The sequence below is a fragment of the Occultella kanbiaonis genome, from assembly GCF_009708215.1.
Taxonomy (GTDB): domain Bacteria; phylum Actinomycetota; class Actinomycetes; order Actinomycetales; family Beutenbergiaceae; genus Occultella; species Occultella kanbiaonis.
On the sequence record NZ_CP046175.1, the window covers coordinates 1 to 57,671 of the forward strand.

General features: G+C 70.6%; 50 protein-coding genes, 3 tRNA genes and 1 pseudogene (1 of these 54 running past the window's edge). 35 read left to right on the forward strand and 19 right to left on the reverse strand.

The features are described from left to right. Positions 1-100 precede the first annotated feature (100 nt). From dnaA to GKS42_RS00055, 12 genes and pseudogenes are all read left to right on the forward strand, one after another. Complete coding sequence (gene dnaA, locus GKS42_RS00005) at positions 101-1,543, forward strand: chromosomal replication initiator protein DnaA (RefSeq protein ID WP_154791969.1); 1,443 nt, start codon at positions 101-103, stop codon at positions 1,541-1,543. A 606-nt stretch (positions 1,544-2,149) separates the two neighbouring features. Further along, positions 2,150-3,277 carry a DNA polymerase III subunit beta gene (gene dnaN, locus GKS42_RS00010; RefSeq protein ID WP_154791970.1) on the forward strand — a complete coding sequence of 376 codons (1,128 nt, stop codon included), beginning with the start codon at positions 2,150-2,152 and terminating at the stop codon, positions 3,275-3,277. A 48-nt stretch (positions 3,278-3,325) separates the two neighbouring features. After that, a pseudogene (gene gnd, locus GKS42_RS00015) lies at positions 3,326-4,225 on the forward strand (phosphogluconate dehydrogenase (NAD(+)-dependent, decarboxylating)); the annotation flags it as partial. A gap of 13 nt (positions 4,226-4,238) precedes the next feature. Next, entirely contained in the window at positions 4,239-5,426 is a 1,188-nt protein-coding gene (gene recF, locus GKS42_RS00020; protein ID WP_154791972.1) for a DNA replication/repair protein RecF, read from the forward strand. Then, a complete protein-coding gene (locus GKS42_RS00025; RefSeq protein WP_232847858.1) occupies positions 5,416-6,075 on the forward strand; it encodes a DciA family protein in 660 nt (219 codons plus the stop codon). The genes recF and GKS42_RS00025 overlap by 11 nt, the downstream gene beginning before the upstream one ends. A gap of 230 nt (positions 6,076-6,305) precedes the next feature. Beyond that, the gene (gyrB, locus tag GKS42_RS00030; protein ID WP_154791973.1) at positions 6,306-8,348 is read left to right on the forward strand and encodes a DNA topoisomerase (ATP-hydrolyzing) subunit B; all 2,043 of its coding nucleotides are present in this window, start codon (positions 6,306-6,308) and stop codon (positions 8,346-8,348) included. Positions 8,349-8,382: 34 nt separating this feature from the next. Continuing rightward, positions 8,383-11,022, forward strand: a complete 2,640-nt coding sequence (gene gyrA, locus GKS42_RS00035) for a DNA gyrase subunit A (RefSeq protein WP_154796453.1) — start codon at positions 8,383-8,385, stop codon at positions 11,020-11,022. After that, on the forward strand, positions 11,022-11,636 hold the full coding sequence (locus GKS42_RS00040; RefSeq protein ID WP_154791974.1) for a DUF3566 domain-containing protein: 615 nt from the start codon (positions 11,022-11,024) through the stop codon (positions 11,634-11,636). The genes gyrA and GKS42_RS00040 overlap by 1 nt, the downstream gene beginning before the upstream one ends. Positions 11,637-11,711: 75 nt before the next feature. After that, positions 11,712-11,785: transfer RNA gene (locus GKS42_RS00045), tRNA-Ile, on the forward strand. A gap of 32 nt (positions 11,786-11,817) precedes the next feature. Further along, on the forward strand, positions 11,818-11,937 hold the full coding sequence (locus tag GKS42_RS26135; protein ID WP_210769272.1) for a DLW-39 family protein: 120 nt from the start codon (positions 11,818-11,820) through the stop codon (positions 11,935-11,937). A gap of 38 nt (positions 11,938-11,975) precedes the next feature. After that, positions 11,976-12,051: transfer RNA gene (locus GKS42_RS00050), tRNA-Ala, on the forward strand. Between the two features lie 68 nt (positions 12,052-12,119). Further along, the gene (locus GKS42_RS00055) at positions 12,120-12,413 is read left to right on the forward strand and encodes a DUF2277 domain-containing protein (RefSeq protein WP_154791975.1); all 294 of its coding nucleotides are present in this window, start codon (positions 12,120-12,122) and stop codon (positions 12,411-12,413) included. 60 nt (positions 12,414-12,473) lie between these two features. Here GKS42_RS00055 and GKS42_RS00060 read toward each other — a convergent pair whose 3' ends face one another. After that, positions 12,474-12,917 carry an NUDIX hydrolase gene (locus GKS42_RS00060; RefSeq protein WP_154791976.1) on the reverse strand — a complete coding sequence of 148 codons (444 nt, stop codon included), beginning with the start codon at positions 12,915-12,917 and terminating at the stop codon, positions 12,474-12,476. A 444-nt stretch (positions 12,918-13,361) separates the two neighbouring features. Between GKS42_RS00060 and GKS42_RS00065 the strand changes: the two genes are divergently transcribed. Next, a complete protein-coding gene (locus GKS42_RS00065) occupies positions 13,362-14,948 on the forward strand; it encodes an FUSC family protein (protein WP_154791977.1) in 1,587 nt (528 codons plus the stop codon). On the opposite strand, the gene GKS42_RS00070 is transcribed toward GKS42_RS00065, so the two are convergent. The 3 genes from GKS42_RS00070 to GKS42_RS00080 form a co-directional block, all read right to left on the reverse strand. Then, positions 14,949-17,324, reverse strand: coding sequence for a beta-galactosidase (locus tag GKS42_RS00070; RefSeq protein ID WP_154791978.1), 2,376 nt, complete (start codon positions 17,322-17,324; stop codon positions 14,949-14,951). It abuts the gene before it with no gap. A gap of 67 nt (positions 17,325-17,391) precedes the next feature. After that, a complete protein-coding gene (gene argS / locus GKS42_RS00075; RefSeq protein WP_232847859.1) occupies positions 17,392-19,224 on the reverse strand; it encodes an arginine--tRNA ligase in 1,833 nt (610 codons plus the stop codon). Positions 19,225-19,345: 121 nt separating this feature from the next. Next, positions 19,346-20,188, reverse strand: a complete 843-nt coding sequence (locus GKS42_RS00080) for a hypothetical protein (protein WP_154791980.1) — start codon at positions 20,186-20,188, stop codon at positions 19,346-19,348. A gap of 172 nt (positions 20,189-20,360) precedes the next feature. On the opposite strand from GKS42_RS00080, the gene GKS42_RS00085 reads away from it, so the two are divergent. Continuing rightward, a complete protein-coding gene (locus GKS42_RS00085) occupies positions 20,361-20,885 on the forward strand; it encodes a peptidylprolyl isomerase (protein WP_154791981.1) in 525 nt (174 codons plus the stop codon). 220 nt (positions 20,886-21,105) lie between these two features. Continuing rightward, positions 21,106-21,747, forward strand: coding sequence for a rhomboid family intramembrane serine protease (locus GKS42_RS00090; protein ID WP_354002690.1), 642 nt, complete (start codon positions 21,106-21,108; stop codon positions 21,745-21,747). A gap of 482 nt (positions 21,748-22,229) precedes the next feature. On the opposite strand, the gene GKS42_RS00095 is transcribed toward GKS42_RS00090, so the two are convergent. Next, entirely contained in the window at positions 22,230-22,475 is a 246-nt protein-coding gene (locus GKS42_RS00095) for a cell division protein CrgA (RefSeq protein ID WP_154791983.1), read from the reverse strand. A 64-nt stretch (positions 22,476-22,539) separates the two neighbouring features. Here GKS42_RS00095 and GKS42_RS00100 point away from each other — a divergent pair, with 64 nt between their 5' ends. Genes GKS42_RS00100 through GKS42_RS00110 form a run of 4 tightly spaced genes read left to right on the forward strand, consistent with a single transcriptional unit; the run spans position 22,540 to position 24,891 of the window. Continuing rightward, entirely contained in the window at positions 22,540-23,325 is a 786-nt protein-coding gene (locus tag GKS42_RS00100) for a DUF881 domain-containing protein (RefSeq protein WP_154791984.1), read from the forward strand. Beyond that, positions 23,322-24,095, forward strand: a complete 774-nt coding sequence (locus GKS42_RS00105; RefSeq protein WP_154791985.1) for a class E sortase — start codon at positions 23,322-23,324, stop codon at positions 24,093-24,095. Before GKS42_RS00100 ends, GKS42_RS00105 begins: the two co-directional genes overlap by 4 nt. Then, on the forward strand, positions 24,095-24,256 hold the full coding sequence (locus tag GKS42_RS25880; protein WP_163541719.1) for a hypothetical protein: 162 nt from the start codon (positions 24,095-24,097) through the stop codon (positions 24,254-24,256). The genes GKS42_RS00105 and GKS42_RS25880 overlap by 1 nt, the downstream gene beginning before the upstream one ends. Then, positions 24,256-24,891, forward strand: coding sequence for an aminodeoxychorismate/anthranilate synthase component II (locus tag GKS42_RS00110; protein ID WP_154791986.1), 636 nt, complete (start codon positions 24,256-24,258; stop codon positions 24,889-24,891). The genes GKS42_RS25880 and GKS42_RS00110 overlap by 1 nt, the downstream gene beginning before the upstream one ends. Positions 24,892-25,052: 161 nt before the next feature. Here GKS42_RS00110 and pknB read toward each other — a convergent pair whose 3' ends face one another. The 7 genes from pknB to GKS42_RS00145 are packed head-to-tail and all read right to left on the reverse strand — an operon-like array spanning position 25,053 to position 33,832. Further along, complete coding sequence (gene pknB, locus GKS42_RS00115; protein ID WP_154791987.1) at positions 25,053-26,879, reverse strand: Stk1 family PASTA domain-containing Ser/Thr kinase; 1,827 nt, start codon at positions 26,877-26,879, stop codon at positions 25,053-25,055. Beyond that, positions 26,880-28,403 carry a serine/threonine-protein kinase gene (locus GKS42_RS26140; RefSeq protein WP_154791988.1) on the reverse strand — a complete coding sequence of 508 codons (1,524 nt, stop codon included), beginning with the start codon at positions 28,401-28,403 and terminating at the stop codon, positions 26,880-26,882. After that, positions 28,400-29,860, reverse strand: a complete 1,461-nt coding sequence (locus GKS42_RS00125; RefSeq protein WP_154791989.1) for a peptidoglycan D,D-transpeptidase FtsI family protein — start codon at positions 29,858-29,860, stop codon at positions 28,400-28,402. Before GKS42_RS00125 ends, GKS42_RS26140 begins: the two co-directional genes overlap by 4 nt. Next, positions 29,857-31,341: an FtsW/RodA/SpoVE family cell cycle protein gene (locus tag GKS42_RS00130; RefSeq protein WP_154791990.1), complete on the reverse strand. Its 1,485-nt coding sequence runs from the start codon at positions 31,339-31,341 to the stop codon at positions 29,857-29,859. Before GKS42_RS00130 ends, GKS42_RS00125 begins: the two co-directional genes overlap by 4 nt. Then, positions 31,341-32,624: a PP2C family protein-serine/threonine phosphatase gene (locus GKS42_RS00135; protein ID WP_154791991.1), complete on the reverse strand. Its 1,284-nt coding sequence runs from the start codon at positions 32,622-32,624 to the stop codon at positions 31,341-31,343. Before GKS42_RS00135 ends, GKS42_RS00130 begins: the two co-directional genes overlap by 1 nt. A 5-nt stretch (positions 32,625-32,629) precedes the next feature. Further along, positions 32,630-33,118 (reverse strand): FHA domain-containing protein FhaB/FipA, encoded by a 489-nt coding sequence (locus GKS42_RS00140; protein ID WP_163541726.1) that lies wholly within the window; start codon positions 33,116-33,118, stop codon positions 32,630-32,632. Positions 33,119-33,127: 9 nt separating this feature from the next. After that, positions 33,128-33,832: an FHA domain-containing protein gene (locus tag GKS42_RS00145; RefSeq protein ID WP_154791992.1), complete on the reverse strand. Its 705-nt coding sequence runs from the start codon at positions 33,830-33,832 to the stop codon at positions 33,128-33,130. 254 nt (positions 33,833-34,086) lie between these two features. Between GKS42_RS00145 and GKS42_RS00150 the strand changes: the two genes are divergently transcribed. After that, a tRNA-Leu gene (locus tag GKS42_RS00150) sits at positions 34,087-34,170 on the forward strand. A gap of 135 nt (positions 34,171-34,305) precedes the next feature. Here the strand turns inward: GKS42_RS00150 and GKS42_RS00155 are convergent. After that, positions 34,306-36,675 (reverse strand): Ig-like domain-containing protein, encoded by a 2,370-nt coding sequence (locus tag GKS42_RS00155; RefSeq protein WP_154791993.1) that lies wholly within the window; start codon positions 36,673-36,675, stop codon positions 34,306-34,308. A gap of 433 nt (positions 36,676-37,108) precedes the next feature. Between GKS42_RS00155 and GKS42_RS00160 the strand changes: the two genes are divergently transcribed. From GKS42_RS00160 to GKS42_RS00170, 3 genes are all read left to right on the forward strand, one after another. Beyond that, positions 37,109-38,260: a substrate-binding domain-containing protein gene (locus tag GKS42_RS00160; protein WP_154791994.1), complete on the forward strand. Its 1,152-nt coding sequence runs from the start codon at positions 37,109-37,111 to the stop codon at positions 38,258-38,260. 304 nt (positions 38,261-38,564) lie between these two features. Next, a complete protein-coding gene (locus GKS42_RS00165; RefSeq protein ID WP_154791995.1) occupies positions 38,565-41,765 on the forward strand; it encodes a sugar-binding protein in 3,201 nt (1,066 codons plus the stop codon). A 94-nt stretch (positions 41,766-41,859) separates the two neighbouring features. After that, a complete protein-coding gene (locus GKS42_RS00170; RefSeq protein WP_354002691.1) occupies positions 41,860-42,825 on the forward strand; it encodes an acetylxylan esterase in 966 nt (321 codons plus the stop codon). Positions 42,826-42,838: 13 nt separating this feature from the next. Here GKS42_RS00170 and GKS42_RS00175 read toward each other — a convergent pair whose 3' ends face one another. Both GKS42_RS00175 and GKS42_RS00180 read right to left on the reverse strand, forming a co-directional pair. Next, entirely contained in the window at positions 42,839-43,255 is a 417-nt protein-coding gene (locus GKS42_RS00175) for a hypothetical protein (RefSeq protein ID WP_154791996.1), read from the reverse strand. A gap of 85 nt (positions 43,256-43,340) precedes the next feature. Continuing rightward, the gene (locus tag GKS42_RS00180) at positions 43,341-43,778 is read right to left on the reverse strand and encodes a hypothetical protein (RefSeq protein ID WP_154791997.1); all 438 of its coding nucleotides are present in this window, start codon (positions 43,776-43,778) and stop codon (positions 43,341-43,343) included. Positions 43,779-43,946: 168 nt separating this feature from the next. On the opposite strand from GKS42_RS00180, the gene GKS42_RS00185 reads away from it, so the two are divergent. Then, positions 43,947-45,485, forward strand: coding sequence for a threonine/serine exporter family protein (locus tag GKS42_RS00185; protein ID WP_210769273.1), 1,539 nt, complete (start codon positions 43,947-43,949; stop codon positions 45,483-45,485). A gap of 91 nt (positions 45,486-45,576) precedes the next feature. Next, positions 45,577-46,338, forward strand: coding sequence for an SDR family oxidoreductase (locus GKS42_RS00190; protein ID WP_154791998.1), 762 nt, complete (start codon positions 45,577-45,579; stop codon positions 46,336-46,338). Positions 46,339-46,359: 21 nt separating this feature from the next. Here GKS42_RS00190 and GKS42_RS00195 read toward each other — a convergent pair whose 3' ends face one another. The 4 genes from GKS42_RS00195 to GKS42_RS00210 form a co-directional block, all read right to left on the reverse strand. Next, the gene (locus GKS42_RS00195) at positions 46,360-46,791 is read right to left on the reverse strand and encodes an EF-Tu/IF-2/RF-3 family GTPase (RefSeq protein WP_154791999.1); all 432 of its coding nucleotides are present in this window, start codon (positions 46,789-46,791) and stop codon (positions 46,360-46,362) included. Positions 46,792-46,827: 36 nt separating this feature from the next. Next, positions 46,828-47,733, reverse strand: coding sequence for an aminoglycoside phosphotransferase family protein (locus GKS42_RS00200; protein WP_154792000.1), 906 nt, complete (start codon positions 47,731-47,733; stop codon positions 46,828-46,830). Between the two features lie 9 nt (positions 47,734-47,742). Further along, entirely contained in the window at positions 47,743-48,309 is a 567-nt protein-coding gene (locus GKS42_RS00205) for a phosphoribosyltransferase (RefSeq protein WP_154792001.1), read from the reverse strand. 222 nt (positions 48,310-48,531) lie between these two features. Further along, positions 48,532-49,521: a LacI family DNA-binding transcriptional regulator gene (locus GKS42_RS00210; RefSeq protein WP_154792002.1), complete on the reverse strand. Its 990-nt coding sequence runs from the start codon at positions 49,519-49,521 to the stop codon at positions 48,532-48,534. An 85-nt stretch (positions 49,522-49,606) separates the two neighbouring features. Between GKS42_RS00210 and GKS42_RS00215 the strand changes: the two genes are divergently transcribed. The 10 genes from GKS42_RS00215 to GKS42_RS00260 form a co-directional block, all read left to right on the forward strand. After that, positions 49,607-50,842 carry an ABC transporter substrate-binding protein gene (locus GKS42_RS00215; protein ID WP_154792003.1) on the forward strand — a complete coding sequence of 412 codons (1,236 nt, stop codon included), beginning with the start codon at positions 49,607-49,609 and terminating at the stop codon, positions 50,840-50,842. Between the two features lie 71 nt (positions 50,843-50,913). Then, on the forward strand, positions 50,914-51,873 hold the full coding sequence (locus GKS42_RS00220) for a carbohydrate ABC transporter permease (protein WP_154792004.1): 960 nt from the start codon (positions 50,914-50,916) through the stop codon (positions 51,871-51,873). Further along, positions 51,870-52,688, forward strand: a complete 819-nt coding sequence (locus tag GKS42_RS00225; RefSeq protein WP_232847860.1) for a carbohydrate ABC transporter permease — start codon at positions 51,870-51,872, stop codon at positions 52,686-52,688. The genes GKS42_RS00220 and GKS42_RS00225 overlap by 4 nt, the downstream gene beginning before the upstream one ends. A 2-nt stretch (positions 52,689-52,690) precedes the next feature. Then, positions 52,691-53,713, forward strand: coding sequence for a glycoside hydrolase family protein (locus tag GKS42_RS00230; protein ID WP_154792005.1), 1,023 nt, complete (start codon positions 52,691-52,693; stop codon positions 53,711-53,713). Positions 53,714-53,804: 91 nt separating this feature from the next. Beyond that, positions 53,805-54,785 carry an ROK family protein gene (locus tag GKS42_RS00235; RefSeq protein ID WP_154792006.1) on the forward strand — a complete coding sequence of 327 codons (981 nt, stop codon included), beginning with the start codon at positions 53,805-53,807 and terminating at the stop codon, positions 54,783-54,785. Further along, on the forward strand, positions 54,782-55,486 hold the full coding sequence (locus tag GKS42_RS00240; RefSeq protein ID WP_154792007.1) for an N-acetylmannosamine-6-phosphate 2-epimerase: 705 nt from the start codon (positions 54,782-54,784) through the stop codon (positions 55,484-55,486). The genes GKS42_RS00235 and GKS42_RS00240 overlap by 4 nt, the downstream gene beginning before the upstream one ends. Positions 55,487-55,495: 9 nt before the next feature. Then, positions 55,496-56,512, forward strand: a complete 1,017-nt coding sequence (locus GKS42_RS00245; protein WP_154792008.1) for a PHP domain-containing protein — start codon at positions 55,496-55,498, stop codon at positions 56,510-56,512. A gap of 40 nt (positions 56,513-56,552) precedes the next feature. Next, positions 56,553-56,819, forward strand: a complete 267-nt coding sequence (locus GKS42_RS00250) for an HPr family phosphocarrier protein (protein WP_154792009.1) — start codon at positions 56,553-56,555, stop codon at positions 56,817-56,819. Between the two features lie 6 nt (positions 56,820-56,825). Next, positions 56,826-57,395, forward strand: a complete 570-nt coding sequence (locus GKS42_RS00255; RefSeq protein ID WP_154792010.1) for a TetR/AcrR family transcriptional regulator — start codon at positions 56,826-56,828, stop codon at positions 57,393-57,395. 128 nt (positions 57,396-57,523) lie between these two features. Next, a protein-coding gene (locus GKS42_RS00260; protein WP_154792011.1) for a ferritin family protein crosses the window boundary here: on the forward strand, positions 57,524-57,671 show its start. The gene runs 647 nt beyond the window's last position; only the first 148 of its 795 coding nucleotides appear in the window; the start codon lies at positions 57,524-57,526; its stop codon lies beyond the right edge, outside the window.

The following is a 57,671-nucleotide window of genomic DNA, read 5'->3' on the forward strand; positions in this document are numbered from 1 at the left end:
TCGCGCGTTCTCGAACCGAGACCGGTTGCACACAGACTGTGGATAGAGTTGTGGACGACACCACCGTCGATGCTGTCATCATCTTGCTGCAGGGGGTCATGTGTCCGAATCACCAGTCGATGCCGCGGCGCTCGGTCCTGCCTGGACCAGGGCCATCGAGATCCTCACCGACCGAGGCGAGCTGAGCGGACCGCACCTGGGGTTCATCCGGCTCACCAAGCCCCTCGGCGTCATCGACGACACAATCCTGCTCGCCGTCTCCAACGACTTCGCCAAGGAGTTCATCGAGACCCGAGCCCGCGAGTCGATCACGGCGGCTCTGTCGGCAGCCCTCACGCACAACGTCAAGGTCGCGGTCACGGTCGACCCGTCCCTCGAGGAGACCCTGACGATCGACGAACCTCCAAGGCGAGCCGAACCGGTCCAGGACCGCGAGCAACGACCTGCACCGAGGCAGGCGCCCAGGCCGGTACCGCAACCTGACCACTACGCGACCGGCGTCGACCCGAACGCCCGCCTGAACCCGAACTATTCGTTCGACACGTTCGTGATCGGATCCAGCAACCGATTCGCGCACGCCGCGGCGACCGCCGTCGCCGAGGCACCGGCCAAGGCCTACAACCCGCTCTTCATCTACGGACAGTCCGGGCTCGGCAAGACCCACCTGCTCCACGCGATCGGGCACTACGCGAAGAGTCTCTACCCGGGGATCCGGGTGCGGTACGTGAACTCCGAGGAGTTCACCAACGACTTCATCAACTCGATCCGTGATGACAAGGCCGAGGCGTTCCAACGGCGGTACCGCGAGGTCGAGGTGCTCCTCATCGATGACATCCAGTTCCTGCAGGGCAAGGAACAGACGATGGAGGAGTTCTTCCACACGTTCAACACCCTGCACAACGACAACAAGCAGGTCGTCATCACCTCAGACCTGCCACCGAAGCTCCTCAACGGCTTCGAGGACCGGATGCGATCGCGCTTCGAATGGGGCCTGATCACCGACGTGCAGCCGCCGGACCTCGAGACTCGCATCGCGATCCTGCGCAAGAAGGCCGGCAGCGAGAGCCTCCAGGCACCGAACGACGTCCTGGAGTACATCGCGTCGAAGATCTCCTCCAACATCCGTGAGCTCGAGGGCGCGCTCATCCGGGTCACGGCGTTCGCGAACCTCAACCGGCAGTCCGTCGACCTCTCGCTCGCCGAGATGGTCCTCAAGGATCTCATCACCGACAACGACGGGGCCGAGATCACGCCGTCGTCGATCATGGCGCAGACGGCCACCTATTTCGGTGTGACCATCGAGGCCCTCTGCAGCGCGGACCGTTCGCGGGTGCTCGTGAACGCACGTCAGATCGCGATGTACCTGTGCCGGGAACTCACGGACCTCTCGCTGCCGAAGATCGGCCAGCTCTTCGGAGGTCGCGACCACACCACGGTGATGCACGCGAACCGCAAGATCCGTCAACAGATGGCCGAGCGTCGGTCCACCTTCAACCAGGTCACCGAGCTGACGAACCGGATCAAGCAGCAGCAACGAGGCTGACCGCACCACCGCCAGGCGGCCGGTCCGTGAATCGCTGACCGCTCGATGCGGCGTTGGCTCGACCCGAACCGTTCACCCGTTTCAACCAATTCACAGTTGTGGATGAACCTGTGGACACCCGTGGACACACGCCATGATCCCGTGGACGCAGCCCCGGCGATCGGTGGACGGGCCAGCGCAGGACTTTGTGATTACACAGGTTCCACAGGGCCCTGTGAACCGCCGTCGCACCCCCGGTCCACAACCAGGTCGACCCGCTGACCTGCACGGACGTCACTTGTCCACAGGATCCACAACTCCTATGACGATGACTACATATCTCTATGGGATCCAGGTGTGAACAACCAACATCTGCCCGAACGCTGCTCCCGTGCCCCAGCATCGAGCTCGAGGGCACCGACCTGCCCAAGCGGCTCCGCCCTCGACTAGTCTCGGCAGGGCGACCCACACGAGCACACCGATGGGCGACCAACGGCTGCGATCGTGGTTCGAGCGCTCGAACCTTGTCACTATGCTCTGAGGACCCACGAGAGTTCCGACGCCGGGCCGCGCCGAGAGCCGAGCAGCACAGCCGAGCACCACCAGATCAGGAGAGAGGCCGACATCGTGAAGTTCAGGGTTGAGCGAGATGTGCTGGCGGAAGCTGTGACCTGGACGGCACGAACGCTGCCCAGCCGTCCGTCGGTACCCGTGCTGGCTGGAGTCCTCCTCGAGGCCAACTCCGACGGCACTCTCGTGCTCTCGACCTTCGACTACGAGGTGTCCGCCCGCTCGAGCGTTGCAGCCGAGGTCGACGAGCCGGGTTCCGCCCTGGTCTCCGGACGCTTGCTCGCCGAGATCTCGCGGGCCCTGCCGAACAAGCCCGTCGAGGTCAGCGTCGACGGCTCGAAGGTCGTCGTGGTCTGCGGCGCATCCCGGTTCACCCTGCTGACGATGCCCGTCGAGGACTACCCCGCGCTCCCCGACCTCCCGGACACCACCGGCTCCATCTCCGGAGACGCATTCGCCCAGGCGATCTCCCAGGTGACCATCGCGGCCGGCCGCGACGAGACCCTGCCGCTCCTGACCGGGGTCCGTGTGGAGATCGATGGCGACAAGGTCACCCTCCTGGCCACGGACCGTTACCGGCTCGCCATGCGCGAGGTCTCCTGGACACCGGCGTCGCCGTCGGTCAGCCGGGTGGCCCTGATCCGGGCCCGGACACTCTCCGACGTCGCCAAGAACCTCAGCAACGCCGGCTCCATCGACGTCGCACTGGTGGAGAACGGCGACATCGTCGGCTTCGAGGCAGGCGGCCGCCGAACCACCTCGCTCCTGGTCGACGGTGAGTACCCGCCGGTCCGACGGCTGTTCCCGGAGCAGACCACCACGCACACCGTCACGAGCACGGCCGAGCTGGTCGAGGCCGCCAAGCGCGTCGCGCTGGTGGCCGAACGGAACACCCCGATCCGTCTCTCGTTCAGCGAGGGCCAGGTCGTCCTCGAGGCCGGCCAGGGCGACGACGCGCAGGCATCCGAGGTCCTCGAGTCCACGCTCGTGGGCGAGGACATCTCGACGGCGTTCAATCCGCAGTACCTGCTCGACGGCCTCGGCGCGCTGGACACCCCGTTCGTCCGGCTGTCGTTCACGCACTCCTCCAAGCCGGCGGTCATGACCGGCCAGGACAGCATCGACGGCGCAGACCACGCGGAGGAGTTCCGGTATCTGCTGATGCCGATTCGATTCGCGAGCTGAGCGACCGGACTCCAGACTGGTCACCATCACCGCAGGCAAGGGAGATCGCGCATGCACATCGGACTGATCGGGCTCGGTCGCATGGGCGGCAACATGCGCGACCGCATCCGCAATGCGGGTCACGAGGTGACGGGATACGACCAGAACCAGGAGATCTCCGACGTCGCAACGGTGGGGGACCTGGTCGCAGCGCTCCCGGAGGCCCAGCGGATCGTCTGGGTGATGGTCCCGGCCGGCGAGATCACCGATTCCGTCGTGACGCAGGTCGCGGCGCAGATGCATGCCGGCGACATCATCATCGACGGCGGCAACTCCAAGTTCAGTGATGACACCCGCCGCGCAGCCGAGCTCGCCGAGCGCGGCATCGGCTACGTCGACGCCGGTGTCTCCGGCGGCATCTGGGGTCGCGAGAACGGCTACGGCCTGATGGTCGGCGGCCCGGACGACACGATCGCGACGCTCATGCCGATCTTCGACGCACTCCGCCCGGAGGGCCCGGCCGAGGAGGGCTTCGTCCACGCCGGCCCGGTCGGCGCCGGCCACTACGCGAAGATGGTGCACAACGGCATCGAGTACGGCGTCATGCAGGCCTATGCCGAGGGTTACGAGATCCTGGCCGCGCGTGATGACCTGATCGACGACGTCGGCGCCATCTTCACCGCCTGGCAGCGTGGCACGGTGGTTCGCTCCTGGCTCCTGGAACTGCTGGTCAAGGCGCTCAACGAGGATCCTGACCTGGACGAGATCCGTGGATTCGTCGCGGACTCCGGCGAGGGACGCTGGACCGTGCAGGAGGCGGTGGAACGTGCGGTGCCCGCGCCCGTCATCAGCGCCGCCCTGTTCGCCCGGTTCGACTCCCGTCAGGACGACTCGCCGGCCATGAAAGCCGTCGCGGCGCTGCGCCAGCAGTTCGGTGGACACGCCACGAAGGCCGCGGCGGACGGCTGAGCACGACCACTCGATGCATGTCTCCGATCTCGCGCTGACCGACTTCCGGTCCTACACCCAGGTCGTCGTCGCCTTCGAACCAGGGATTACAGCCCTCGTCGGCCCGAACGGTCAGGGCAAGACCAATCTGGTGGAGTCACTCGGCTACCTGGCCACGTTCTCCTCGCACCGGGTGGCCTCCGATGCCGCGCTGGTGCGTCGTGGCGCCGGGCGCGCGGTGATCCAGGCGAAGGTCGTTCGCTCGGGGCGACCCGCAACGCTCGAGCTGGAGCTCGTGGCCGGGAAGGCGAACCGTGCCCGCGTCAATAGGTCCCCGCTGCCCCGCGCACGGGACCTGCTCGGCCGGCTCCGAACCGTGTTGTTCGCCCCCGAGGACCTGGCCCTGATCAAGGGTGACCCGGACGGGCGGCGCCGGTTCCTCGACGAGCTGCTGGTGCTGCTCAGCCCGAAGCTCGCGGGCGTGCGCTCCGACTACGAACGCGTGATCAAGCAGCGCAACGCCCTGCTGAAGTCGGCCGGGATGAGCCGCCGGTCGGGTTCCGGGCCCGACCTGCGCACCCTGGACGTCTGGGACGAGAAGGCTGCCACCGCGGGCGCCCAGCTCATCGCCGCGCGCGTCACGGCCGTCCGTAACCTGCGCCCGCACGTCGAGAGCGCCTACGAGCGGGTCAGTTCCGCACAGAGCGCTGCCGAGATCGGGTACCGGTCGAGCCTTGAGCAGGCCATGTCCGACGGCGAGCGGCCCGCGGATACGGGGGTGGCAGCCGAGGAGTCGCTCACCAATGCGGACCTGGTCCAGGCGCGGTTGCTGGATGCGATGTCGCGGCTGAGGTCGCGGGAGATCGAACGCGGGGTGTCGCTGGTCGGACCGCACCGTGACGACCTGGAGCTGCAGCTGGGTGGTCTTCCGGCCCGCGGCTACGCCAGCCATGGTGAGTCCTGGTCGCTCGCGCTGGCGCTGCGGCTGGCGTCCTACGAACTCCTCCGCGCCGACACCGACTTCGAGAGCGACGGCGAGCCCGTGCTGATCCTGGACGACGTCTTCGCGGAGCTGGACAACCGCCGTCGGGCTCGCCTGGCCGAGCTCGTCGCAGGCGCGGAACAGGTGCTGATCACCTCCGCCGTCGCCGAGGACGTTCCGGACGGCCTCGACGGCGCACGGTACGACGTGATGGACGGTGCGGTCACCCGTGTCCGCTGACCGGCCCGACGGCGCAGGTCCCGCCCCCGGGGGCGGCTCCCCCGAGGCGGGGGCCAGGTCGGTGCGGTCGGCCGGCTCGTCCGCGCCGACGGACCGGGATACGGCGACGGACCGCGCCACGCCGTCCGCCCCAGCGGAACCGGACGTGGACGCGGCGGCGCGGCACGCGCTCGCGCGGGCCCGGGACGCGGCTCGGTCGAAGGGACTGGCGCCCGGCGGGGTCGGCAGGGCGGGTCGGCGCGGCCCTGGGCGGGGCCCCGAGGCCGCGGCGCCCGCGCCGGGTCACGGGACGGGCCGCGATCCGCGCTCGATCGGTGCGGCCATGGACTCCTTGCGCGGGCAGCTCGGGTGGAACCAGCCCTTGTCCATCGGCGGGGTGATCGGCCGCTGGCGGGAGGTGGTCGGAGACCAGATCGCCGACCACTGCGCGCCCGAGACGTTCGACGAGGGCGCGCTGGTGGTGCGCGCGGACTCCACCGCGTGGGCGACGCAGATCCGCCTGCTGCTGCCCCAGCTGGAACGCCGGCTCGTGGAGGAGGTCGGCGAGGGTGTCGTCACCTCGATCCAGGTCCTCGGACCGGGCGGACCGTCGTGGCGCAAGGGGCCACGGTCGGTGCGCGGCCGGGGCCCGCGCGACACCTACGGCTGAGATCCGGCCACCGCGCCACCGGCTCCGACCGGCTTCGTCCACAGGTCGCGACACGCTGTGGATAACTTCTGTGGATATTCGGAGTTTGCGCGGTTTCGGAGTAGAATTGAGCGACCGTCCGGGGGCAAGTGGTTCATCTGCCTGTGGTCCTGGGCCGGCACGCAGGCACCTCACTCAACCGAGCGGTGCCGCGCGCGTGCCTCGATGACGATGAGGAGAGCCAGAACAACGTGGCTGACGACAAGACTGAGCCGGCAACCGAAGCACAGACCTCGGGCCCCACAAGCTACGACGCCAGCAACATCACGGTCCTCGAGGGACTCGAGGCAGTTCGCAAGCGTCCGGGCATGTACATCGGCTCCACCGGTGAACGAGGCCTGCACCACCTGGTCTACGAGGTCGTCGACAACTCCGTCGACGAGGCGCTTGCCGGTTACTGCGACCACATCGACGTGACCCTGCTGGCCGATGGTGGCCTTCGGGTCCGTGACAACGGCCGCGGCATCCCGGTGGACGTGGTCGCGTCCGAGGGCAAGCCGGCCGTCGAGGTGGTGCTCACGGTCCTGCACGCCGGCGGGAAGTTCGGCGGCGGCGGGTACGCCGTCTCCGGTGGCCTCCACGGCGTCGGTGTCTCCGTGGTGAACGCGCTGTCACGCCGCCTCGAGGTGGAGGTGCGGCTCCAGGGCAGCGTGTGGCGGCAGAGCTACGCCGACGGCGTCCCGATGGCCCCGCTCTCCCGCGAGGAGGACACGGACGAGACCGGCACCACGGTGACGTTCTGGCCGAATGCCGACATCTTCGAGACGACCGTCTTCGACTACGAGACGCTACGGGCCCGGTTCCAGCAGTACGCGTTCCTGAACAAGGGCCTTGGCATCTCGCTGACCGACGAGCGGGTCATCGCCGAGGACACCGACGACGAGGTCGCCGGCCCCGAGGTCGCGAGGGCGGAGCCGATCGGGGAGCACTCGCGGTCGGTCACCTACCGCTACGACGGTGGTCTGGTCGACTATGTGAAGCACCTCAACGCCGCCAAGCGCGCCGAGATGGTCCACCCGGAGATCATCGACTTCGAGTCCGAGGACACCGAGCGCAAGATCTCCCTCGAGATCGCGATGCAGTGGACCGGCGCGTACTCCGAGAGCGTGCACACCTACGCGAACACGATCAACACGTCCGAGGGCGGCACCCACGAGGAGGGCTTCCGGTCGGCGTTGACCACGCTGATCAACCGGTACGCCCGCGAGAAGAACCTGCTCAAGGAGAAGGACGAGAACCTCACCGGGGAGGACATCCGCGAAGGGCTCACCGCCGTCATCTCCATCAAGCTCGGTGAGCCGCAGTTCGAGGGCCAGACGAAGACGAAGCTCGGCAACACCGAGGCGCGCACGTTCACCCAGAAGGTTGTGTTCGACCAGCTCGGCGGCTGGCTCGAGTCGCACCCGGCGGAGGCCCGGGACGTGATCCGCAAGTCCATCCAGGCCTCCGCGGCCAGGATGGCGGCCCGCAAGGCCCGTGAGGCGACCCGCCGCAAGGGCCTGCTCGAGGGTGGTGGCATGCCCGGCAAGCTGCGCGACTGCTCCAGCCGGGACGCCTCGATCTCCGAGGTGTTCATCGTCGAGGGGGACTCGGCCGGCGGCTCGGCCGTGCAGGGTCGCAACCCCGAGACGCAGGCGATCCTGCCGATCCGCGGGAAGATCCTGAACGTCGAGAAGGCGCGGATCGACAAGGCCCTCGCGAACATGGAGGTGCAGGCGCTGATCACGGCGTTCGGCACCGGATTCGGCGAGGACTTCGACATCACGAAGCTGCGCTATCACAAGATCGTGCTGATGGCCGACGCGGACGTCGACGGCCAGCACATCGCCACGCTGCTCCTGACGCTCCTTTTCCGGTACATGCGCCCGCTCATCGAGCGTGGCCACGTGTATCTCGCGATGCCGCCGCTGTACCGGCTGAAGTGGACGAACGCGCCGCACCAGTACGTGTACTCGGACCGTGAGCGCGACGCGTTCGTGGCCGAAGGGCTGGCGAAGAACCACCGACTGCCCAAGGACGGCGGTATCCAGCGGTACAAGGGTCTCGGCGAGATGGACTACCGGGAACTGTGGGAGACCACGATGGACCCGGCCACCCGCACCCTGCGTCAAGTCACCATCGGTGAGGCGGCGGGAGCCGACGAGATCTTCTCCATCCTGATGGGCGAGGACGTCGAATCACGCCGGTCCTTCATCCAGCGCAATGCCCGCGACGTGCGCTTCCTGGACGTCTGAGTAAGGAATCGAACACGTGAGCGAACAGCCACCCATGCCCCCGACCGGCCCCAGCGACGACGACCAGCCCGTCGACGCCGTCGTCACCCACGACCGCATCGAGCAGGTCGACCTCCAGCTCGAGATGCAACGGTCCTACCTCGACTACGCCATGAGCGTGATCGTCGGCCGTGCCCTGCCGGAGGTCCGCGACGGCCTCAAGCCGGTGCACCGGCGCATCATCTACGCGATGTTCGACGGCGGGTACCGCCCCGACTCGGCATTCTCCAAGTGCTCGCGCGTGGTCGGCGACGTGATGGGCCAGTTCCACCCGCACGGCGACACCGCGATCTATGACGCGATGGTCCGCCTGGTGCAGCCGTGGTCGTTGCGCTACCCGCTCATCAACGGGCAGGGCAACTTCGGATCCCCGGGCAACGACCCGGCCGCCGCGCCGCGGTACACCGAGTGCAAGATGGCACCGCTGGCCATGGAGATGGTCCGTGACATCGAGAAGGACACGGTCGACTTCGGGGACAACTACGACGGCCGCACCCGAGAGCCGCTCGTGCTCCCGGCGCGATTCCCGAACCTGCTCGTCAACGGCTCCTCCGGGATCGCCGTCGGGATGGCCACGAACATCCCCTCGCACAACCTCCGCGAGGTCGCAGAGGGCGTGCGGTGGCTCCTTGCGAACCCGGGCGCGAGCGCCGAGGAACTCCTCGAGGCGCTGCTGGTGCGGATCAAGGGTCCCGACTTCCCGACCGGTGCCCAGATCCTGGGTCACCGGGGCATCGAGGACGCCTACCGGACCGGCCGCGGCTCCATCACGATGCGCGCGGTCGTCGAGGTCGAGGAACTCCAGGGCCGTACCTGCCTCGTGGTCTCCGAGCTGCCGTACCAGGTGAACCCGGACAACCTCGCCGCGAAGATCGCCGATCTGGTCCGCGACGGCCGGATCCAGGGCATCGCCGACATCCGTGACGAGACGTCCGGGCGGGCCGGGCAGCGCCTCGTGATCGTCCTGAAGCGGGATGCGATCGCGAAGGTCGTCCTGAACAACCTGTACAAGCACACCCAACTGCAGGACACCTTCGGCGCGAACATGCTCGCGCTCGTGGACGGGGTGCCGCGCACCCTCAGCCTCGACGCGTTCATCCGGCACTGGGTGCACCACCAGGTCGACGTGGTCGTGCGGCGGACCCAGTGGTTGCTGCGCCGGGCCGAGGACCGCATCCACATCCTGCGCGGCCTCATCAAGGCACTGGACGCGCTCGACGAGGTCATCGCGCTGATCCGCGCCTCGCGCACCGTCGAGGTGGCCCGCACCGGGCTGATGGAGATGCTGGAGATCGACGAGATCCAGGCGAACGCCATCCTCGAGATGCAGCTGCGTCGGCTCGCCGCCCTCGAGCGGCAGAAGATCCTCGACGAGTTCGCCGCGATCGAGGCGGAGATCGCCGACTACAAGGACATCATCGGCTCCGAGGAACGCCAGCGCGAGATCGTCGGCAACGAGCTCAACGAGATCGTCGACCGCTACGGCGATGAGCGACGCACGACGATCCTGCCGTTCAACGGTGAGATGTCCATGGAGGATCTGATCCCCGAAGAGGACGTCGTCGTCACGATCACCCGGGGCGGCTACGCGAAGCGCACCCGAACGGACAACTACCGCCAGCAGCACCGGGGCGGCAAGGGGGTGCGCGGGGCGCAGCTGCGTGGCGACGACATCGTGGACCACTTCGGTGTCACAACGACGCACCAGTGGTTGTTGTTCTTCACGAACTTCGGGCGGGTCTACCGCGCCAAGGCCTACGAGCTGCCCGAGGGTGGCCGGGACGCGAAGGGCCAGCACGTCGCGAACCTGTTGGCGTTCCAGCCGGACGAGCGGATCGCCCAGGTCCTGGCCATCCGCGACTACGAGCAGGCCGAGTACCTCGTGCTCGCCACGCGCAGCGGCCTGGTCAAGAAGACCCGGCTCAGCGAGTACGACTCCACCCGCACCGGTGGCGTGATCGCGATCAACCTGCGCACCGATGACGAGGGCAACCCGGACGAGGTGGTCTCCGCCCGGCTGGTCGACTCGAACGACGACCTGCTGCTGGTCTCCCGCAAGGGGCAGTCGCTCCGGTTCACCGCCAGCGACGAGGCGCTCCGTCCGCTCGGCCGGGCGACGTCCGGCGTCACCGGCATGAAGTTCCGCGACGGCGACTCGCTGCTCTCGCTGGACGTGGTCCAGCCCGGCAACGACCTGTTCGTGGTCACCGAGGGTGGCTTCGGCAAGCGGACCCGTGTCGACGAGTACCGGGTACAGGGCCGTGGCGGCCTCGGAATCAAGGTCGCGAACCTCGTCGAGGCACGGGGAGACCTGGTCGGTGCCCTCATCACCGGTCCCGACGACGAGGTGCTGGTCATCATGGAGCGCGGCAAGATCGTGCGGGTGCCGGTCTCCGAGGTGAATCTCACCGGCCGGAACACCCAGGGTGTGACCTTCGCCAAGCCGGACGCCGGCGACCGGATCATCGCGATCGCCCGGAATGTCGAGGCCGTCGTCGAGGAGGCGACAGCCGAATCCGGCGACGCCGACGGGGCTGCAGCAGCGGTGGAGTCCTCCGATGGCGTACCGTCTTCGGGTGAGCAAGGCGGCGCGAACACCGCGGACGCCGACGCCGAGCAGCAGGAAGGCAACTGATGACCGAGAACACCCAGGGGCACTCCACGGGTGCGCCGGTGCGCACCTCGACCCGGACGACCTTGGGTGGCCAGGCCCCAGGGCAGCGGCCGCCGAGCATCAAGCCTGCGGGCGAGGCGAGGCCCGGCGCGGTCAAGCTCGAGGTCGGCACCGAGGGTGCCGGCTCGGGGACCCAGCGGCCGGCCGCCCCGCAGGCCCGGACCGCAGGAAGGACCGCCGGGGCGAGTCAGCCGTCCGGCAAGGCCACCCCGGGCGCGCGCCGGGTCAGGCTTGCGATCTCCCGGATCGACCCCTGGTCGGCCATGAAGATCTCGTTCCTGCTCTCGATCGCGATCGGCATCGCGATCGTGGTCGCCACGGCCGTCGTGTGGGGCGTGCTGAACGAGATGGGCGTCTTCGCCAGCATCCAGGGCATCATCGCGGACGCCGAGGCGATGGCCCAGTTCGGCAACCTCCTGGAGTACTTCGAATTCTCCCGGGTGATCTCGGTGGCGACGGTGGTCGCGATCGTCGATGTGGTTCTGCTCACAGCGCTGAGCACCCTCGGGGCCTTCGTGTACAACATTGTCGCGGCAATGGTGGGCGGACTGCACCTCACCCTCACCGACGACTGACCGAATCGGTTTTGGCGCAGCCGTGCGCCTGAGGTAGTCTCACTCCGGCGCCCCCGCGCGAATACGCGGGGATCCGGGCCTATAGCTCAGTCGGTTAGAGCGCTTCCCTGATAAGGAAGAGGTCGCTGGTTCGAGTCCAGCTAGGCCCACGTCTCGCAGATCAGGAAGGTGGCGGGTGGCGATGAAGAAGCTCCTCACACTCCTGGCGGTGGCCGCCGCCGGGTACTTCGTCTGGCGGAAGTTCGCCGCGGACCGCGACGAGCGGGATCTGTGGGCAGAGGTCACCGACCCGCTGCCCTGAACCGAACAGGTCCCGGGCGAACCTCACAAACTACACACGGGGCCATGGCGCAATTGGTAGCGCACCTGCTTTGCAAGCAGGGGGTTGCGGGTTCGAGTCCCGCTGGCTCCACCATCGTGGTGCTCCCCCGGGCGCGGGGTGAGCACTGGACCGGCGTCGGCGGCGCGTGGCACCATCGAAGCATGTGCCGAAACATACGCCCACTGCACAACTTCGAGCCGCACGCAACGTCCGGCGAGGTCCACGACGCCGCGTTGCAGTTCGTTCGCAAGATCAGCGGAATGAACAAGCCGTCCCAGGCGAACGCCGAGGCGTTCGACCGTGCCGTCGCCGAGATCACCCACATCACCGAGCACCTGCTCGACGACCTGGTCACCACGGCCCCGCCGAAGAACCGCGACGAGGAGGCCGCCAAGGCCAAGGCCCGCTCGGAGAAGCGGTTCCCTCGGACCGAGCCGGCCGCCGTCGCCTCCTAGGCCCGGGTCCGCCGAAGCCGGTCGGTACCGGCAGTCGCTGTCCGGTCCGCCCGGCCGCGCCTAGGGGCGCGGCGGTATCACGCCGGCGATGCCGGCCCGCACGAGCCTGCCGACATCCTCACCGATCGGGGTTGGCAACGCATCCAGCGGCCACCAGCGCACGTCGTCGGACTCGTCGCTGACCACGGGCTCGGTGCGGCCCGACGGGTCGACTCCCACGAACCTGAGATCCAGGTGCTCGGTGCAGTGGGAGTAGGCGCTCGCGGGCAACGCATGGCGGTCCAGATCCACCAGCTCACCGAGCTGCACGCCCGACAGTCCTGACTCCTCCCGGGTCTCCCGCTCGGCGGCGTCACGGATCGAGGCGTCCTCGGGCTCGAAGTGCCCGCCGAAGGGGAGCCAGATGCCGATCTTCGCGTGCAGCGTCAGTAGGACGTGGGTGCGGTCGGCGTCGAGCACGATGCAGCTCGCGGTCAGGTGGGCCGGCGTGCCGTGTCGCCACATGGCGCGTGGCTCCGCGCTCAGGAGTGCCAGGAACTCGCGGCGGAGGTCCTCCTGACGCGAGCCCGGCGCGGTCCAACTCGTCAGGAGGGCCGTGGCGTCGTCGTGCAGCCGGGCATAGGGGGCGGGAACGGTGGTCAGGGGAATCTCCCGGTGCTGTCACGGTCGGTGCTCGCCGCCCTGCGGCGAACGACCACTCCTGGCGTGGTCCGCGGTACACCGTAGCGGTCATCCCCGGGTGGAGCGGCTCACGCGCTCCGAACGGGCGCCGCCGACCTCGCGCGCGGCGGAGCGCGGGTCCACGCCCGAGTAGCATCGGGAGGCGTGCCGGAACCCGATCGAGAACGCCGCCCACGCCCGTTGGGCGGCCTCCGTTGGACCATCCGGCCCCCGGTGCGGTGGCCCGTCGCGGCCCGAGCAGCGGTGGCACTGGGGATCCCGCTGACCGTGACCACACTCCTGGGTGAGCAGACCTTCGGCCTGCTGATCGGAACCGGAGTGTTCACGGTGCTCTACGGTGCCGGCAGGCCGCTGCGGACCCGGCTCGTGCTCCTGCTGACCGTGGGGCTCGCCATGGTTGCGTCGGTGTTCGTCGGCACGCTCACCACCGGCAACCCCCTCGTGTCGATCGTCGTCGTGGCGGCGATCGGGATGGTTGCGACCCAGATCTCCCACGCGCTCCGGCTCGGCGCTCCCGGAGCGTTCTTCTTCGTGCTCCTGGCCGGCGTCGGTGGCTATCTGCCTGCTCACGGGGTGCACCCCGGCACTCTCGTGGCCGCGACGGCGATCGGGGCGGCCGTTGCCGTTGTGGTCGCCATGTCCGACCTGGTTCTGCGTCCGCGAGGACCGCAGGAGGATGCGGTGGCCGCGGCCCGCACCGCCGTGGAGGTGTTCGTGACGGCCGGTTCCGCGGCGCCGTTTGCCGAACAACGCAGCGCCGCGGCCACGGACGCCCTGCACGACGCCTGGACCACGCTGGCCGACGGCGGTGACCCCGTTTCGCGAGATGCTCGTGCCCGGGCGCTGGTCGCCGACCTGCACCGCATCCAGCACACCTACTCCAGCTACCAGCTGCCCGGTGACGTGCCGGACCCCGAGCTCCGTGCGGAGGTGACCGAGAGCCCGCTGGGCCAGCCGTCCGTCCAGCACATGCTGCGGCGGTCGCTGCGGTGGCCCACCACCGCGCTGCAGTCCGCACTGCGTGTCGGTGCCGGCGTCGCCATCGCCGGGCTGATCGCGTGGACCGCCGGTACCGAGCACGTGTACTGGGCGATGGCGGCCACGATGCTGGTGCTGCACAACGGGCTGGACCGGAAGAACACCATGATCCGGTCGGTGCACCGGCTGGTCGGGACCGTGCTCGGCCTTGGGGTGTTCCTCGCCGTCCATGCGCTCGTGGACCTCGGCGGCCCCTGGGTCCTGGTCATCACTCTCGTCGTGTTGCAGGGCGCCGTGGAGCTGTTGGTGGTGCGCAACTACGCGGCCGCGGTCCTGTTCATCACCCCGCTGGCGCTGACGATCGGGACCGCGGGCACCGGTGCCGCCGTCGGGGACGTAGCGCTTGAGCGGCTGCTCGACACCGCGATCGGGATCACGGTTGCGGTGGCGGTCCCCTGGCTGGTCTTCCGGCGCGGCACCCCGGGTCTCGTCCGCGCACACCTCGCCCGGGTCCTGACCTCGGCGGCGGCGGTGCTCGACCATCTCGGCGCCGGCGCCCAGCGCCGCCCGGCGGGACAGGCGGCGCTGCGGGACCTCGCGGTCGACATGCAGGAGCTCTCGGGGGTCGTCCGCCGAGGACTGCAGGACGACCCGGACGGGATCGCCGACCTGCTCGAGGTCCGGGAGGCGACCGCGTGGTTGGGGTTCACCGTGCTGGCACGTGGCTGCACGCAGGTCGAGCCCGCCTCCCGCGTGGAGGGCGCCGCGTGGGCCTGCCGTCGGATGGCCGCACAGCTGCGGCAGGGGGTGGTGCCGGCCGCCGAGGAGGTCCGCGCCGTTCGCGCCGCGGCGGGAGCGCTCGGCGAGGACGACTGATCAGGCCGGTCCCGGGTGCCAGCGGGCGGACCGGATCCGGGCCCGGAACCGTTCGGCGGCGAGCGCTGCCCGAGCCCGGGGGTCGAGCCAGATGGCGGCGTGCGGCGGGAACGGGAGGATCTCGAGCGTCACCGACAGGGCGGCCCGCGCGGGCAGGCCCGCACGCTCGCGCAGATCGGCGCCGGTGATCTCCCACGCCGCGCCGGAGAAGAACTGATCGGCGAGCGGGCGGCGCTCACCCTCGTCACCGACCCGTGCGCGCAGCACGTCCCCGGTCCACTCCACGCGCAGGAGTCCCTCCTGCGCGGGCACGTCGACCTCGAACCGTCCCGCGCCGGCGAAGTCCGCGTCCAACGGCGCGCTGAGCCGCCCGTTGCTCGCCGACCGGGCCGCCGGCGGCACGCCCGACGGCGTCAGCTCGCGCACTCCTAGCTCGGCGCCCTCCGCGTCGGCCGGGTCCGCAACGTACGCGTCCGCGGGCGTCCGGCGCTGGACGGACCCTCCCGTGCCGGATCCGGCGTCGCCGGCTCGCTCAGGCGCCGCCTTCTCCCGCCCTACCCAGACCGGGCTCGTGACCCGCCCCACCGGATCCTCGGCGTCCAGCAAGGCGTCGAGAGCGCCGGCGTCGAGCACAAGCAGCTCGACCGTGGCGCTCCCGGTTGAGATCACGACGGGCTCCCGGCCGACCGTCACCACGACGTCACGGCTCTCCGTCGTCACGACGTCGCTGGCCTCGGACGACCCGCCGGCCCGCTCGCCGTCGAGGGCCGCGGCGGTCAGACTCGCCCCCGCGGGAAGCCGCAGCGCGAACCGCGTCTCGATACCGGGGGTGCGCAGGAACACCAGACCCACTGTGCTGACTGTGCTGCCCGCACCGCCTGCGCCGACTGCACCTGCCGACACCCCACCGACGATCCGGGCGACCGGCTGCGCCGTCGCCCACCTGACCCGCACGCCCGACTCGTCGAGGTTGAACGGCCAGGCGAAGTACGCGCCGACACCCACGTCGACCGCCGGCCAGGCCACGGTGCCGGACTCGGTCTCGACGCTGAGCGCCACCTGCGGGTGCGCGGGCAACGGTTCGTGCGGCCGGTGGTTCGTGACGAACACGAACCCGCTCTCGCCGTCGGTGCGCACCGCCCACTGCAGCCTCGGCGCCGGCCCGCCTTCGCCGTCGGGCGTGGGCAGTACTGACGCCATCGGGGCCAGCCGCGCGCCGAAGTCGGCCAGGAACCGATGCTGGCGCCGCAGCAGGACCAGGGACGGCCGTACCTGCCCGGCCGCACCGATCGGTGCGCCGAAGTCGTAGTCGAACTCGGGGAGGTCGTTCGGGTAGCCGGTCGCGTGGGACTCCTGCAGACCGCGGCTGGGCGGGTTCAGTCCGCCGTGGAACATGTAGTAGCCCTGCCACACCGAACCGGAGCCGAGCTTCGTGAGCGCGAGGGCGGCGACGTCGTCGGGGTCCACGAGAGGGCGGCGGTGATAGGCGGTCGCCATCCCCGAACCCAGCTCGCACGTGACGACGGGGTAGGGATCGGGCGTCGGGAACCGGCGGTGCGTCGAGGTGGACTCCGGCCGCGCCGTCGGCATCACGTCGGCGCCGATCGAGGTGTCGTCGAACAGGTGCGTGTAGGTGAACTGGGACCGGCAGCCCGCGCTCCATGGCTCGTCGGCGTCCGTCCAGAACGACTCCGTGTAACCGCCGTAGAGGGGCAGGAACCCCTGACTCGGAAGCACGGCGGTGTTCCACGCCGTCATCGTCCACAGCGGCGCGCGCAGCCCGGCCTCGAGGGCGATCCCGCGGAGGGTGATCAGGTGCTCGGGAGCGTCGGCGAGCTCGTTCTCCACCTGGATCCCGATGATCGGCCCGCCGGAGGCGGCGTCCAGGCCGTCCAGTTGGCCGGCGATCGACGTGTACCAGCGGCGCACCTGTTCGAGGTAGCCCGGGTCATCGGTGCGGATCTGCCACGGCCCGTGCTGGACCCAGTCCGGCAGCCCACCGTTGCGCGCCTCGCCGTGCGCCCACGGACCGATCCGGACGAGCACGTCGAGCCCGGCCTCGGCGGCCAGCGTGACGAAGTGGCGGATGTCGAGGATCCCGGTGAAGTCCGGGGTGCCACGGTCCGGCTCGTGGTGCAACCAGAACAGGTAGGTGGCAACGGTGTTCAGGCCGGCGGCCCGCAGCTTGGCCAGTTCAGCCGCCCAGGTGGCCCGCGGCGACCGGGTGAAGTGGAACTCGCCGGAGACTCCGATCCACGGCACGCCGTCGCGCTCCAGGTGCGAGCCGTAGACCTCGATGCCGGCACCGCCGGGCAACACGGGCGCACCGCGTTCGGATCGCCGGGCGGGGCGGGCATCGATGCGGTAGCGGCTCACGGGAGGCGACCCTACCTGCGGACCCCCACGCGAGGCTGGTGCCCGGCGGCGAGTTCCGCGGACGCGTTCACATCCGTTCCGGTGCGGCGATCCCGAGGAGGTCGAGACCCGTGGCGAGGGTGCGCCGAGTCAGGTCAACGATCGCGAGCCGACGGTCGCGGACCGCACCCTCGGAGGCGAGCACGGGGCAGGCCTCGTAGAAGTCGGTGAACGCCCGGGAGAGCTCGTACAGGTACCCGGCGAGCCGGTGCGGCTCGAGGTCGACGGCCACCTCGGCGAGGACGTCCGCGAACGAGTCCAGGGTCAGGATCAGCTCGCGCTCGGCGCTCTCCAACGGCGAGTCGACGGCGGCCGGCACCTGCTCCGGAACGGTCAGGCCACGCTCGGCGGCCCGGCGCAGGATCGAGACCATCCGGGTGTGCGCGTACTGCAGGTAGACACCGGTGTTGCCGTTGAACGCCGTCATCCGGGCGACGTCGAAGACGTAGTCCTTGACCCGGGAGCCGGACAGGTCCGCGTATTTCACGGCACCGATCCCGGCCTGCTCGGCGATCAGGGTGAGCGTCTCGTCGTCGACCTCGGTGCCCTTGGCCTCGGCGCCCTCGCGGACCACCGTGAGGGCCGCGGCCACGGCGTCGTCGAGGAGGTTCATCAGGCGCACGGTGCCGCCGGAGCGGGTCTTGAACGGCTTGCCGTCCGGGCCGAGAACGCTGCCGAACGGCACGTGCAGCGCCTGCACCTGCTCCGGGTCCAGCCAGCCCGCCCGGCGCGCGGTCTCGAACACCAGCCGGAAGTGCAGGGCCTGACGCGAGTCCACCAGATACAGGATCCGGTCGGCACCGAGGTCGCGGATCCGGTACCGGATCGTGGCGAGGTCAGTGGTGTCGTAGCCGTACCCGCCGTCGCGCTTGCGGACCATGAGCGCCACCGGCTCGTCGTCCGGGCCGGTCACCTCCTCGGAGAGGACCACGAGCGCGCCATCGCTCACGACCGCGATCCCGGCTGCCTCGAGCTCGGCCGCGACGCCGTCGAGCATGTCGTTGTAGAAGGACTCACCCGCGGAGTCCGCCTCGGTCAGCTGGACCCCGAGGCGCGCGTAGACCTCGTCGAACGCGTACTGGGACTCCTTGACGATCTCGCGCCAGGTGGCCAGCGTCGCCTCGTCGCCGGCCTGGAGCGCGACCACGCGCGCGCGGGCCCGGTCCGCGAACTCGGGGTCGGTGTCGAAGACGGCGCGGGCCGCCTTGTAGAGGCCGTCAAGGGCGGACACGGTGGAGGCGTTCTCGCCGTCGGCGTCGGTGTCGGTGATCTCCGTGTGCCGCCACGGCTTCTCGGGGTGCTCGTCGATGTACTGGATCAGCATGCCGAACTGGGTGCCCCAGTCCCCCAGGTGGTTCTGGCGTACCACATCCGAGCCGAGGAAGGTCAGGATCCGGGCCAGCGCGTCGCCGATCACGGACGAGCGAAGGTGCCCGACGTGCATCTCCTTGGCGATGTTGGGGCCGGAGTAGTCGATGACGGTGCGCACACCCGTGGCGACGGGCGGCACGCCCAACCGGTCGCCGATGCGGCGCGCCTCGACCTGCCGCCACAGGGCGGCATCGGTCAGGGTGAGGTTCAGGAAGCCCGGGCCGGAGATCTCCACCTGCCCGACGACGTCCCCCACGGCGATCTGTTCGGTCACCCTCGTGGCGACCTCACGCGGGTTCGCGCCCACCTTCTTCGCCAGTGCGAGCGCAGCGTTCGCCTGGCGGTCGGCGTGGTCGCTCGGGCGGATCAGCGGATCGGCGCCGCTCTGGGCGGGGTAGGCCGCCGTGATGGCATCACCGAGTGCGTCGGTGAGCTGGGTCTGCAGGGAGGCGACGGCGGTCGCGCCGGGTTCAGTCGAGGTCTCGGACACGGGTGCCATTGTTCCACCCGCACGCGCCGGGTCCTGCAGCGAGGGTGTGGCCGGGTGCACTCCAGACGGCGAGACCCCGCACCCAACGGGGGTGCGGGGCCTGGTCCGGGCAGGGCGAGCGTCAGCCGTTCTTGGCGTCGTCCGCCTTGTCCTGGGCATCGTTGGCCGCGTCCTGCGCGGCGTCCTTGGCCTGCTCGGCCTTGTCCGCCACCGCGTCCTTGGCGTCGCCGGCCTTCTCCGCAGCCTTGTCCGCGGCGGCGTTCGCCTTGTCCGCGACCTGGTTCTTGGCCCGCGTGGCCTTCTCGGCGACCTGGTCCTTGACCTCCCCGGCCTTCTCCGCCGCCTGCGCGGTGGCGGCCTTGGCGCCCTCGGCGACGTGCTTCGCCTTGTCCGCGACGGTCGCGGCGGCACTCTCGCCGGCCGCGGCAGGGGTGGCGACGGCGTCGTCCCAGTACTCCTCGGCCCACGGGTCGTCGACGGGCTGGGTGCGGCGCCAGATCAGCACACCGGCACCGGCGACCGCACCGGCCACCAGGACCCAGCCGATCGTCCTGCCGACCTTGCTGCCACCCTTGGCCTTCTTCTCCTGCTCAGCGACAGCCGCGGCGGCCGCGTCGAGGGCGGCGTTCGCCTTGTCCTGCAGATTGTCCGAACCGGACTGGGCGGCCCTGGCGGCCTCCTCCATCGCGGCGATGACGCGTGGGATGACGTCGTCGACGACCTTGTCATGGGCGCTGTCCACGACATCCTTGGACCGCTCGGCGTAGTCGGCGATCACGGGCGCGGCCGCGGTCACGCCGGTGCGCCACGCCTTGTCGACGCGGGGACCAGCCCACTCGAGCGCGGCCTCCACCTTCGGTGCCGCCCAGTCCTTGCCGTGGTCGGCGAGCTGGCGCGCCGCCTTGCCGGCCTCCTCGGCCTGCTCGCGGAGCTGCTCGGTGTTGATCTTGTCCTTGCGCGACATGTGTCTCCCCTAGTTCCCTTCCCGCGGGTATCCACGGAAGATCGGATTCGGATCGTCTGCGTTGATGCCTCTATCGTGCCACCCGCGTGGGTGATGTGCATACGGCCTTGGTCCCACCCTCGCCGAGGCCGGCCAGTAACGCACTCCGAGCCAAGGGTGCGAGGATGGTGGCATGGACGCCATTCTGCACACGACCGCCGGCGACATCGTCGTCGAACTCCTGCCCAACCACGCGCCGAAGACGGTGAAGAACTTCACCGACCTGGCCACCGGTGCGGGCACCTGGACGCACCCGGAGACCGGGGAGTCCAGCAACGAGCCGCTGTACAACGGCACGATCTTCCACCGCGTCATCCCGAACTTCATGATCCAGGGCGGTGACCCGCTCGGCACCGGCCGCGGTGGCCCCGGGTACGCCTTCGACGACGAGATCCACCCCGAGCTGCACTTCCGCGAGCCGTACGTGCTTGCCATGGCGAACGCCGGGATCCAGATGGGCCGCGGCACCAACGGTTCGCAGTTCTTCATCACCACGGCGCCGACCACCTGGCTGCAGGGCAAGCACACCATCTTCGGCAAGGTGAAGGACCCGGCCTCCACCGCCGTCGTCGACGCCGTCAACGTCGTGTCCACCGACCCGCGCAACGACCGTCCGGTCGAGGACATCGTGATCACCTCGATCGAGATCGTCGACTGACCGCTCGATGAGCGCTTACCCGCCCGCGCCGCCGCCGGGGCAGCCCGGAGCGGGAGGCGCACCGCCGGTGTGTCCGCGCCACCCCGATCGTGTCTCCTACGTTCGGTGCCAACGGTGCGGGCGCCCGGCGTGCCCGGAGTGCCAGCGGCCCGCCGCCGTCGGCGTGCACTGCGTCGACTGCGTGCGTGAGGAAGCCCGTACGGTCCGGCCGAGGACCAGCGTGCTCGGCGCCAGGCTGAGCCCGGACAACCGCCCGGTCGTCACGATCACGTTCATCGCGATCTGCGTGCTGCTGTTCGTTGCGGACTACGTGAGCCCGACGCTGCGGATGCGCCTGATCTTCGCGCCGGTCCTCGGGCAGGTCGAGCCGTACCGGATGATCACCACGGCGTTCCTGCACGCCGGCATCGTGCACCTGCTGTTCAACATGTACGCGCTGTGGATCGTGGGACCGTTCCTGGAGCAGATGCTCGGCCGGTGGCGCTACATCGCCCTCTACCTGCTCAGCGCGCTCGGTGGCAGTGTGGCGGTGCTCGCCCTGGCCGGCGACGACGTGTGGAACGTGGCCACCGTCGGCGCGTCCGGTGCCGTGTTCGGACTCTTCGCGGCGATCGCCGTGGTGCTGCGGCGGACCGGGCGCGAGGCGCGGCAGATCCTCATCGTGATCGGGATCAACGTGGTCCTCGGGTTCGTGATCCCGGGCATCTCCTGGCAGGCGCACCTCGGCGGGCTGGTCACCGGCGCCGCCCTCGGCGCCCTGTTCGCCTATCTGCCGAAGAAGGAACGCACGCGCGGCGCCATCGCGGGTGTCGCCCTCGTCGCGGCGATCCTCGTCGGGATCACGGTGGGCGTCTACTCCTGACGCCTGCGGCCCCACGCACTGACGTTGCGGCCATCTCGATCTCACGCCGCGGCCGCCTCCGTCTCACGCTGCGGCCAACGACGGCTGACGCTGCGGCCGCCTACGTCTGATGTCCGCGGCCACCTACGGCTGGCACTGCGGCCGCCTGCGCCTGACGTCCGCGGCAGGCTGCGCCTCGTGTCGTGGCCGGCTCCGCGCCGAGGTTCCCGGATCCAGCCCTTGGCCATGGGTACGGCGGGTCCGCGAGCCGACCGATCAGACCGTCGAACGCCTGTCCACAGGGTTGTTCACACCTGTGGAACTACATCCGTGTAGTTCTCCACAGGTGACTCCACAGCTGTGGAAATCACACGCATGTAGTTCTCCACATGTGTGCACAGACCTGGGGACGAACCGGGGACCCGACGGTCGTGAGAACGGCGAAGGGCCGCGTCATCCGTGTGGATGAGGCGGCCCTTCGGGGAGCGCTGCGGAGCGCCGGCTCAGCGCCAGCGCATCGTCATGACGAAGCCGACCATCATGACCGCGAAGCCGATGCCGAGGTTCCAGGCTCCGATGCCAGGAACCGGGCCGGCGGACTCCATCAGGTAGGTGACGACGACGTACACGAGCCCGACGATCAGCAGGGTCACCATCGTGGGTGCCCACCAGCGCGGGTTCGGCTTGACCGCGCTCGACGCCGGCGGCGGGGTGTAGGCCGGCTTCTTGCGGGACCTGGACTCGGGCATGGTGACTCCTCAGGTGGTGAACTGCCCCCAATCCTAATGGGGAGGGCAACCTACACTGGGACACATGAGGACTCCCGGGCTGCCGTCGCGGCCGCCGCGCGTGCGTGGCCGGTCGATCGGCGTCGCAATGGTGGGGGTCCTCGCCGGTCTGATGTTCGCCACCAGCGCCTCGGTGTTCGCCGAGGACACCGAGCGCCAGCCGCAGAACCTCCCGGAGCTGGTCGAGGCCGAGGAGGCTCGGCTGCAGGAGACCAACGCCGAGGTTTCGCAGTTGCGTGCGGAGGTGGACGCGCTGCTGGGCGAGCAGTCGGCGGAGGTGCCGGAGGCGGCCGCGAGCGACGCGTTGGCGCTCGCGGCGGGCCGGCTGGCCGTCACCGGGCCCGGGGTGGAGGTCTCCCTCTGGGACTCACCGCTCGTCCAGGACGTCCCGGAGGGGTTCAGCCCCGATGACCTCGTGGTGCACCAGCAGGACCTGGAGGCCGTGATCAACGCGCTCTGGGCGGGCGGCGCCGAGGCGATGACGGTGCAGGGGCACCGGGTCACCGCGACCACCTTGATCCGGTGTGTGGGGAACGTGCTGCTGCTTGACGGCGACACCTACTCCCCGCCGTACCGGATCGCCGCGATCGGGGACGCTGACGCCCTCGAGGACGCCCTCGACGACTCCTCCGCGGTCCGGATCTACCGCCAGTACGTGGACGCCGTCGGGCTGGGGTTCTCCGTGACCACCGAGGATGAGATCGAGGCACCCGGGGACGACGGCAATCTCAGCACCAGGTATGCCAGGATCCCCGGTGGGGACCCGATCACGCTCGAGGGGCCCACCACCGATCCGAACGGACCACAATGACCAACGCAGCGCCGCCGTCGACCGCGGCGGTGGACGAGGCCGAGCAGCCGGCCGTGCGTCGACGGCGTCCCTCGATCGGTTCCCGCATCCTCGGCGGGGTCGGGGAGCTCCTGATCACGGCAGGGGTCCTGCTCGGGCTGTTCGTCGTGTGGCAGCTGTGGTGGACCGACGTCGAGGGCGAGCAGCAGGCGGCCAGCGCCGTCGCCGAGCTCGAGGAGACGCTCCCACCGGTACCCCAGGTCGCCGGCACGCCGCGCACGGACACCCCTCCTGTCGAGGAGGCCGCCGCCGAGGGCGAGGTGTTCGCGACGCTGTTCGTGCCGGACTGGGGGATCGACTACGCCCAGCCGATCGCCGAGGGTGTCGATCGCCCCACCGTGCTGGACGCGGGCCGGGTGGGTCACTACTCGGAGACCGCGCAGGCCGGTCAGATCGGCAACTTCTCCGTTGCCGGGCACCGACAGACCTACGGCAAGCCGTTCTATTCGATCGACACCCTTGAGGCCGGCGACCAGATCATCGTGCGAACCGCGCAGGCCTGGTACGTCTACGCCGTCACCACCAGCGACATCGTCCGGCCGGACCAGGTCGAGGTGATCGCGCCGGTCCCCGGGGATCCGGCAGCGGTCGCCACCGACGCGATGCTCACCCTGACCACCTGCCACCCGTTGTGGTCGACCCGGGAGCGGTACATCGTGCACGCGCAACTGGATCACTGGATCCCGCTCACCGACGGCATGCCCGCCGCCCTGCTACCGGAAGGGTCCTGATGTACGGCTGGATCTTCACCCACCTGCCAGGCCCTGCGTGGGCGCGCGTCGTCCAGTCGGCGGTCCTCGTCGTGGCCGTCGTGGCCGCGCTGTTCCTGTGGGTCTTCCCAGCCGTGGCCCCGTACATGCCGTTCAACGACCAGACCGTGGGAGAGGGCTGATGCGCCGCATCCTCGTCATCGACAACTACGACAGCTTCGTCTACACGATCGTCGGCTACCTGCAGCAGCTCGGTGCGCAGACCACCGTGGTGCGCAACGACGGCGAGTCCCTCACCGGGGCGGACCCGCTCGCCGGCTACGACGGCGTGCTCGTCTCGCCCGGACCGGGCACCCCGAAGGAGGCCGGCGAGAGCATGGCGATCATCGAGCGGTGCGCAGCCGAGGAGGTCCCGATGCTCGGCGTGTGCCTCGGCCATCAGGCACTCGGCGAGGTGTTCGGCGGGGTGGTCAACCACTCACCGGAACTCATGCACGGCAAGACCTCCGAGGTGGAGCACGACGGGACGGGGGTCTTCGAATCCCTGCCGTCCCCGTTCACCGCGACCCGCTACCACTCCCTCGCGGTCCAGGCGGACACCGTGCCCGCCGACCTCCGGGTCACCGGGCACACCGCGAACGGCATCGTGATGGGGCTGGTGCACCGCACCCTGCCGCTGCACGGGGTGCAGTTCCACCCGGAGTCCGTGCTCACCGAGGGTGGGCACCGGCTCCTGGCGAACTGGCTCGCGCTCGCGGGCGACGGCGAGGCGGTCGACCTCAGCGCGGGCCTGGCCCCGCTGGTCACGCAGCACTGACACCAGATCCCCCACGGGGCTGAGATCGCACCTCCCAGGGCGAGATCGCACCTCCCGGGTGAGATCGCACTTCACCGGGTCAGATCGCACCTCACCGGGTGAGATCGCACCTGTAGCAGGTGCGATCTCAACGGCGCAGGTGCGATCTCAGCGCTCAGGGCCTACTGGTCGCCCTCTGCCGGGTCCGTGGTCGGGTCGGTGGCCGGCGGGTCCGTGGTCGGGTCGGTCGTTGGGTCCGTCGTGGGCGGGTCGGTCGTCGGCTCCTGCGTCGGTTCCGGGATCGAGACGATGAGCTCCACCACGGTGCCCTGCGGCACCGAGCCCTCCCGGTCCTGGTTGAGGACCACGCCGACCGGGCCCGGGTCCTCCTGGTTCGTCACGCGAGAGCTCAGGCCGAGTTCGGTGATGGTGTTCTGCGCCGCCTCGAGCTCCTGGCCGACGAGCGAGGGCAGGTCCACGTTCCCGGTGGCGAGGACGATCGTGATCGCATCCTCCGGGTTGGCCATGGTGCCGGCCTCCGGATCGGTGCGGATCGCCTCGTCCTGACCGAAGTCGGGACTGTTCTCGGTGGTGGTGCGGATGTTCGCGCCGCTGAAGCCGGCGTCGATGAGTTCCTGACGGGCCCGGTCCTGGCTCAGCCCGGAGACGTCCGGGATCTCGATCTCCCCGGGTCCGGAGGAGAACACCACGGTGACGTCGCTGCCCTCGTCGACGTCCTCGCCGGTGTCCGGCGTCCAGGACACCGCCTCGCCCTCGGGAATCTCCGGGTCGGTGACCGGCTCGCCGACCACGAGTTGCAGGCCAGTCCCATCCTCGGTGGCCACGGTCGCCGCGAGCGCCTCGCGCGCCTGCTCCTGCGTCATCGACGTCAGGTCCGGCACTTGCACGGTTGTGGGCTCGGTCGGTTCCTCGGGACGGTTCAGGGCGAGCAGGATGATGCCGATGATGGCGGCGACACCCACGATCGAGAGGATCCAGATCAGCGTCTTGTTGTTCTTGGGCTTCTCGTCCGGCTCTTCCTCCGGCTCGGCCACCGGCACGGGATCGGCGATCGCCGCGGCACCGAGGACCTGCGTGGCACCCGCTGCCGCCATCGGCACCGCGCCGAGCGGCGGCGCGCTGATGGCCTCCTGGCGTGCGGCGGCCTCGAGGTCGGCCCGGAACTGTGCCGCGGTCGAGTAGCGCTGCTCCCGGTCCTTGGTGAGCGCCAGCATGGTGATCCGGTCGAGCGACTCGGGCACGTCCGGCGCGAACGTGCTCGGCGTCGGGGGCTCCTCGCTGACGTGCTGGTAGGCGACCGCCACGGCGGAGTCGCCGATGAACGGCGGCCTGCCGGTGAGGAGCTCGAACAGCAGGCACCCGGTCGAGTACAGGTCCGAGCGGGCGTCGACGACCTCGCCGCGGGCCTGCTCCGGGGAGAGGTACTGCGCGGTGCCCACGACGGCGTGGGTCTGGGTCATCGTGGCGGCCGAGTCGGCCATGGCGCGGGCGATGCCGAAGTCCATCACCTTCACGGCGCCGGTCGGCGTCAGCATCACGTTCGCGGGCTTGATGTCGCGGTGCACGATGCCGGCGTGGTGGGAGTACTCGAGCGCGGCCAGGACGCCCTGGGTGATCTCGATGGCCTCGTCGATGGGTAGCGCGGAGCCGTCCCGCAGGAGGTCACGGACCGTGTGGCCCTCGACGTACTCCATCACGATGAACGGGATCCGCACCTCCGCGCCGTCGATCCCGGTGCTGAGGTCCTCACCGGTGTCGTACACGGAGACGATCGCCGGGTGGTTGAGCGAGGCGGCGGCCTGGGCCTCGCGGCGGAACCGGGCGTGGAAACTGGGGTCGCGGGCTAGGTCCGGTCGGAGCATCTTGATCGCGACCGAGCGCCCGAGGCGGTTGTCCCGCCCGATGTGCACCTCGGCCATGCCGCCGCGACCGATCAGCTCGCCGACCTCGTAGCGACCGGCCAGCACTCGGGGAACGTCGTCTACCACTTAGCGTTCCTTCACTCTCTGGGATGGTCGATGCATTGCGGCTGCGAGCAGGGGCGACGCGATCGCCATGGACGCGTCAGCCTCCCATAGCCTACCGAGCCACAGCGCCACCACGGTCAGCACCGCAGCCATGGCCACGATTCCGGCGGCCCACCACCATCCGGAGCGGACCCACGCGATGAAGCCACCCGCGGCGTGTGCCGCGCCCAGGCGCTCGCGGTGGACGCCGACCGCGGGCCGGTTCGCGGCGGTCTGCCCGGTGCGGAGCGTGCGCCGGGTCGGCACCGGGCCGGCGACGGCGGCCGGTCCGGTTGCGGAGATCGCAGGCACCGGGATGGGGGGCGTGGTGGGAGCGGCCGGGTCGACCTGGGACAGGGGCCGCCACCGCGGCCGGGCCGGCGGCTCGTCGGTGTCGTCGCCGTCCCAGTCCTCGTCGTCGTCCCGGTCCTCGTCGGTGTCGTCGCCGTGGTCGGTCCGGGCGGTGTTGTCGAGGTCGGTGTGACTGTCACCGTCGGCCTGGGCGGCTGTGCCCGCCTCGACGGCTGTGCCCGCAGCCACGGCCCCGCCCGCAGCCACGGCTCCGGCGTCGGGCCGGGGCTCCTCGGCGAACCAGACCTGGGTGAGGGCACCGGACCGGGGCGAGGAGTCGCCGTCGGGCTCGGTGATCAACGCGGCCGGCCGCTCGGCCGGTTCGATGATGACGTCCAGGTGGCCGGCGAGCTCCTCGAGCGAGCGGGCCAGCGAGGCGGCGCTGCGGGGCCGTTGCTCGGGGTCCTTCTCGAGCATCGCCATGACGACGTCGCGCACGCGGGCGTCGACCGTGTCCGGCAGCGCCGGTACCGGCTGGTTCACGTGTGCGAACGCGATGTCCACCTGCGAGCCACCGGTGAACGGCCGCTTTCCGACGAGCGCCTCGTAGGCGACCACGCCGAGCGCGTAGATGTCGCCGGCGCCGGTGGCGGCGCGGCCCATCGCCTGCTCCGGGGGCAGGTACTGGGCGGTGCCCATCACCATCCCGGCCGCGGTCATCGGGGCCTGGTTCGACCCGAGCGAGATCCCGAAGTCCGTGATCTTCACGTACCCGTCGGGGGTGATCAGGATGTTGGACGGTTTCACGTCCCGGTGCACCACCCCGGCCATGTGGGCGGTGTGCAGCGCCCGCGCGGTCTGGGCCAGGACCGGCAGCAGCTGGGCCGGCTCGAGGGTGCGCTCGCGCTCCAACAGGTCCGCGAGCGGCTCGCCCTGCACGAGTTCCATGATCAGGTAGCCGGAGCCGCTCTGCTCCCCGTAGTCGTACATCGCGGCGATGTTCTGGTGGGACAGGGCCGCCGAGTTCCGGGCCTCGGCCCGCAGGCGGTCCAGGAACGTCTTCTCCCCGGCGAACTCGGCCCGCAGGACCTTCGCGGCCACGCGGCGGCGCAGGTGCCGGTCGAGGGCGACCCACACCTCGCCCATGCCGCCGATGGCGATCCGGGACTGCAGCTCGTAGCGGTCGCCGAGGACCAGGCCGGCCGTCGGGATCATTCCGCCAGCACCGCCTGGATCACGGCGCGGGCGATCGGCGCCGCCACCTGGGCTCCGGTGGCCTCGTCACCGAGCTGGCCGCCGTCCTCGACCACGACGGCCACGGCCACCTCCGGCGCATCCGCCGGCGCGAACGACGTGAACCACGCGTCCGGGGCGACGTCGTCGGCCAGCCCGGTCTCGGCGGTCCCGGTCTTGCCAGCTACCTGGACTCCGGAGATCTGCGCCGGGTGCCCGGTGCCGTTCTCGACGACGTTGACCATCATGTCGGTCATCTGCGCGGCGGTCGTGGCGGACATCGGGGTGGCCCACTCCCGCGGCGACGCGCTGTAGGTCAGCTGCAGGTTCGGCCCGCGCTCGGCTGCCACCAGATACGGCTCCATGATCACGCCGTCGTTCGCGACCGCGGCCGAGACCATGGCCATCTGCAGCGGGGTGACCCGGGTGTCGAACTGGCCGATCGCCGTCATCGCGGTCTGCGCCGGGTCCAGGTCCTCACCGATGGTCGACGGCGTGACGCTCAGCGGGATCTCGAGGTCACGTCCGAACCCGAACGCCTCCGTCTGGGCGGTGAGTGCGTCCGCGCCGAACTCCACCCCGAGGGCCGCGAACGGTGTGTTGCAGGAGACCTGGAGCGCGTAGGTGAGCGTCACCGTGTCCTCGGCCGTGCACGGTCCGCCGCCCGGGTTGCGGATGTAGGTGTCCTGCGTGCCAGGCAGCAGGAACTCGGTCGGTGCCGGCACCTGGGAGTCGGGCGTGTACTCGCCGGACTCGAGGGCCATCGCCACGTCGATGAGCTTGAAGGTGGACCCGGCGGGGTAGAGGTCGCCCCCGATTGTCCGGTTGAACAGCGGATCCGACGGATCTGCGAGGAGCGCCTGGTACGCCGCGGTCACCTCGGCCGAGGTGTGCCCGGCGAGGACGTTCGGGTCGAACGTCGGCTTGGACACCATGGCCAGGATCGCACCCGTGTTCGGGTCGAGCGCCACGATCGCACCGTTGTTGTCTCCAAGGGCGTCCCACGCGGCCTGCTGCACCACCGGGTCGAGCGTCAGCTCCACCGTGCCGCCCTGCTGCTCGGCACCGGTGAACAGGGCCCGGATCCGGGCCAGCAGCAGCGAGTCGTCGGTGCCGTTCAGGACCGTGTTCGCGGCCTGTTCGATGCCGCTCAGGCTGTACATGCCGTAGTAGCCGGTGACCGGTGCGTACAGCGGGCCGTTCGCGTAGGTGCGCTGGAACCCGAAGGCGTCGTCGACCGGCACCGAGTAGGCGACGGACGTGCCGTCGACCACGATCGGGCCGCGGTCGTGCCCGTAGTCGCGATAGAGGGTGCGCACGTTGCGGGCGTCGTTGTTCAGTGAGTTCGCCTGGAAGAACTGGACCCAGGTAGCGCCGCCCATGAGGGCGAAGAACATGACCACGATCACGATGCTGAGCTTGCGCAGGGGTGAGTTCATGGGCGTTCCACCACCTCGGTGTGCTGATCGTCGGAGGCGAACTGGCCGGTGTCGGTGACGTCGCGGTCCCGGGCCCGAGGCTCGGCGTCCCCGGGCACGACCTCGAGGGAGGTCTCGGTCGACACCAGACCGCCGCCACCCTCGCCGGCGGGGCGACGGGCGCCGTCGGACATTCGCAGCAGCAGGCCGACCACTATCCAGTTCGCCACCAGTGACGAGCCACCGCTGGCCAGGAACGGCATGGTCAGACCGGTGAGTGGGATGAGCCGGGTCACGCCGCCCACCACGACGAAGCACTGCAGGGCCACGACGAAGGACAGGCCGGAGGCGAGCAGCTTGCCGAACCCGTCCCGCAGGCCGATGCTCGTGCGGATGCCGCGCTGGATGAGGATCAGGTAGAGCATCAGGATCGCCATCACGCCGGTCAGGCCGAGTTCCTCGCCGAGCGAGGCCATGATGAAGTCGGAGTTCGCGTACGGCACCAGGTCCGGGAAGCCCTCGCCCCAGCCGGTCCCGAACAGGCCGCCGCTGGCCATCCCGAACAGGCCGCGGACGAGTTGACCCGAGCCGCCGGGGTCCCGGTTGTAGATCTCCGGGTCGAGGGCGTTCAGCCAGACGTCGACGCGCGCCCCGACGTGTCCGAAGACGTTGGCCGCGAGGACCGCACCGGCCGCGAACATGAGCAGCCCGATCAGGATCCAGCTCCACCGCTCGGTGGCCACGTAGAGCATCGCGACGAACAGCCCGAAGAACAGCAGCGAGCTCCCGAGGTCGGTCTGGCGCACCAGCACGAGGATGCTGACCGCCCACGCGAGCACGATCGGCCCGAAGTCACGCAGCCGCGGCAGTTGCAGCCCAAGGATCTTCGGCCCGGCCAGGGTGAGCACGTCCCGATGGGTGACCAGGTAGCCGGCGAAGAACACGGCGAGGGCGATCTTGGCGAACTCGGCCGGCTGCACCGAGAACGGCCCGACCCGGATCCAGACCTGGGCGCCGTTGATGTTCACGCCGAGGCCGGGGAGCATCGGCAGCACCAGCAGGACCAGACCGACGATCATCGCGGTGTAGGTGTAGCGGCGCAGGGTGCGGTGATCGCGGAGCAGGATCAGGACGGCGGCCGCACAGGCGGCGCCGATGATCGTCCAGAGTTCCTGGCGGTCGCCGAAGCCGGCGGTCAGGCCGCGGGCGTCCAGGCGCAGGTCGATCCGGTGGATCATCGCAAGCCCGATGCCGTTCAGGGCCATCACGATCGGCAGGATGAGCGGATCCGCATAGGGCGCGCGCCAGCGCAGGATCAGGTGGAGCCCGACGGCGATGACGGCGAGCGTTGCCGCGTAGCCCCCGAAGCCGGCCGGCAGGGCGCCGCCGGTGGCCAGGCCGACCAGTGCGTAGCCGCCGATGCCCAGCGTCAGGGCGAGGAGCAGCAGAGGGATCTCCACGCCGCGCCCGGTGCGGACCCTGCTCGGGGCGACGGTAGCCATCAGGGTTCCTCGGTCGTCTGCGCCCGGAGGTCCTCGACGATCGTCTCGGCGTCGGCCAGGGAGGTCGCCGCGATCACGTCCTCGACCCGGGTCCGGGCGAACGCGGGCAGGTCGTCCAGAGCGATCGTCGTCGTCTCGTGCACGTGGGACAGTTCGAGCGGGCCGAGGGACTGCGGGATGCCCTGGTAGATCGCGACCTGATCGGCGTTCGGCGCCACGAAGTACTGGGTCTGCGCCCAGCGATAGCCGAGGGTGAGCGCACCTGCGACCAGGGCGAGCGCGACGAGGACCCAGATGCCCACCCGAAGGGCGCGCCGGCGCGGCGGCTCGAGGGCGAGCACGGCCTCCTCGGCCGCACGTTCGTCCTCTGCGTCGTCGTCGAGGTAGCGCTCGCCGTCCGCCGCGGAGTCGGGGCCGTCGCCCACCCGGGCGGGACGGCCGGTGGAGCGGGTGAGCGCGGCGGCCCGGGCCGCCGCGCTGTCGCCGCCGCGGGTCGGCTTGGACCGGTCGACGGCGGCCGCCCCCACGATCATCGGCGTGTTCTCGGGCAGTTCGTCCGTCTCGACGACGTCGGCGAGCACGATCGTGATGTTGTCCTGGCCGCCGGCGCGCAGGGCCAGGTCGATCAGGGCGTCGGCGCAGTCGCCGAGATCGGTGATGGACCGCACGGTCTCGGCGATCGTCTCCGCGGAGACGTAGGACGAGAGGCCGTCGGAGCAGAGCAGCCAGCGGTCCCCGGCGCGGGCCTCCCGCACCGACTCGTCCAGCTCCGGCTCGGCGGCGTCGTCACCCAGGACGCGCAGCAGCACCGAACGGTGCGGGTGCTGCTCCGCCTCCTCCGGGGTGAGCTGTCCGAGATCCACCAGGTGCTGCACGAACGTGTGGTCGGCGGTGACCTGGACGAGTTCGTCGTCGCGCAGCAGGTAGGCGCGCGAGTCGCCGACGTGCACCATGCCGAGCTTGCGCCCGGAGCGCAGCAGGGCGATCACGGTGGTGCCGAGGCCGGCGAGCTCCGGCTTGGCGTCGGAGTACTCGACGAGGTCGGTGTGCGCGGCGCTGACCGCCCGGCGCAACTGATCCACGAGGTCGTCGCCGCCGTGGGCCTCCCCGTCCAGCGGCGCCAGGTGCGCCACGGCCACGGAGGAGGCGATGTCACCGCCGGCCGGTCCACCCATGCCGTCGGCGAGCACCAGCAGGTGCGGGCCGGCGTATCCGGAGTCCTGGTTCACGGAGCGGACCAGACCCACATCGGAGCGGGCGACGTATCTGAGGGTGAGGGTCACGTGGCCTACCGGTGCAGTTCGATGACGGTCTGGCCGATCCGGATCGGCGTTCCGATCGTCACCGGTATCGGACCGTGGACGCGGTGCGCGCCGAGGTACGTGCCGTTCCGGGACTCGAGGTCCTCGACGAACCACTGACCGTCCTCGGGGAAGATCCGGGCGTGCCGGTTCGAGGCGTAGTCGTCGTCGAGGACGAGGGTGGACGACGGCGCGCGGCCGATCAGGACCGACGACTGGCCGAGCTTGAGCGTGGTGCCGCTGAGCGGGCCCGCGGTCACGCGGATCGTCGACGGAGCCCCACGAGAGGCGCGCGAGGAGCGTTGGTTCGCTCCGCCGTCGGGCGCCGGCCGGCGCGAGCCGGTGAGCACCGAGCCACGCGCGATGACGCGGGTCCCGAAGATGTCCCGGCGCAGCACGGACACCGCGGAGAGCACCAGCAGCCAGAGCACCACCAGGTAGCCCACCCGCAACAGGGTGACGATCAGTTCGCTCACGAGGGGCCCTCAGCGGCCGTCGCCGTCGTCGGCGCCGGTCCAGAAGAGGATGCGGGTCCGTCCGATGGTGAGGGTGTTGCCGTCGACGAGCGTGGCGGCCGCGACCTGGTGCCCCTCGACGAATGTGCCGTTGGTGGACCCGAGGTCGCTCGCGATCACGCCGTCCGAGGTGATCCGGATCTCCAGGTGCCGCCGTGAGACGCCGGAGTCGTCGACGATGATGTCCGCCTCCGAGCCGCGGCCGATCACGGTCACCGGGCCGGTGAGGAGGTAGCGCTGGCCGTCGATGTCTACGATCGGGTGGCGTGTCGTGGCGGTCGAGGTGGCCGGCGCGACGGCGCCCCGTCGGGAGCTGGAGCGGACCTTGAAGCGGCCCGGCTCCAGGTCCTCGGACTGGTCGAACTCGACCTCCACCGGTCCCACGAACACGTAGTTCTGGCTCGTTGCGTGGTCCGTGGCGGCGGCGATCATCTCGTCCGCCATCGCGTCCTCGCCCCAGTCCAGGACCTGGTCGTAGTCCTTCGGCGAGAGTTCCACCACGAACGTGTTCGGGACCACGGTGCGGCCGCGGGACAGCGCGGCGGTGCGATCGTCCATGTCCCGGCGGATGGCGCTGGCGATCTCCACCGGCTTCAGCTCGGACCGGAACGCCTTCGCGAACGCGTTGTTGACGACTCGTTCGACACCCTTCTCGAAACGGTCCAGCACTCCCATGGCGCACCTCCTCCCTAGTGTCGGTGGGCCGGCGGCCCACTGTGTGGTTGCTCACTGGCACCCGCTGCGCACCTCGGCGGGCACACGGCGATTGCAGGCGAACGCCCACTCGTTACACCAGATCGTAAACGTCGCAGGGCCATGGCGGGGTGAGGCGGGCCCGGACGGCGTCCACGCATGGCCGAGTCGGCGCGTGTGCCGTGATAATCTACGGAACGCTGATCGAGGTGGCGTGCCACCGAGTGACGCGGCGCGCGCGAGTGGCGGAATAGGCAGACGCGCACGGTTCAGGTCCGTGTGCCCGAAAGGGCGTGGGGGTTCAACTCCCCCCTCGCGCACAAGAAGAAGCCGCAGAATCCCAACAGTTCCACGGGGATGCTGCGGCTTCCTTCATGTGCGGGCAGCGCCAGAGGCGTCGCTCTCGTGGAGTGCTCGCCACGAGAACGACGCCGGGAACGTCGGGGTCGGGCGAGTCAGTTGCTCAACCTGACGTTGTGGAACGTGGCCGTCGCGTAGTTGGCGATCGCGTTGTCCTGCTGGTTGGCGTCGATCACCATGCCCACGAAGATCCGGTCCTGCATCGGGATCCGTTCGTAGCCGATCCTGGTCCACTGCAGCGAGTCCGGGCTCAGGTGCGCCTCGAACTCCGTGCCGCGCTTGACCAGACGGATCCACTGGGGCTCGAGGTCGAGCACCTCGTCCTCCTCGTAGGGGTAGGACCCGATGCTTGGCCCGGGCCCGTGGGACTGGATCCGCGTGACGTGTCCCTTGAGCCCGTCGCGAGCGACCTGAAGCCCGCCGGCGAAGTAGCGCGAGTTCTCATCGAGCGACTCGCGGAAGATGAACCCGGCGAAGACGCCGTCCCACGGACGGCTGACCGAGTCGATCCGACCCATGATCTCGACGGTGTCGTCGCTGCCCGCCGCGATCTCCTGGTACAGGAACTGGAAGGCGTCGGTCCGGCCGCGCACCTTGCCCGAACCCGTGATCGTGACGTCACCGGAGGTGGGGTCCTGGTACGCCGAGCCTGCCAACGGCACGGCACCGACGTCCCGCGAGGTCCACGAGCCGGTCCGGGAGGTGAGGTTGACGTGGATCGGCACCGCGGTCGAGTGCACCTGGACGCCCCGGCTGTCGATCACCCGCGCCGACAGGTACCAGGTGCCGACCGGGGCGTCCCAGGTCACCCGGAAGGGCGACCTCAACGCTTCGCCGATCTTGACCTCGTTGGAGTAGAACTCCACGGCGGTGATCCTCGCGCCCTCCACACCGGTCGCCTCGGCGACCACGGTGACCGCCTGGGTGGCGGTCTCGGCCGACGTGACGAGGTCGTACTCGGGCCTGGTGAGGACCACCGACGGGTACTCGTGGACCGCGCCGGTGATGGCGTTCAGGTACTGCTCGAGGTTGCTGTAGCCGTCGCTGCCGATCGCGGTGCCGTCGGCCGGGTCCGCGGGATCGAGTCCGTGCTCGTTCTCCCAGTCGTCCGGGATGCCGTCGCCGTCGCCGTCGACCGGCGGGTCGCCGTCGGCCAGCACCGGGTAGCCTCCCACCTCGTTCTGGGAGTTGATCAACCGGCCGGTACCCGAGCGGACCTCGTTCAGGAGACGGGCGTCGACAGCGTCGTAGTAGGGCAGGCTCGCGCCGACACCTGCGAGCACGGCCTCGTAGGCGTCCTCGGCCGAGAGCGTCTCCGAGAGCGGGTGGGTGATCGTCGCGGGCGCGTCGAGCAGGTTGATCCCGCCACCCGGGACGTTCACGATCCCGCTCAGCTGCGGGGTCAGCGACGGGTCGGCCGCCTGACCCACGACCTGGTAGGAGATGCCGAGGGTGTTGTCATCGGTGACGTCGGGGTGACCCTCGACCGCGTTGCCCGACACGTACCAGTTGCCGCCCCGGTACGGCTCGATGATGTGTCGCTCGACCCCGCCCAGGGTGTCGGGACCCGGCTTGTAGTAGTTCCCGACGACGTTGATCCCCTCACACCACTCGGCGCCGTAGAGCGAGGTGAAGCCGTGGTTGTAGACCACGTTGTTGCGGTGGTCGACCCGCATCTCCATGTCCTCGGTGAAGCTGAAGCGCGGGTTGCGGCCGCCCTGGTGGACGAGGAGGTTGTGGTGGTAGGTGACGTTCTGGCCACCCCAGAGTCCGCCGTACCCGTGCAGCCCCTTGAGGTGCGCGGACATGGCCAGGCCCTCGTGGATGATGCAGTTGCTCACGGTGACGTCGTAGTTGCCGTACAACGACAGGCACTCGTCGATGCCCCAACCGATCGAGCAGTGATCGACGACGATGTTGCGGTGCCCGCGTCCGTTGAAGGTGTCGATGCCGCCGGGGTTGGCGCCGTCGCCGGCCCGCACGCGCAGGTACCGGACGATGACGTTGTCCGCGTCGATCTGGAACTCGTTGCCGATGATCGCGATCCCACCGCCCGGTGCGGTCTGCCCCGCGATCGTGGTGTTGTCGCCGGTCACGGTCAGCCCGGACTCCAGCGAGATCGTGCCGCCGACGTGGAAGACGATCGTGCGATTGCCCGCCGACAACGCCTCGCGCAGGCTCCCCTCGCCCGAGTCCTCGAGCGAGGTCACGGCGACGACCTCATGGCCGCGACCGCCCGTGGTGAACTTGCCTGCGCCCTCGCAGCCGGGGAACGCGGGAACCGTGTTGCCCACGACCGCGTCGGGCTGCGGCGGCATCGCGGCCCGTGGTCCGGGCTGCGGTGTGGCGGCAGCTGCGCGCACCGCACGCAGGCCGATGAGTGCCGTTCCCGTCAGGGCAACGCCTCCGAGAACGAAGTTGCGACGGTTCAGACCGTCCTGGGCGTGATCGGATCGTGCGGACATTCGTCCTCCTGTGCGCGGCATCGCGCGGGTGACTGTGCTCTGGCCGACGACGGCGCACCGGTCGGGCGCCCCGTCGCCTGTCGATCTTCGGTGAATAGAAAGTTAATGCTGCATGGTTATGAAGGCAACGAAAGGCTCGAATCCTCCCAGCATGTGGGACGGCTCCCCGCGAATGGCGCACACCGCGAAGGGCGCACACCGCGAGTGGCGCTCACCCCGGGTTGCCGTCACCGCGGTGATCGCGGTGCGGACTCGGAGGCGGCCGGGGCGCCGGTGGGTCCGCTCGCCGCGTCGGGACGGCGCCGCCTCGTTGCCGGCCGCCGAGGCCACCAGGGTCGGCGGCCTCGTCTACGCTGGCTTTAGCCTTTTTGACGCGTCAATTGGCGACATGATGACCTCAGTTCGTTCGTGACGGTCCAGCGGGAGGTGGCAGATGAGTGAACGGGATGGGGATCCGCGGGTCCCGCTGTATCAGAACGTGAAGTCCGAGCTGCTCCGCGCCATCGCTGCGGGCGAGTACACGCCGGGGGAGCCGTTCATCACGCAGCGCGAGATTCGCGAGCGGTTCGGCGTCAGCAACACGACCGCCGTCAAGGCGTTGAACGATCTCGTCGTCGACGGACTGCTGGTGCGCCGTCGCGGCAAGGGGACGTTCGTCGCCGAAGGCCCGCGGACGACGCGGCCAGCCGAGGACGGTGCCGACGCCTCGATCATGTGCGTGCTGTCGCTGCTGCACGACCGGAGCCCACATGCCGCACGCTTGATCCGCGGTGTGGAGGCGGTCTGCGCGGAGCTCGGCTACCGGATGTTCCTGTCCGACACGAAGGGGGATCCCGATCTCGAGGAGCGGGCGCTGCTGCGGGCCGCCCGCGGCGGCGCTTCCGGGGTGGTGCTGTACCCCGTGGAGGGCCGCGCGCCGCTGCCGGCCCTGGAGGGGATGCGCCGCCGAGGCGTCCCGATGGTGATGGTCGACCGATACCGGCAGGACGTGGTCGCCGACGCGGTGGTGGCGGATAACTTCGCCGTCGGCTTCCAGCTCACCGAGCACCTCATCGCCGCCGGCCACACGCGCATCGCGGTCCTGTGGGAGGAGACGGACTCCACGAGCGTCCGGGATCGCCTCGCCGGCCACCTCCAGGCGTTGCAACAGCACGGGATCCGGCAACGCCGCGAGCTCACGGTCCTGCGGCCCTACCTCGGTCCGCCCGCAGCCTCCCGGATCGAGACGGTCCGGGAGTTGCTGGCCCTGGCCGAACCACCCTCGGCGATCATGTGCGCGAACGGGTACGTGCTCGCCGGCGCGGTGCACGATCTCACCTCGCTCGGCGTGCAGATCCCCGACGAGATCGAGCTGGCCGGCATGGATGACGGCGGACCGCTGGAGCTGCCGCCCCTGACGCTCGTCTCGGCGATCCTGCCGTCGGAGGAGATCGGCCGCCGGGCCATGACGATCCTCGCGCGCCGCCTCGCGGAGCCGGACGCCGGGGACGTGGAGCACGTCGTGCTGCCGATCGGCGTCCGGATCCGGGACTCCTCGACCGGCCATCTCCGGGTGGTTCGTACGCAGGCACCGGGTCCGGCCTGACGGACCCGCACGGACGCCGCGACCCGCGGTCCCGCTGCCCGGACCGAACGATGTTCCGCGAGCTCGTGCGTGGGGCCGCTCGGGGCGCGGCGGTCGATCAACGATTGACACGTTAATAGGTCATGGGCAGGATGGGCGTTGCCGTCCGATCAGCGTTGTCCCTCGGTTGCACGCGTCACCGCCGGCAGTTGGACACCGTCGCGGCACGGCCACAGCCCGGCGCCTGCCGGAGCTGCCTGACCGCAAGGTTTCGCGAAGGAGCAACCGCATGAAACCGTCGAGACCACCCGGGATCACCCAAGGGGTGAGACGCCCACTGGCCATCGCGGCCGCCGCCGCGGTGGGCGCGGCCGTCCTGGTCGCCCCCGCCGTGCCCGCCGCGGCCGATGACGCCGTCGTCACCGCCTCGATCACGTTCGACGACCCGCCGGTCGACGAGGGGATCACCGCCTGGACCGGCGACGCCGGCCGAGGAACGTGGCTCGAGGTCGGTGGCCTACCAGCGCTGCAGACCAACCCCTCGATCGGCAACACCTACATCTACAACGACGTCGACGACGCCCTGACCAACGGTGGCACCAACACCGTCCGGATCACGGTGGAGTACTACGACGCGGCCATCTCCGGCGGATCCTGGGACGTGACCTACGACTCGGCGACCAACCCATGGCGGGCGCTGCCCGCGGTCCCGCTCACCGGAAGCAACACCTGGCGGACCGAGGAGTTCACGGTCACCGACGCCCGGCTGTCGAACCGTGAGAACGGGGCGGACCTGCGGATCGGGACCGGCACGTCGGCGATCGCGTTCCGCAGCGTGACCGTCGAGCGGCTCGTCGACGCCCCGGCCCTGAGCCTGCGCACGCCCGGCAACATCTTCGTCACCGGCACCCCGCCGAAGGTCGACTTCACCGCCGCCCCCGACGCCCGCGTCGACTACCGCGTCTACGACGTCGACAACAACCATGTGACCCAGGGGGTCGCCACCAACACCGACGGCGCCGGGACGATCCAGATCGGCACGCTGCCCGAGGGGTACTACCGGCTCCGGGCCACGGCGACCATCAACGGTCAGGCGTCCCTGCCGGCCGAGACGACGCTGGCCGTCGTCGCTCCGCAGCCGGACGCCGCGAACTCCCCGTTCGCCGCTGCCGTGTCGCACCGCCAACTGCCGCCCGGCAGCGCCCCGCTGGCGGCGCTGGCCGGTGACTCCTACTACCGGCCCTCGCTGACGTGGACGGCCATGGAGCGCACCGCCGGCGTCTACACCTACCCGACGGCGTGGCAGCAGCAGACCATCGAGGCGCGCGACGCCGGCCTGGCGCCGATGCCGATCTGCGCCTACACCAACCCGATGTACGACAACGACGCCACCCCGTACACGGACGCCGGACGGGCGGCGTTCGCCGACTACTGCGTCGCGCTGCTCGACGGGTACGTCGACCTCGGCAACCCGGCCCCCGCCGTCGAGGTCTACAACGAGTTCAACGCCGGATTCGGCGACCGTGGCGACGGGCCCGCGAACTCCCTGCCGGAGTACTACTTCCCGCTGCTGCAGGCGACCTATCAGGCCGTGAAGGCGGCGCACCCGGACACGCTCGTGGTGGGCCCGGCCACGAGCTGGCCGGACCTGGGCTGGCTCGAGACCCTGTTCGCGCTCGGCGCCCTCGACTACATGGATGTCGTGTCCGTCCACTACCCGGGCGACCCACCGGAGGCGGCCGTCGCGAACCTCGAGGCCGTCGACGCGCTCGTCCGCGAGTACAACAACGGCGAGAGCAAGCCGATCTGGGTCTCGGAGTGGGGCTGGTCGAGCCGGACCGGCAGCGTCGACGAGCACACCCAGGCGTCCTACGCCGCGCGGGCCGGGGTCATCGGGCTGACCCAGGGAGTCGAACGGAACTTCTGGTACGACTTCAACAACGACGGTCTCGACCCGGCCGACCACGAGAGCAACTTCGGTCTGCTGCGCAACGCCGCCGACCCGTTGGGAGCCCTGACGCCCAAGCCGTCCTACGCCGCTCACGCCACGATGAGCAGGCTGCTCACCGGCGCGACGTTCGAGGGTGCCCAGGAGGTCGCCGACGGGGTCACCGCGTACGGGTTCGGCACCGCCGGTGACGACAACCTCCTCGCGCTGTGGTCCACCTCCGGACCGCGGACCGTCACCATCGAGACCCGCGTGCCGGTCACCGTCGTCGAGATGTCCGGCCGGTCGCGCACGCTCACCCCGTATCTGCACGGTGTGGAACTGACGCTCACGGAGGATCCGGTGTACGTGATCGGCTCCGCGGACGCTTCCGACGTGACCGACGGCGGTCGGTTCGCCCTGACCGCGGCCGGCCCGACGCTCGCCGGCGACGACATCCAGCTGACCCTGGACGTGGACAAGGTCGGCGGCCCGCGCATGGACCTGGCCGTCACGGTCAACGAGCGCACCGTCCCGGTGCAGGTCGCCTCCGGCCAGGCGAGCGTGCAGATCCCGATCAGCATCCGGGACACCGGTCTGCTGGGCGCCCGGGGCCTGGTCGCCCTCGTGACGAACAACGGGACGCCGTTCGCCAGGCTGACCGCCGAGATCGACGTGCTCTCCACGCCGATCACCGTCAGTGCCGCACACACGCTGCGTGAGGACGCGGACGTGCTGTCGGTCTCGGTCACCAACGAGGTCGCGACCGACCAACCGGTCGGGGACCTGGCCTGGCAGCTCGGTGCCACCAACGGAACGGAGACGATCGGGATGCTGCCCGCCGGGCAGACCGTCACGCTCGACATCCCGACCACCGGGCTCACCTCGCCCGGCAGCCACCCGTGGTCGCTGAACCTGGCCATGCCGGACGCGGACACGATCACCGAGAACGGGTCGCTGGTCCTGGTCGACCCGGCCACCGTGACCGGACTGTCCCAGCGGACGATCACCGTCGACGGCGTCCCCGACGACCTGAGCGGGATCACACCGATCGATCTGGACGTCGACGGTGAGGTGCGACAGATCCCCGACTGGGGTGGTGCCACCGACCTTGGCGGCGACGTCTGGTGGACCTGGGACGAGGACAACCTCTACCTGACCGCGGCGATCACCGACAACGTGCACGCCCAGCCAGGGCTCAACGACACCATCTGGACCGGTGACAGCATCCAGTTCGGCGCCGTCGCCGGTGCGCCCGGGGAGGACCTGACCGGCTACTACGAGTACGGCCTCGCGCTGACCTCGCAGGGCCCGCAGGTGTTCCGGTGGAACGGCGGCGGCGGCATCCTGCCCAACGGGCCGGTCGACGCGGTCGACCTCGCGGTCACCCGCGACGAGGCCACGCGGACCACGGTCTACGAGATGGCGATGCCGTGGAGCGAACTCGCACCGTTCGACCCCGCCGACCGGCTGCTGGCTCTGTCGTTCCTCGTCAACGAGAACGACGGTGCCATTCGCCGAGGATGGTTGGAATGGGGCTCGGGGATCGGGACGGGGAAGAACCCCGCACTGTTCCCGAGCACCCGGCTCGACCCGTGACAGCGACGTGACGGGTGGGGCATCCGGAGTGTTGCCCCACCCGTCGCGTGCCGGCCCTGGCATCCTCGCTCCGACATCCTTCGAAGGAGAACACGTGCTCGTCGACATGCCGCTGGACCGCCTGCGTGCCTACCGGCCCGATCGCGACGAGCCCAGCGACTTCGACGCGTTCTGGGATGCGACCCTGACGCAGGCCCGGGCCGCCGCGACCGAGCCGACCTTCGCCCTGCTCGACTCCGAGCTGGTCACCGTCGACGTCTTCGACGTGACCTTCAGCGGATACGCCGGCCAACCGGTCAAGGGCTGGCTGCTCGTCCCGCGCCACCTCGACGGTCCGCTGCCGTGCGTCGTCGACCACATCGGCTACAACGGCGGACGGAGCCTGCCCCACGACTGGCTGGCCTGGAGTGCCGCCGGCTACGCCAACCTGGTCATGGACGTGCGCGGCCAGGGCAGCAAGTCCGGGCTCGTCGGCGCCACGGCGGACCCCGACCCGGTCGGCGCCCCGCAGGTGGGCGGGTTCCTGACCCGCGGCATCACCGAACCGGCCACCTACTACTACCGGCGGCTGTACGCCGACGCGGTGCGTGCGGTGGACGTCATGCGCGCCCACTCCCGCATCGACCCGGACCGGATCTTCGTGGCCGGCGGCAGCCAGGGCGGCGGCGTCGCGCTCGCCGTCGCGGGCCTCGAGCCCGGGCTGGCCGGGGTCATGATCAACGTGCCGTTCCTGTGCCACATCCGGCGCGCCACCGAGATCACCGTCGCCTCGCCCTACTCGGAGATCACGTCCTACCTCCAGACGCACCGCGCCGACGTCGAGCAGGTCTTCCACACGCTGAGCTACTTCGACGGCGTCAATCTGGCCGCGCGGGCGACCGCACCCGCGCTCTTCTCGGTCGGGCTCATGGACTCGACCTGTCCGCCGTCGACCGTGTTCGCCGCCTACAACCACTACGGCGCACAGGACAAGGAGATGGTCGTCTGGGCCTACAGCGGGCACGAGGGCGGGCAGGCCCAGCAACGGGCCGAGATGTACCGGTTCGCCCGGGAGCACTGAGCCGCGCGCCGCCTCAGAAGAAGCTGCCGAGACCCCACACGAGCGTCGTGGACAGGATCCCGACCAGGTAGCTCGCGCCGATGCCCGTGCCGGCGCCGGCCGCTCCCTTCGGACCGGGGCTGCGCAGCCCGATGACCCCGACGATGACCGCACCGACGGCGACGGCGACGCCCACGAGGGAGGCGATGCCGCTCACGAGGCCGTAGGTGGCGGGGCCCCAGCCCTGGCGGAGGAGGGTCGCCTGGATGATCGAGCTCACGATCGAGACCGCCACGGCCACGACACCGAGGATCAGCGAGATCCGGCCCTGCGGGTTGGTCGTCGAGCCAGGGCTGAGGATCGAGTCCGGGGCGTACGGCGATCCGGCGGCCGGGTAGTCGCCGGGCCGCCAGTTCCCGGGTGGGGTGGGGCCGGGTGCGTTCGTGCTCATGCGGGGATTCCTTCGTCGTCGATGGGCAAGCGGATCGGTCGACCCTGCCGGTCGTGCCGGGTCCAACGGGGCCGCCGGACGTTCGTCACAGGTACGCCGCCAGCGAGCCGACCACGCGTGGGACCAGCCAGAGGGCCACGAGGGTCAGCCCGATCCCGGCGCCGACGCCGGCCGCGCCTCGCGGGCCGCTCTGACGCAGTCCGTGGATCCCGGCACCCAGAGCGCCGAACGCAAGGATCAGCTGGACCCAGCCGCCCACTCGCAGCACCTGGAAGAAGGTCCGGCTGTAGGCGCCGGTGGTGAAGGCGATGTTCTCAGCGGCCTCGTAGGCGATCCAGCCGACCAGCGCCACGATCCCGAGCACGAGGGCGGTCCGCCCGGCGGAGTTCGCGGTGGACGCCGAGCCGCCGAGGGTCGCCGGGGCGTACGGGGAAACAGCCGGGCCATACGGGGACGCGGGATCCGGAGGTGGGTCGCCGGGCCGCCAGTCCCCTGGCCGTGCAGAACCTGTCGGGTCACTCACGTGGACTCCTTCGTCGTCGGCCGGTCCCGGACAGGGAACCAACCCACCGCCGATCTGTCGAGGACCGCCGTGGGCAGGAGTGCCCATCGCCGGCGAGGAGCCCCGCCCGGCTGTGGTTGTCGGTGCCGCGAGCCGCCCTGGTCAGGCGCGATCGCGTACCGTCGGGTCGTGGCCGATCAGACCCCTGGAGACGACGCGTCGCCGACGCCGACCGGTGCGCTCGGCGAGCCGCTGACGGGACAGATCCCAGCCGTTGGTCCCGCGACCGGTCCGGTGCGCCGGTCGGCCCGCACCCCCGCCGTGTGGAGCGTGCCGCAGCGCACCCTGCGGGCGCGGGCTCGCCGGGCCATGGCCGGGGACGGCCCACCGACCGTGACGTTCGCGATGGTCCGCAAGGAGTCGGGCCTGACGGCGGAGGTGGAGCGGTCCGTCCTCGACCTGGTGCTGCGCACCGGCGAGGTGATGATCGCCACCGGGGCGCCGGTCGCGGACACGACGGCGGTGATGCTGCGGCTGGCCGCGGCGTACGGCGTCACGAACTGCCAGGTGGACATCACCTTCATCTCGATCACGGCCTCGATCGACCGGGACGACGACCCGGTCACGAAGGTCCGCGTCATCAACGTGCGAACGTCCGACTACAGCCGGCTCACCGACGTGACCCAGCTCGTCGACGAGGCCGGCGCCGGCGACCTGTCCCTCGAGGCCGCGCACGAGCGCATGAACGTCATCCTGACCTCGCCGCACCCCTACCGGCGCTCGGTGGTCACGGTCGCCCTCGGCATGATGGCGGCCGGTGTTGCCGTGCTCCTCGGCGGCGGGCTCGCGGTGGCGGTGGTCGCCGCGGCCACCACGATGGTCATCGACCGGTCCCTGCGGTTCCTGCGCAACCGCGGACTGCCGTACTTGTTCCAGCAGGCGCTCGGCGCGGGCATCGCGACGCTGGTGGCGCTGCTCATGCTGTGGGGCAAGCCCTATCTCGACATCCCCGATCAGGTGCTGCCGCCGTCCCTCGTCGTGGCGTCCGGGATCGTGGTGCTGCTGGCCGGGCTGTCGCTCGTCGGGGCGGCACAGGACGCGATCTCCGGGTTCCCGCTCACGGCCGCCGCCCGCTCCTACGAGGTGGTGCTCTACACGGTCGGGATCGTCATCGGCATCGGGTTCGTCCTGGACGTGGGACGACGGTTCGGGGTGCCCCTGAGCATCAGCGACGTGACCGGCGTCGCCACCGCGCTGCCCCTGCAGATCGCGTGTGGCGCGGTGATCGCCGGAGCATGGTCGGTCGCCTCGTACACGCGGATGCGCACCGTGCCGGTGGTGATGGGCGTCGGCGCACTGGCATCGGCCTCCTACGCGGGGTTCCTCGCCCTCGGCATGGGGCCGGCCGGCAGCTCCTTCGGCGCCGCCCTGGTGGTCGGGCTGCTCTCCGCCCTGGTCCAGCGCGGCATGCGGACGCCGTCCATGGTGATCGCCGTCTGCGGTATCACCCCGCTGCTGCCCGGCCTGGCGATCTATGCGGCGATGTTCGAGTTCGTCGATTCCGGGGACGTCATCACCGGCGCGGTGCGGCTGATCGCGGCCCTCTCGATCGGGCTCGCGCTCGCGGCCGGGGTCACCCTCGGGGAGTTCATCGGCACCCCGCTCGGTCGCAACGCCGACCGTTGGCAGCGCAAGGTGCAGGCGAGGGCTCGCGGCACCCGGATCTGACACCGGACCGTGACCTTCGCGGACCGCGTGTGCGGTGGCGAGGAGCGCGGGACACGCCCATCATGGTTGGAGGCGACCAGGGAGGGCAGCAATGCGGATCGTCGTCACGGGGGCCTCGGGGGTGCTCGGCACACAGGTGGTCCACCGCGCCCGCGAACTCGGGCATCACGTGGTTCCTGCGAGCCGGCGCTGGGGCGTCGACCTGTCCACGGGCGAGGGGCTCGCGGCGGTGCTGACCGGCGCCGACGCCGTGGTCCACACCGCCTGCAATCCGCGCCGCGCCCGGCTGGTCGACGTCGATGGCACCGTTCAGCTGCTCGCCGCGATCGCGACCATGGCCAGCCCGCCGCACCTGGTCTATGCCTCCCTCGTGGGCTGCTCGACCTCCACCGCGCCCTACGCCCGCACGAAGCGCGCCGTCGAGACCCTCATCGAGGACAGCGGCCTGCCGGCGACGATCGTCCGGTCCACCAGGTTCCACCCCTCGGCTGCGTTCCTGGCTCGGGCCACGGCCCGGGCGCACCGCGAGTCGGCACCGGCACCCGCACCCGCCCGTCCGGTCGACCCAGCCTGGGTCGCGGCCGAGCTCGTGGAATACGTTCTCGGCGGGCGCCCGGACCGCTGCGTGCACGCGCCGGACCTCGCCGGGCCGGAGATGCTGACGACCGACCAGCTGGCCGACGCGGTGCTCGCCCACGACGGTCGGTCGCACCGGTACCTGCGGCTGCCAGGTCTCGGCGGGCCGGCCCGGGCCTTCGCCACCGTCGCGGACCTGCCGGGTCCCGGCGCCCTGCTCGGCGGGACCTCGTTCCGCGACTGGCTCGGACAGCAACCGCTGCCGATCCGGCGCTGACCCTCCGCCGATCCGGGCGGGTCACCGGCCGGCGATGAGGTCTCCCCGCTGCACCTGGTTCTTGCCGAGCCCACCCATGAGCAGACCGACCTGGTCGCCCGGGCCGGCCTCCCGGCGCAGGCGCCGTGCGGACTCGACGCCGGTGATCTCGCTGGAGGCGATGTGGACGCCGTCGCGGATGATCGCGACCTGCTGCCCGGTCCGAGCCACACCGTCGGCCAACGTTCCGGTCACGACCGTGCCGCGGCCGGTGACGGTGAAGACATCCTCCGCGACCAGACTGAAGACACCCGGGACCGCCTGGACCGCCGTCGCCGCCACCGGCGGACCGAAGTCCGACGGCGGAGCAACGGCGGGTGGGCCCGTCGCCGGTGCCGGGGGTCCGTTCACCCCGCGCAGGTAGGAGTCGACGGTCGGGGCGCCGTCGCGGTCCTTCTTCTTCTTCCAGAACACCTGCTCGAGGCTAACAACCGACGCCGCATCCGCCACTCACCGGGCGAGATTGGCGTCCGGGGCGTCGAGCAGTTCGGTGATGGCGTGCGTTCCGATCGCCGCGAGCTCGGCGTTGTCGTCGGAGTGTTCCGCGAGGGCAGTGGCGAGCACCAGCGCCCACCCGCGGGCCCGGGCCCAGACGGCGTCGTCGACGCCGGTGCGCAGCGAGTACCGCACCACGAACTCGGCCCGGCCGGCGCCGTCGAAGGTGAGCCACGCCGTCGCCAGGTCCGTGGCCGGGTCACCGGAGGTGACGTCGCCGAAGTCGACGACGGCGCTCAGCCGGCCACGCTCCACGAGCAGGTTCAGCGGATGGAGGTCGCCGTGCAGCCACACCGGCGGCCCCGCGTGCACGGGGGCCGCCAGCAGCGCGCGCCACAGCGCCGAGAGCTCGTCGCTGCGCGGTACGTGGCCGGACGCGAGCCGTCGGGTGACCTGGGCGTCCCTGGCCGCCAGCGGCACGCCCCGCACGGGATTGGGCGGCGCCCAGTCCGGTGCGGGCACGTGCAGGTCCGCGAGGAAGTCGGCGAGACCGGCGGCCCAGAACGAGCGGGCGGCGACCGCCTGGCCGGTGGCCGGGTGGCCCGGCAGCCAGCGCAGCACGGACCAGGGCCAGGGGTAGTAGTCGGTCGGTTCGCCGGCCAGCCGTGGGTTCGGGACGGGCACCCGGACCAGCCGGCGGATCGTCGGCAGGCTCAGCTGCTCGTGTCGCACCAGGTCGACGGCGGCCGCGCGTCGCGGCAGGCGCAGCACGAAGTGCTCGCCCGCTCGGATCATGACGTTGTCCCAGCCGTTCGCGACCGTGTGCAGGAACGCCGTCGCGAGCTCGGGGAACTGGTCGGTGAGGAGCCGGCGGGCGAGGTCGGTGGTGATCTCCACCTCCGCCGGAGGCATGTTCGGCATCGGCGGAGCTCAGCCGTTCTCGCCGGGTGCGTCGGAGGGGCCGGTGACCGGCGGCAGGGCGGACCACGGGAACGAGATCCACCGGTCGGTCCGCCGCCACGTGTAGTCCGGCTCGATCACCGACCGCGGCTTCGTGTACAGCACGGCGCTGCGGGCTTCCACGGGCAGATGCTCGCCGGCCTCGATCCGGCCGTCGCCGTCGAGGTCGATCGGCAGGCCGCGCTGGAGCAGGTCCATGACCACCCGGAGCGTGTGCCCGGAGTCCGCGACGTCGTCGACCACGAGGACCTTGGCGTCGGCGAGCACCGTGGTGTCGAGCAGCGGGGGCAGCACCACCGGCTCGGGCAGCGTCTCGGCGACGTCCGTGTAGAACTCGACGTTCATCGTGCCCATCGCCTTCACCCCGAGCGCGTACGCGATCGCGCCCGCGGGCACCAGCCCGCCGCGGGCCACCGCGATCACCAGGTCCGGCATCCATCCGCTCGCGACCACCTCGCGGGCCAGTTCGCGGGCCGCCTCGCCGAACCTGTTCCAGGGCAGGACTTCGAGGGCCGGGGTGCGCGGGGAATCGGGCATGGAGTCAATGTAGCGGCTGCTGTGACCGGCCAGATCGGCGGCAGAACTCGCACCGTGTGCTCCTGTTAGCGTTCTCAAAATGTGACCGAAGAGGCTTGACGTCCGATTCGAGATCCGCGATTGTATCGATAAAGAACCGGGCGTCGAGGCCCGGCAGGAGCCCCGGAACACTCGTCGTGGAGGATCAGGATGGGCAGGCGTCGTGGTGGTGGTGCGGTGCGGTCAGCGCACGGAGGACTCCCGCACCTCCAGGTGCGCCACCGCCGTGACCAGCTCGCGTGGCGAGTCGTCGCCGGCGATCCGGCGCAGCAGGAGCCGCGAGACCGCATCAACCATCCCGGCGTGATCGGGATGCACCGAGCTGAGCCGAGGCAGGTGGTGGGCCGCGGCGGGAACGTCGTCGAAGCCGACCACCAGCACGTCCCCCGGCACGGTGACACCGCGATCGGCGAGGCCCCGGATCAAGCCCATCGCGACCTGGTCGGTGTAGGCGAACACACCGTCGAAGGGCGTGCCCCGGTCGAGGAGCTCGTGTGCGGTCCGTTCACCGCCCTCGAGGGTCTGCGCCGTGCCGATGACGAGGTCGGCCGGCATCGGGATCCCGGCCGCGGCGTGCGCGTCCCGGTAGCCGTCGGTGCGCAGGGTGGACATGGAGGTCTCACCGTGCAGCGTGCCACCAAGGGCGACGACCCGGCGGCAGCCTCGCTCCAGGAGGTGCGCCACCGCGAGCCGCGAGCCCTCCCGGTTCGCCATCATCACGTGGTCGAACCGCTGGTCGAGGGCACGCTCGCCGAGGAGCACAGTCGGAAAGGTCGTGGGCAGCTGGGCGACGTCCTCGGCGCCGAGACCCACCGCGCTCAGGACCAGACCGTCGTACATGCGCAACCGGGAGAAGCTGGCCGCCTCGAGCTCTCCGGCCCTGCTCGCACCCGTGCGCTCCACGACCACGCGCACGCCCTCGTCCTCGAACCTGGTCATGAACAGCTCGCTGAGGTGCGAGAAGTACGGGCTGCCCAGATCCGGAACGGCGAGCCCGATCACGCCGGTCCGGCCGGCCCGCAGGTTTCGTGCGGCGAGGTTCATCCGGTAGCCGAGCGCGTCGATGGCCTCGACCACACGCGCCCGCGTCTCCTCGCGCACGTGCGGCCGACCGTTGACGACGTTCGAGACCGTCATCGTCGACACCCCGGCCGCCCGCGCGACGTCGCTCATGGTCACCACGCTCCCGATCCTGCCGTACCCGCGTGTCGCACACCCACCTCACACCAACCCCGCATGACAACGAAGGAGTAGTCAGATGAGAGCACGTCCCCTGATCGCCGCGGCGGCGGTCCTCGCCACGGCCGCCCTCGGCCTGGCCGGCTGCAGCGGAGAGACCGATGACCGCACGGCGCTGTCGTTCTTCTCCTGGGACAACGAGGAGACGATGGCTCCGATCATCGCCGCCTTCGAGGAGGAGAACCCGGACGTCCGGATCGAGTTCTCCAACGCCCCACCGGTCGCGGAGTACATCTCGACGCTGCAGACGCGGATCCTGTCCGGGACGGCCGCCGACGTGTTCGTGATCGCCGCCGAGAACAAGACCAACCTGATCGAGGGCCAGTACGTCCTGGACCTCACCGACGAGCCCTTCATGGAGAACGCCGCGGAGTTCAACACGCGGACCTACTCGGCGGACGGTCGGGCCTACGGACTGTCGCTCGCCTCCTGGGGCAGCGGCATCCTGTACAACGAGGATCTGCTGGCTGAGGTCGGTGCGGACAGCCCGCCGCAGACCTGGGACGAGTTCCTCGCCCTGTGCGCGGATCTGCAGGCGGCGGGCATCGCTCCGTACCTGCAGTCCGTCACGCAGATGACCACCACGATCTCCGCCTTCATCGGGGCGCAGGACGCCGCCATGGACAACACGCTCGACGCCGGGATCTTCGACGGCACCAGCTCGTTCGCCGAGACCTGGACGGAGCCGCTCACCGAGTACAACCGGCTCTGGACGGAGGGTCTGGTGACCACGGACGTGGTGGGCCTGACCGGGGAACAGGTCCGCGATGAGTTCATCAACGGGCGGGTCGCCATGATCGACGCCGGGCCGTGGGACCTGAACCCGATCCGGGAGGCGGCCCCGGACCTGCAGATGTCGATGGTGCCCGTGCCGGCGCTGCCAGGCAGTGAGCCGTTCCTCTCGGGTGCGGCCTCGCCGGGGTACGCCATCAACAGCGCCTCGGAGAACCTCGATGAGGCCAAGGCGTTCCTCGCGTTCCTTGGTCGAGCCGACATCGTCGAGATGTACAACACGGCGACGGCGGCCATCACGACCACCAGCGACTTCGAGCCGGTCATCGATCCCGCGCTGGCACCGATCGTGGAGGCCGTGCGCGCCGGTCAGGTCTACCTCCCGCAGATCGCCTGGACCCGCAACGAGGACATCCTCAACACCGAGGCCGTGGCTCAGCTCCAGCTGATGGTGCAGGGCCAGGTGACGCCGGAGCAGGTGGCGCAGGCGCTGGACCAGAAGCTCGCGGACAGCGACGGCTAGCGCGAACCGGCGGGAGCGGGCCGTGTCCGCTCCCGCCTACCCGGCCGTCCTACTCGTTCGGAAAGGCAACCATGGTCAGCACCGCACCGCCCCTGGTCCAGGGCCGGCGCTCCAGCCTCCAAGGCCGGTCGCGCCGCGGGGCCTCGCGCGGCAGGTGGCGAGAGGTCACCGCCAACCAGCTCTTCCTGGTCCCGATCGGGATCGTGTTCCTCTGGCTCTTCGTGATTCCGCTGGGCCAGACGTTCTACTACAGCTTCACGGACTTCACGGGCTACTCCACCGACGTCGCCTGGGTCGGAGGTTCGAACTACGCGAAGATCTTCAACGACTCGTCCATGCTCGCCGGGCTCGCGTTCACGCTGCTCTTCGCCGTGGGCACGACGGTGATCATCACCGCCTTCGCGATCCCGCTCGCCGTGATCCTGAACCGCAGGTTCATCGGGCGCAACTTCGTGCGCTCGGTGTTCTTCTTCCCGGCGATCCCCAGCATCGCGATCCTCGGCCTCGTGTGGGGCTACATCCTGTCCCCGCTGGGCAGCGGCGTGCTCAACAGCGTGCTGGACGCGCTCTTCTCCGTTGGCCCGTTCCCATGGTTGTCCGACTCGACGCTCGCTCGGATCTCGGTGATCGTCGTCGCGGTCTGGGCCGGCACCGGGTGGCACGCGGTGCTCTACCTGGCCTACCTCCAGTCGATCCCGGCCGACTACTACGAGGTGGCCACCATCGACGGAGCGTCCGCCCGGCAGCGGTTCCAGTACATCACCCTGCCCCTGCTCACCCCGGCGATCGTGATCAGCCAGTTCCTGCTCATGACCGGCGGCCTCAAGGTCTACGACCTGCCGTTCACGCTCACCAGCGGCGGCCCGGGATACGCGACGTACACGCTGACACAGGCGATCATCACCAGCGGCGTGGCACAGGGACGCTACGGCCTGGCCTCGGCCCTCGCCGTCCTGTTCACGATCGCGGTCGCCGTGCTGGTGCTCGCCCAACTGGGGCTCTCCCGGCTCCTCGAGAGGAGGATCTCGTGAACCGCAAGGCGTCACCGCTGACGAGCGTGATCATGATCCCGGTGGCACTCCTGGTGGGACTGCCGCTCTACTACATCGTGGTCAACACGTTCAAGACCCAGGGCGAGATGAGCACGTCGCCGCTCGCGCTGCCCCAGCAGCTCTACCTGGAGAACTACCGCACGGTGTTCGAGTCGGTGCCGCTGGCCTCGAGCTTCACGAACACCCTGTATGTGACCGCGCTGTCGATCCTGCTGATGCTGTTGATCGGCTCGACGGCGGCGTACGGGATGATCATGCGCAACTCCGTGTTCAACCGGTGGTTCGGCGTCGCGCTGCTCCTCGGCTTCATCATCCCCGGGCAATCGACGCTGATCCCGCTCTATCGGCTCCTCGTGGACATCCACCTCGTGAACACCCTCACCGGTCTGGTCCTGCTCTACAGCGCGGGCTCGATCTTCTGCTACTTCCTGATCCAGGGATATATGCGCACCGTGCCGTTCGAGATCATCGAGGCGGCCCGGATCGACGGCGCCGGCGTGTTCGGCATCTACTGGAGGATCGTGCTGCCGCTGATCCGCCCGATCCTCGTCACGGTCGGGGTGTTCCAGACGATGTGGGTCTGGAACGACTTCATCACCCCGAACGTCTTCCTCAGCTCGCCCGAGAAGAAGACCCTGGTGCTGCAGGTGTACACCGCGGTCGGCCAGTTCTCCACGAACTGGCCGTCGTTCATGACCCTGAGCGTGATCGTGCTGATCCCGATGGTCGTCTTCTTCATCCTCACCCAACGACACATCGTCAACGGCCTGCTGGCCGGTGGCGTGAAAGGCTGAACGTGCCCCATCCGGCAACCACCGCGCGGACCGCGCCCGCGCCGCTGTTCACCGACCCGGTCCATCACGCCCCGACCGACCCGACGGTGGTCGCCGGGCCGGCCGGCCCCACGGGCCGGTGGTTCATGTTCTACACACAGCGCCGGGCCGAGGCGGACGGTCCGGGCGTGACCTGGGTGCACGGGACCGACATCGCGGTGGCGACCTCCGATGACGGCGGGCTGACCTGGGCCTATCGCGGCGCGGTCGAGGGCCTCGATCCGCATGCCGGGCGGAACACGCTCTGGGCCCCCGAGGTGACCTTCGCCGAGGGTCGCTTCCACATGTTCCTCAGCTACATCACCGGGGTCCCGGACCGCTGGGCCGGGCACGCCCGCCGGATCCTGCACCACGTCTCCGACGATCTGGAGCACTGGGAGTATCGCGGCGAGGTGCCGCTGTCCTCCGACCGGGTCATCGACGCCTGCACCTACCCGCTGCCCGGTGGCGGCCACCGGATCTGGTTCAAGGACGAGGCCGCGGGATCGGCCACCTGGTGCGCGGACAGCGTGCCCGGCAGCAGCCTGGAGCGGTGGGGGCCGGCACGGCCGGTGATCACCGGGGATCCGCACGAGGGCCCGAACGTGTTCGCCCTCGGCGGTGCGTACTGGATGATCGTCGACGAGTGGCACGGCCAGGCCGTGTACCGCTCGGCCGATCTGGAGGACTGGACCCGCGACGGCCTCATCCTGGACGCCCCCGGCCGCCGCGACCGGGACGCGACGTTCGGCCATCACGCCGACGTGGTGGTGGGCACGGATCCGGACGGCGTCGAGGCGGCCTGGATCTTCTACTTCACCCACGACGTGCAACCGCACGGGGCGCAGGGCAGGGCCCTCGAGGCCGAGCGTGAGCGCGGTGGCGGGGTGCCCGCGACCCGGTACACCGCGGTGCAGGTGGCGACCGCGACGGTCGTCGACGGGCACCTGGTCTGTGACCGCGACGAACCGGTCGCCCTCGACCTGCGCCGGGCGCTCGTCGGCTGAGGGTCCGGCGGCACCGGGCGTGTGCTCGGACCTCGCCCCGGCCGTGGTGGAATTGGGCCGGATCTTTCCGACCCTGAACGGAGCAGACCGGATGAACACTGTCATCGGCGTCGACCTCGGTGGCACCAAGACGGCCGCCGCGCTCGTCGACGCCGACGGCACCCTGCGCGGGCTGCGCGAGGTGGCCACGCCCGCGAAGGCCGGCCCGGACGCGGTGCTCGACGCCGTGGCCGGCGTGGTGCGGCAGGTCGCCGCCGAGCTGGGCACGGAAGCCCGCGACGGCGGACCTCGGGTCGGTCTCGGCGTCGCCAGCGCCGGGGTGGTCGAGGCCCGGACCGGCCGGATCATCTCGGCGACCGACGCGATCACGGCCTGGGCCGGCACGGACGTCGCCGGTGGCCTGCGGGCCCGGCTCGCCGACGTGCTCGCCCCGGACCTGGAGGTCGGGGTGCTCAACGACGTGGACGCGCACGCCGTGGGGGAGGCGTGGATCGGGGCCGGCGCGGGGCGTGAGGTCGTCCTCATGGTGGCCGCGGGAACCGGCATCGGTGCCGGCCTGGTCGCCGCTGGTCTGCCGTGGCGCGGAGCCCACCACAGCGCGGGCGAGCTCGGTCACCTGCCGTCCGGTGACGCCGTCGGGCTCACCTGCACCTGCGGGCGCGACGGCCACCTGGAGGCGATCGCCGCCGGACCGGCGATCCACCGGCGGTACCTCGCCCTCGGGGGCGACCCCGCGAGCGCGGACACGCGCGACGTGGCCCGCCGCGCCGCCGCCGGGGAGGAGCTGGCCGTCCGGGCCCTGACGGACACCGGCCGCGCGCTCGGCCGGGGCATCGCCGGGATCGTGACGATGCTCGACCCGGACGTCGTGGTCGTCGGCGGTGGCGCCGCCGGTGCCGGCGATCTCTGGTGGCGGCCCATGGAGGAGGAACTGCGCCGCGAACTCATCCCGCCGCTGGCCGGCATCGAGCTGCGGCCGGCCCGGCTCGGTCCCGGTGCGGCGATCGCCGGCGCGGCGCGGTGGCTGCGCCTCGGCCGTCCCTGGACCGGCGCCGCGGAAGCGGACGCGTGACGAGCGGAGCCGGGACGGACCTCGGCGGCCTGGTCGAGTCCCTGCGCGACACCCTCATCGTGTCCTGCCAGGCCTACCCCGGGGAGCCGATGCGGGACCCTGAGGTCATGGCAAGGGTCGCCCGGGCCGCCGTGATCGGCGGGGCCGCCGCGGTGCGGGTGCAAGGGCTCGCGGACATCCGCGCGACCGTCGACGCCGTCGACGTCCCGGTGGTCGGCCTGTGGAAGGACGGCTCGGACGGTGTGTTCATCACCCCGACCCTCGAGCACGCTCGGGCCGTGGCGGACGCCGGCGCGCAGATCGTCGCCGTGGACGGCACCCGTCGCCCGCGGCCGGACGGGCGCACGCTCGCGCAGACCATCGCGGGCCTGCGGGACACCCACGACGTGCTCGTGATGGCCGACTGCGGCTCCCTCGAGGACGCCCTGGCTGCGCAGGGGGCGGGGGCGGACCTGCTCGGGACCACCTTGGCCGGGTACACCGGCGAACGGCCGAGGACGGACGGCCCGGACCTCGACCTGATCACCATGACCGCCGCCGCGTGCGAGGCGCCGGTGATCGCCGAGGGCCGCATCCACACGCCCGCAGCGGCGGCGCAGGCGCGCCGGGCCGGGGCGTTCGCCGTCTGCGTCGGCACCGCGATCACGCACCCGAGCACCATCACCGGCTGGTTCGTCGACGCCATCACCGCCGACGGGTAGCGTCGAGGCGTGGATCCGATCGACGCGCTGGAACGGGTGGCGTTCCTGCTCGAGCGCGACCTCGCGGACCCCCACCGGATCCAGGCGTTCCGCCGGGCCGCGCGCCGGCTGCGTGGGCTCGAGCCGGACGAGCTCGCGACTCGGCTTGCCGCCGGCACCCTCACAGAACTGCCCGACGTCGGACCCCGCACCGCGGGCGTCGCCATGGCGGTCGCCCGCGGCGAGACGCCGGACTACCTGGCGGATCTGGAGTCCGCCGCCGGCCCGCTGGTCGACGGCGCCGCCGAGGTGCGCGGCTGGCTGCGCGGCGACCTGCACACCCACTCGGACGCCTCCGACGGGGGCAGCCCGGTCACCGAGATGGCCGTGACCGCGATCGACCTCGGGCACTCCTACTTCGCCCTGACCGACCACTCGCCGCGCCTGACCGTGGCGCGCGGGCTGTCCCCGGACCGGCTGCGCGCCCAGATCGCGCAGGTCGCCGCGCTGAACGCCGAGCTCGCGCCGTTCCGGATCTTCACCGGGGTGGAGGTGGACATCCTTGAGAACGGCGCGCTCGACGGCGAGCCCGACCTTCTCGACGAGGTCGACATCGTGGTCGCGAGCGTCCACTCGGCCCTGCGGATGCCGGCCGAGCAGATGACGCTGCGGATGGTCAGGGCGATCGCGAACCCGCGCGTGGACGTGCTCGGACACTGCACCGGCCGCCGGGTCATGGGCGGGCGCGGCACCCGGCCGGAGTCCGAGTTCGATGCGGAGATCGTCTTCGAGGCGTGCCGCCGGTTCGGCGTCGCCGTGGAGATCAACTCACGCCCCGAGCGCCGGGACCCACCCACCCGGTTGCTCCGCCTCGCCGTCGAGATGGACTGCGTGTTCGCGATCGACTCCGACGCGCACGCCCCCGGCCAGCTCGACCTGCTCGATCACGGGTGCGCCCGCGCCGCTGCCGCCGGCCTCACGCCGGACCGGATCGTGAACTCCTGGGCCGCCCCGACGCTGCTCGAATGGACCCGCGTGAACGGGTAGATTGGGGACTTGAAGACCGACCACCACGAAGGATCCGACGATGGCTGAGCGCACGGCGACGATTGGCTCGCCGGTGGGGTTGCACGCCCGCCCGGCGGCGATCTTCACCCGCGCCGCCGAGGACTCCGGCATCCAGGTGCGGATCTCCAAGAACGGATCGGTGCCCCAGGATGCGGCGAGCATCCTCGGCGTGATGACGATCGGCGCGAAGTACGGGGACACCGTCACCCTGCACGCCGAGGGTGCGCGGGCCGAACGGGTCCTCGAGGAACTGGCCGAACTCCTCTCCCGCGACCTCGACGCCTGACCGCGGATGGCGCGCCGCGAGGACGTCGACCGCCGCATCTACGCGGCGGCGATGAACCTGCTCCGCACCCATGGCCCGCTGGCCGTGACGGTCGAGGCGGTCGCCGCCGAGTCCGGCGTCGCCCGGACCACGATCTACCGGCGCCACAAGGACCGGGACGCGGTCCTCGCCGCAGCGCTCGGCGACCACATGGCGAGCCGGGTCGTCGAGCCGGGCGACGACGTCTGGCGGGACATGCGCGCCGCGGTCGAGTCCCTGATCGCCACCCTGGAGGGCGGCCCCGGCTCCGGCGTGTTCCTCGGCCTGGTGCAGAGCGGGGACCGGGACCAGGTGGAGCTCATCCGGGACAAGCTGCTGCGGCCGCGGATCGCGCTCGCGGTGGAGCGGCTGCGGGACGGCGTCGCGACCGGGCAGGTGCGCCCCGATGCGGACATCGAGGTCGCCGTCGACCTGCTCCTCGGCGCCGTGGCGGCCCGGTTCGCCCACTCGGGAACGTTTCCGCCGGGCTGGGCCGGCTCGGTCGTGTCCACCCTGCGGGTCGCGTTGCAGGCGGACCGCGACCCATCCGAAGGATGATGTGGCACGAACTCCGGGTAAGGCCGTAGGCTCGGACCGTTAGGCGCTACACGGTGTGTAGCGTTCACCCGCCCCGGGCCGACGGCGCCTGGCCGCCAGCGCAGCACCGGGAGTGAAGGGCACACCTCATGGCATTCGATATCGAACGGTTCACCCAGGACTCGATGAGGGTCAACTGGGAGGACCTCGACCTCGACAACTTCCGCGAGAACCCGCTGCCGCCGGAATCGGTGCGGACGTTGCGGTACATGTGTGACGTCGAGTACCACACGGTGT

What these genes read in the sequence shown, in the direction of transcription:
- GKS42_RS00200 (WP_154792000.1), bottom strand. Translation starts at nt 47,733, where the DNA reads ATGCCGAACATGCCTCCGGCGGAGGTGGAGATCACCACCGACCTCGCC.
- recF (WP_154791972.1), top strand. Translation starts at nt 4,239, where the DNA reads ATGCATGTCTCCGATCTCGCGCTGACCGACTTCCGGTCCTACACCCAG.
- GKS42_RS26140 (WP_154791988.1), bottom strand. Translation starts at nt 28,403, where the DNA reads ATGATCCCGACGGCCGGCCTGGTCCTCGGCGACCGCTACGAGCTGCAG.
- GKS42_RS00210 (WP_154792002.1), bottom strand. Translation starts at nt 49,521, where the DNA reads ATGAGCGACGTCGCGCGGGCGGCCGGGGTGTCGACGATGACGGTCTCG.
- GKS42_RS25880 (WP_163541719.1), top strand. Translation starts at nt 24,095, where the DNA reads ATGTACGGCTGGATCTTCACCCACCTGCCAGGCCCTGCGTGGGCGCGC.
- GKS42_RS00060 (WP_154791976.1), bottom strand. Translation starts at nt 12,917, where the DNA reads ATGTGGCGACACGGCACGCCGGCCCACCTGACCGCGAGCTGCATCGTG.
- GKS42_RS00040 (WP_154791974.1), top strand. Translation starts at nt 11,022, where the DNA reads ATGACCGAGAACACCCAGGGGCACTCCACGGGTGCGCCGGTGCGCACC.
- GKS42_RS00080 (WP_154791980.1), bottom strand. Translation starts at nt 20,188, where the DNA reads ATGTCGCGCAAGGACAAGATCAACACCGAGCAGCTCCGCGAGCAGGCC.
- GKS42_RS00175 (WP_154791996.1), bottom strand. Translation starts at nt 43,255, where the DNA reads ATGAGCACGAACGCACCCGGCCCCACCCCACCCGGGAACTGGCGGCCC.
- GKS42_RS00125 (WP_154791989.1), bottom strand. Translation starts at nt 29,860, where the DNA reads ATGAACTCACCCCTGCGCAAGCTCAGCATCGTGATCGTGGTCATGTTC.
- GKS42_RS00105 (WP_154791985.1), top strand. Translation starts at nt 23,322, where the DNA reads ATGACCAACGCAGCGCCGCCGTCGACCGCGGCGGTGGACGAGGCCGAG.
- GKS42_RS00160 (WP_154791994.1), top strand. Translation starts at nt 37,109, where the DNA reads ATGAGTGAACGGGATGGGGATCCGCGGGTCCCGCTGTATCAGAACGTG.
- GKS42_RS00190 (WP_154791998.1), top strand. Translation starts at nt 45,577, where the DNA reads ATGCGGATCGTCGTCACGGGGGCCTCGGGGGTGCTCGGCACACAGGTG.
- GKS42_RS00255 (WP_154792010.1), top strand. Translation starts at nt 56,826, where the DNA reads ATGGCGCGCCGCGAGGACGTCGACCGCCGCATCTACGCGGCGGCGATG.
- GKS42_RS00145 (WP_154791992.1), bottom strand. Translation starts at nt 33,832, where the DNA reads ATGGGAGTGCTGGACCGTTTCGAGAAGGGTGTCGAACGAGTCGTCAAC.
- GKS42_RS00215 (WP_154792003.1), top strand. Translation starts at nt 49,607, where the DNA reads ATGAGAGCACGTCCCCTGATCGCCGCGGCGGCGGTCCTCGCCACGGCC.
- GKS42_RS00095 (WP_154791983.1), bottom strand. Translation starts at nt 22,475, where the DNA reads ATGCCCGAGTCCAGGTCCCGCAAGAAGCCGGCCTACACCCCGCCGCCG.
- GKS42_RS00085 (WP_154791981.1), top strand. Translation starts at nt 20,361, where the DNA reads ATGGACGCCATTCTGCACACGACCGCCGGCGACATCGTCGTCGAACTC.
- GKS42_RS00155 (WP_154791993.1), bottom strand. Translation starts at nt 36,675, where the DNA reads ATGTCCGCACGATCCGATCACGCCCAGGACGGTCTGAACCGTCGCAAC.
- gyrA (WP_154796453.1), top strand. Translation starts at nt 8,383, where the DNA reads ATGCCCCCGACCGGCCCCAGCGACGACGACCAGCCCGTCGACGCCGTC.
- GKS42_RS00110 (WP_154791986.1), top strand. Translation starts at nt 24,256, where the DNA reads ATGCGCCGCATCCTCGTCATCGACAACTACGACAGCTTCGTCTACACG.
- GKS42_RS00100 (WP_154791984.1), top strand. Translation starts at nt 22,540, where the DNA reads ATGAGGACTCCCGGGCTGCCGTCGCGGCCGCCGCGCGTGCGTGGCCGG.
- GKS42_RS00220 (WP_154792004.1), top strand. Translation starts at nt 50,914, where the DNA reads ATGGTCAGCACCGCACCGCCCCTGGTCCAGGGCCGGCGCTCCAGCCTC.
- GKS42_RS00055 (WP_154791975.1), top strand. Translation starts at nt 12,120, where the DNA reads ATGTGCCGAAACATACGCCCACTGCACAACTTCGAGCCGCACGCAACG.
- GKS42_RS00130 (WP_154791990.1), bottom strand. Translation starts at nt 31,341, where the DNA reads ATGGCTACCGTCGCCCCGAGCAGGGTCCGCACCGGGCGCGGCGTGGAG.
- GKS42_RS00205 (WP_154792001.1), bottom strand. Translation starts at nt 48,309, where the DNA reads ATGCCCGATTCCCCGCGCACCCCGGCCCTCGAAGTCCTGCCCTGGAAC.
- GKS42_RS00235 (WP_154792006.1), top strand. Translation starts at nt 53,805, where the DNA reads ATGAACACTGTCATCGGCGTCGACCTCGGTGGCACCAAGACGGCCGCC.
- GKS42_RS26135 (WP_210769272.1), top strand. Translation starts at nt 11,818, where the DNA reads ATGAAGAAGCTCCTCACACTCCTGGCGGTGGCCGCCGCCGGGTACTTC.
- GKS42_RS00250 (WP_154792009.1), top strand. Translation starts at nt 56,553, where the DNA reads ATGGCTGAGCGCACGGCGACGATTGGCTCGCCGGTGGGGTTGCACGCC.